General features: G+C 71.8%; 47 protein-coding genes, 1 tRNA gene and 1 pseudogene (1 of these 49 only partly in view). 21 read left to right on the top strand and 28 right to left on the bottom strand.

What is annotated here, in order from left to right; all coding sequences use genetic code 11:
• Positions 1-1,111 carry the 3' portion of a glycoside hydrolase family 36 protein gene (locus ACGFZS_RS27545; RefSeq protein WP_393797358.1) on the top strand. It extends 203 nt beyond the left edge of the window, so 1,111 of the gene's 1,314 nt are visible here — the last part of the coding sequence; its start codon lies off the left edge, out of view; it ends in the stop codon at positions 1,109-1,111.
• Positions 1,108-3,120 (top strand): beta-galactosidase, encoded by a 2,013-nt coding sequence (locus ACGFZS_RS27540; protein ID WP_393797357.1) that lies wholly within the window; start codon positions 1,108-1,110, stop codon positions 3,118-3,120. Before ACGFZS_RS27545 ends, ACGFZS_RS27540 begins: the two co-directional genes overlap by 4 nt.
• 117 nt (positions 3,121-3,237) lie before the next feature.
• Here ACGFZS_RS27540 and ACGFZS_RS27535 read toward each other — a convergent pair whose 3' ends face one another.
• The 3 genes from ACGFZS_RS27535 to ACGFZS_RS27525 all read right to left on the bottom strand — a co-directional run bounded on the left by ACGFZS_RS27535 (position 3,238) and on the right by ACGFZS_RS27525 (position 6,323).
• Entirely contained in the window at positions 3,238-3,903 is a 666-nt protein-coding gene (locus ACGFZS_RS27535; protein WP_393797356.1) for an NUDIX domain-containing protein, read from the bottom strand.
• Between the two features lie 81 nt (positions 3,904-3,984).
• Positions 3,985-5,802 (bottom strand): ABC transporter ATP-binding protein, encoded by a 1,818-nt coding sequence (locus ACGFZS_RS27530; RefSeq protein WP_393797355.1) that lies wholly within the window; start codon positions 5,800-5,802, stop codon positions 3,985-3,987.
• A gap of 194 nt (positions 5,803-5,996) precedes the next feature.
• Positions 5,997-6,323, bottom strand: a complete 327-nt coding sequence (locus ACGFZS_RS27525; protein WP_393797354.1) for a CU044_2847 family protein — start codon at positions 6,321-6,323, stop codon at positions 5,997-5,999.
• A gap of 93 nt (positions 6,324-6,416) precedes the next feature.
• Between ACGFZS_RS27525 and ACGFZS_RS27520 the strand changes: the two genes are divergently transcribed.
• Positions 6,417-7,115, top strand: coding sequence for a hypothetical protein (locus ACGFZS_RS27520; RefSeq protein ID WP_393797353.1), 699 nt, complete (start codon positions 6,417-6,419; stop codon positions 7,113-7,115).
• A 23-nt stretch (positions 7,116-7,138) separates the two neighbouring features.
• Positions 7,139-9,223, top strand: a complete 2,085-nt coding sequence (locus ACGFZS_RS27515) for a CHAT domain-containing protein (protein ID WP_393797352.1) — start codon at positions 7,139-7,141, stop codon at positions 9,221-9,223.
• A 40-nt stretch (positions 9,224-9,263) separates the two neighbouring features.
• Here the strand turns inward: ACGFZS_RS27515 and ACGFZS_RS27510 are convergent, their stop codons facing one another.
• Genes ACGFZS_RS27510 through ACGFZS_RS27460 form a run of 11 tightly spaced genes read right to left on the bottom strand, consistent with a single transcriptional unit; the run spans position 9,264 to position 21,808 of the window.
• Positions 9,264-10,280, bottom strand: a complete 1,017-nt coding sequence (locus tag ACGFZS_RS27510; protein ID WP_393797351.1) for a sugar kinase — start codon at positions 10,278-10,280, stop codon at positions 9,264-9,266.
• Complete coding sequence (locus tag ACGFZS_RS27505) at positions 10,277-10,906, bottom strand: bifunctional 4-hydroxy-2-oxoglutarate aldolase/2-dehydro-3-deoxy-phosphogluconate aldolase (protein ID WP_393797350.1); 630 nt, start codon at positions 10,904-10,906, stop codon at positions 10,277-10,279. The genes ACGFZS_RS27510 and ACGFZS_RS27505 overlap by 4 nt, the downstream gene beginning before the upstream one ends.
• Before the next feature lie 20 nt (positions 10,907-10,926).
• Positions 10,927-11,766 carry a hypothetical protein gene (locus tag ACGFZS_RS27500; RefSeq protein ID WP_393797349.1) on the bottom strand — a complete coding sequence of 280 codons (840 nt, stop codon included), beginning with the start codon at positions 11,764-11,766 and terminating at the stop codon, positions 10,927-10,929.
• Positions 11,766-12,911: a galactonate dehydratase gene (gene dgoD, locus ACGFZS_RS27495; protein ID WP_393797348.1), complete on the bottom strand. Its 1,146-nt coding sequence runs from the start codon at positions 12,909-12,911 to the stop codon at positions 11,766-11,768. Before dgoD ends, ACGFZS_RS27500 begins: the two co-directional genes overlap by 1 nt.
• A complete protein-coding gene (locus ACGFZS_RS27490; protein WP_393797347.1) occupies positions 12,908-13,684 on the bottom strand; it encodes a FadR/GntR family transcriptional regulator in 777 nt (258 codons plus the stop codon). Before ACGFZS_RS27490 ends, dgoD begins: the two co-directional genes overlap by 4 nt.
• Positions 13,685-13,712: 28 nt before the next feature.
• A complete protein-coding gene (locus ACGFZS_RS27485; RefSeq protein WP_393797346.1) occupies positions 13,713-14,486 on the bottom strand; it encodes an SDR family NAD(P)-dependent oxidoreductase in 774 nt (257 codons plus the stop codon).
• Between the two features lie 40 nt (positions 14,487-14,526).
• Positions 14,527-16,593: an alpha-galactosidase gene (locus tag ACGFZS_RS27480; RefSeq protein ID WP_393797376.1), complete on the bottom strand. Its 2,067-nt coding sequence runs from the start codon at positions 16,591-16,593 to the stop codon at positions 14,527-14,529.
• A gap of 8 nt (positions 16,594-16,601) precedes the next feature.
• Positions 16,602-17,450: a carbohydrate ABC transporter permease gene (locus tag ACGFZS_RS27475; RefSeq protein ID WP_393797345.1), complete on the bottom strand. Its 849-nt coding sequence runs from the start codon at positions 17,448-17,450 to the stop codon at positions 16,602-16,604.
• Positions 17,450-18,385 (bottom strand): carbohydrate ABC transporter permease, encoded by a 936-nt coding sequence (locus ACGFZS_RS27470; protein WP_393797344.1) that lies wholly within the window; start codon positions 18,383-18,385, stop codon positions 17,450-17,452. The genes ACGFZS_RS27475 and ACGFZS_RS27470 overlap by 1 nt, the downstream gene beginning before the upstream one ends.
• A 1-nt stretch (position 18,386) precedes the next feature.
• Positions 18,387-19,679, bottom strand: a complete 1,293-nt coding sequence (locus ACGFZS_RS27465; protein WP_393797343.1) for an ABC transporter substrate-binding protein — start codon at positions 19,677-19,679, stop codon at positions 18,387-18,389.
• A 14-nt stretch (positions 19,680-19,693) separates the two neighbouring features.
• Entirely contained in the window at positions 19,694-21,808 is a 2,115-nt protein-coding gene (locus tag ACGFZS_RS27460) for a glycoside hydrolase family 27 protein (protein ID WP_393797375.1), read from the bottom strand.
• A gap of 230 nt (positions 21,809-22,038) precedes the next feature.
• On the opposite strand from ACGFZS_RS27460, the gene ACGFZS_RS27455 reads away from it, so the two are divergent.
• The gene (locus ACGFZS_RS27455) at positions 22,039-25,674 is read left to right on the top strand and encodes a discoidin domain-containing protein (RefSeq protein WP_393797342.1); all 3,636 of its coding nucleotides are present in this window, start codon (positions 22,039-22,041) and stop codon (positions 25,672-25,674) included.
• 9 nt (positions 25,675-25,683) lie between these two features.
• Here ACGFZS_RS27455 and ACGFZS_RS27450 read toward each other — a convergent pair whose 3' ends face one another.
• Positions 25,684-26,412, bottom strand: a complete 729-nt coding sequence (locus tag ACGFZS_RS27450) for a DUF1275 family protein (RefSeq protein ID WP_393797341.1) — start codon at positions 26,410-26,412, stop codon at positions 25,684-25,686.
• Positions 26,413-26,672: 260 nt separating this feature from the next.
• Here ACGFZS_RS27450 and ACGFZS_RS27445 point away from each other — a divergent pair, with 260 nt between their 5' ends.
• Positions 26,673-27,998: a lipase family protein gene (locus ACGFZS_RS27445; protein WP_393797340.1), complete on the top strand. Its 1,326-nt coding sequence runs from the start codon at positions 26,673-26,675 to the stop codon at positions 27,996-27,998.
• 89 nt (positions 27,999-28,087) lie between these two features.
• Here the strand turns inward: ACGFZS_RS27445 and ACGFZS_RS27440 are convergent, their stop codons facing one another.
• The 6 genes from ACGFZS_RS27440 to ACGFZS_RS27415 form a co-directional block, all read right to left on the bottom strand.
• Positions 28,088-29,941, bottom strand: a complete 1,854-nt coding sequence (locus ACGFZS_RS27440; RefSeq protein WP_393797339.1) for an RICIN domain-containing protein — start codon at positions 29,939-29,941, stop codon at positions 28,088-28,090.
• Between the two features lie 67 nt (positions 29,942-30,008).
• Positions 30,009-31,748, bottom strand: coding sequence for an amylo-alpha-1,6-glucosidase (locus ACGFZS_RS27435; protein ID WP_393797338.1), 1,740 nt, complete (start codon positions 31,746-31,748; stop codon positions 30,009-30,011).
• 101 nt (positions 31,749-31,849) lie between these two features.
• Positions 31,850-32,674 carry a carbohydrate ABC transporter permease gene (locus tag ACGFZS_RS27430; RefSeq protein WP_393797337.1) on the bottom strand — a complete coding sequence of 275 codons (825 nt, stop codon included), beginning with the start codon at positions 32,672-32,674 and terminating at the stop codon, positions 31,850-31,852.
• On the bottom strand, positions 32,671-33,633 hold the full coding sequence (locus tag ACGFZS_RS27425; RefSeq protein WP_393797336.1) for a carbohydrate ABC transporter permease: 963 nt from the start codon (positions 33,631-33,633) through the stop codon (positions 32,671-32,673). The genes ACGFZS_RS27430 and ACGFZS_RS27425 overlap by 4 nt, the downstream gene beginning before the upstream one ends.
• Positions 33,634-33,653: 20 nt before the next feature.
• Positions 33,654-34,898: an extracellular solute-binding protein gene (locus tag ACGFZS_RS27420; protein ID WP_393797335.1), complete on the bottom strand. Its 1,245-nt coding sequence runs from the start codon at positions 34,896-34,898 to the stop codon at positions 33,654-33,656.
• Positions 34,899-35,155: 257 nt separating this feature from the next.
• Positions 35,156-36,169 carry a LacI family DNA-binding transcriptional regulator gene (locus ACGFZS_RS27415; RefSeq protein ID WP_359219006.1) on the bottom strand — a complete coding sequence of 338 codons (1,014 nt, stop codon included), beginning with the start codon at positions 36,167-36,169 and terminating at the stop codon, positions 35,156-35,158.
• 408 nt (positions 36,170-36,577) lie between these two features.
• Here ACGFZS_RS27415 and ACGFZS_RS27410 point away from each other — a divergent pair, with 408 nt between their 5' ends.
• From ACGFZS_RS27410 to ACGFZS_RS27400, 3 genes are all read left to right on the top strand, one after another.
• Positions 36,578-39,352: a cellulosome protein gene (locus ACGFZS_RS27410; protein ID WP_393797334.1), complete on the top strand. Its 2,775-nt coding sequence runs from the start codon at positions 36,578-36,580 to the stop codon at positions 39,350-39,352.
• A gap of 392 nt (positions 39,353-39,744) precedes the next feature.
• Positions 39,745-40,056 carry a hypothetical protein gene (locus ACGFZS_RS27405; protein ID WP_393797333.1) on the top strand — a complete coding sequence of 104 codons (312 nt, stop codon included), beginning with the start codon at positions 39,745-39,747 and terminating at the stop codon, positions 40,054-40,056.
• A 251-nt stretch (positions 40,057-40,307) separates the two neighbouring features.
• Positions 40,308-40,994, top strand: a complete 687-nt coding sequence (locus tag ACGFZS_RS27400) for a hypothetical protein (protein ID WP_393797332.1) — start codon at positions 40,308-40,310, stop codon at positions 40,992-40,994.
• Between the two features lie 302 nt (positions 40,995-41,296).
• Here ACGFZS_RS27400 and ACGFZS_RS27395 read toward each other — a convergent pair whose 3' ends face one another.
• A complete protein-coding gene (locus ACGFZS_RS27395) occupies positions 41,297-41,623 on the bottom strand; it encodes a hypothetical protein (RefSeq protein ID WP_393797331.1) in 327 nt (108 codons plus the stop codon).
• Positions 41,624-41,832: 209 nt separating this feature from the next.
• Here ACGFZS_RS27395 and ACGFZS_RS27390 point away from each other — a divergent pair, with 209 nt between their 5' ends.
• From ACGFZS_RS27390 to ACGFZS_RS27365, 6 genes are all read left to right on the top strand, one after another.
• On the top strand, positions 41,833-42,342 hold the full coding sequence (locus ACGFZS_RS27390) for a SigE family RNA polymerase sigma factor (RefSeq protein WP_393797330.1): 510 nt from the start codon (positions 41,833-41,835) through the stop codon (positions 42,340-42,342).
• Entirely contained in the window at positions 42,339-42,764 is a 426-nt protein-coding gene (locus ACGFZS_RS27385; protein ID WP_393797329.1) for a hypothetical protein, read from the top strand. The genes ACGFZS_RS27390 and ACGFZS_RS27385 overlap by 4 nt, the downstream gene beginning before the upstream one ends.
• Before the next feature lie 1,030 nt (positions 42,765-43,794).
• Positions 43,795-44,262 (top strand): type II toxin-antitoxin system CcdA family antitoxin, encoded by a 468-nt coding sequence (locus ACGFZS_RS27380; RefSeq protein WP_393797328.1) that lies wholly within the window; start codon positions 43,795-43,797, stop codon positions 44,260-44,262.
• Positions 44,263-44,615: 353 nt separating this feature from the next.
• On the top strand, positions 44,616-45,173 hold the full coding sequence (locus ACGFZS_RS27375; RefSeq protein WP_393797327.1) for a TetR/AcrR family transcriptional regulator: 558 nt from the start codon (positions 44,616-44,618) through the stop codon (positions 45,171-45,173).
• Between the two features lie 60 nt (positions 45,174-45,233).
• Positions 45,234-45,449 carry a hypothetical protein gene (locus ACGFZS_RS27370; RefSeq protein ID WP_393797326.1) on the top strand — a complete coding sequence of 72 codons (216 nt, stop codon included), beginning with the start codon at positions 45,234-45,236 and terminating at the stop codon, positions 45,447-45,449.
• A gap of 105 nt (positions 45,450-45,554) precedes the next feature.
• Positions 45,555-46,574 (top strand): NADPH:quinone reductase, encoded by a 1,020-nt coding sequence (locus ACGFZS_RS27365; RefSeq protein ID WP_393797325.1) that lies wholly within the window; start codon positions 45,555-45,557, stop codon positions 46,572-46,574.
• Positions 46,575-46,638: 64 nt separating this feature from the next.
• Here ACGFZS_RS27365 and ACGFZS_RS27360 read toward each other — a convergent pair whose 3' ends face one another.
• Both ACGFZS_RS27360 and ACGFZS_RS27355 read right to left on the bottom strand, forming a co-directional pair.
• Positions 46,639-47,187, bottom strand: a complete 549-nt coding sequence (locus ACGFZS_RS27360; RefSeq protein WP_393797324.1) for a TetR/AcrR family transcriptional regulator — start codon at positions 47,185-47,187, stop codon at positions 46,639-46,641.
• A gap of 25 nt (positions 47,188-47,212) precedes the next feature.
• Entirely contained in the window at positions 47,213-47,686 is a 474-nt protein-coding gene (locus tag ACGFZS_RS27355; RefSeq protein WP_393797323.1) for a nuclear transport factor 2 family protein, read from the bottom strand.
• A 250-nt stretch (positions 47,687-47,936) separates the two neighbouring features.
• Between ACGFZS_RS27355 and ACGFZS_RS27350 the strand changes: the two genes are divergently transcribed.
• Positions 47,937-49,031: a peptidoglycan recognition family protein gene (locus tag ACGFZS_RS27350; RefSeq protein ID WP_393797322.1), complete on the top strand. Its 1,095-nt coding sequence runs from the start codon at positions 47,937-47,939 to the stop codon at positions 49,029-49,031.
• A 107-nt stretch (positions 49,032-49,138) separates the two neighbouring features.
• On the opposite strand, the gene ACGFZS_RS27345 is transcribed toward ACGFZS_RS27350, so the two are convergent.
• Positions 49,139-50,104, bottom strand: a complete 966-nt coding sequence (locus tag ACGFZS_RS27345) for an NAD(P)-dependent alcohol dehydrogenase (RefSeq protein ID WP_393797321.1) — start codon at positions 50,102-50,104, stop codon at positions 49,139-49,141.
• 101 nt (positions 50,105-50,205) lie between these two features.
• On the opposite strand from ACGFZS_RS27345, the gene ACGFZS_RS27340 reads away from it, so the two are divergent.
• Positions 50,206-50,886, top strand: a complete 681-nt coding sequence (locus tag ACGFZS_RS27340; protein ID WP_393797320.1) for a TetR/AcrR family transcriptional regulator — start codon at positions 50,206-50,208, stop codon at positions 50,884-50,886.
• A 741-nt stretch (positions 50,887-51,627) separates the two neighbouring features.
• Here ACGFZS_RS27340 and ACGFZS_RS27335 read toward each other — a convergent pair.
• A pseudogene (locus ACGFZS_RS27335) lies at positions 51,628-51,783 on the bottom strand (sigma factor-like helix-turn-helix DNA-binding protein); the annotation flags it as partial.
• On the opposite strand from ACGFZS_RS27335, the gene ACGFZS_RS27330 reads away from it, so the two are divergent.
• Positions 51,750-52,211, top strand: a complete 462-nt coding sequence (locus tag ACGFZS_RS27330) for a tyrosine-type recombinase/integrase (protein WP_393797319.1) — start codon at positions 51,750-51,752, stop codon at positions 52,209-52,211. The pseudogene ACGFZS_RS27335 and the gene ACGFZS_RS27330 overlap by 34 nt on opposite strands.
• Positions 52,212-52,407: 196 nt before the next feature.
• On the opposite strand, the gene ACGFZS_RS27325 is transcribed toward ACGFZS_RS27330, so the two are convergent.
• Positions 52,408-52,481: transfer RNA gene (locus ACGFZS_RS27325), tRNA-Pro, on the bottom strand.
• 103 nt (positions 52,482-52,584) lie between these two features.
• Here ACGFZS_RS27325 and ACGFZS_RS27320 point away from each other — a divergent pair.
• The 3 genes from ACGFZS_RS27320 to ACGFZS_RS27310 all read left to right on the top strand — a co-directional run bounded on the left by ACGFZS_RS27320 (position 52,585) and on the right by ACGFZS_RS27310 (position 56,077).
• Entirely contained in the window at positions 52,585-53,106 is a 522-nt protein-coding gene (locus ACGFZS_RS27320; protein WP_393797318.1) for a DUF309 domain-containing protein, read from the top strand.
• 45 nt (positions 53,107-53,151) lie between these two features.
• Positions 53,152-53,934 (top strand): precorrin-6A synthase (deacetylating), encoded by a 783-nt coding sequence (gene cobF / locus ACGFZS_RS27315; RefSeq protein ID WP_393797317.1) that lies wholly within the window; start codon positions 53,152-53,154, stop codon positions 53,932-53,934.
• Between the two features lie 61 nt (positions 53,935-53,995).
• Positions 53,996-56,077: an MDR family MFS transporter gene (locus ACGFZS_RS27310; RefSeq protein ID WP_393797316.1), complete on the top strand. Its 2,082-nt coding sequence runs from the start codon at positions 53,996-53,998 to the stop codon at positions 56,075-56,077.
• Positions 56,078-56,102: 25 nt separating this feature from the next.
• On the opposite strand, the gene ACGFZS_RS27305 is transcribed toward ACGFZS_RS27310, so the two are convergent.
• Complete coding sequence (locus tag ACGFZS_RS27305) at positions 56,103-56,849, bottom strand: cobalt-precorrin-6A reductase (RefSeq protein ID WP_393797315.1); 747 nt, start codon at positions 56,847-56,849, stop codon at positions 56,103-56,105.
• Positions 56,850-57,112: the final 263 nt, after the last annotated feature.

Below are 57,112 nucleotides of genomic sequence, written 5' to 3'. Positions count from 1 at the left end.
CCTGCTGGCGCTCGACCCGGGGGACGGCTCCCCGGTCCGGCTCTGGGCGGCGACGGACCCCACTCATGAGGTGCCGTCGATCCGGCTGACCGTGGCGGACGGGGTCGCGGAGGTGACGGCCGACGGCGCGGTCAAGGAGTGGAGCGGTACGGGCCTCCAGTCCGTGCTGGCCGGCTGGGCCGACGCCCTGGCCCTGCCGGCGCCGCGCCCGGCGCCCACCGTGTGGTGCTCCTGGTACGAGTACTTCACGGCCGTCACCGAGGACGACATCCACGAGAACCTGCGGGCGATGGACACCCTCGACCTGCCGATCGACGTGGTGCAGATCGACGACGGCTACCAGAGCGCGCTCGGCGACTGGCTGAACCTCTCCGGCCGGTTCCGCTCCCGGCGGGGCATCGCGGACGCGATCCGCGGCCGCGGCCGCCGGGCGGGCATCTGGACGGCGCCCTTCCTGGTCGACCCGGCGAGCGCGCTGGCCGAGACGTACCCGGACTGGCTGGTCCGCGACCCCGACGGCAACCCGCTGCACGCGGGCCGCAACTGGGGCCACGACCTGTACGTCCTGGACACCACCCACCCGGCCGCCGCGGCCTACCTCACCGACGTCTTCGCGACGCTGCGCGCCGAGGGCTACGACTACTTCAAGACCGACTTCCTCTACGCGGGCGCCATGGACGGCGTACGGCACTCCGGCGCGGACGCGCTGACCGCCTACCGGCTCGGCATCGCCCTGATCCGCGAGGCGATCGGCGCGGACGCCTACCTGCTCGGCTGCGGTGCGCCGATCCTCCCCTCGCTCGGCCTGTTCGACGCGATGCGGGTCAGCCCCGACACGGCCCCGCACCGCCGCCCCGAGGCCGACGACTACAGCCAGCCCGGCCAGGACCCGGCCGAGTTCACCGGCGTCGGCCGCCAGTGGCAGCACGGCCGCCTCTGGGTCAACGACCCCGACTGCCTGATGGCCCGGCCCGCCGTGGAGACCCGCGCCCGCTGGGCCGCCCATGTGGAGGCCGTCGGCGGCCTGGTCGCCTCCAGTGACCGCCTGCTCTCCCTCGACCCGTGGGGCGTGGAGACGACCCGCCGCCTGCTGACCGGAGCTGACCGATGAGCGACCGCACCCTTTCCGTTCCCGGTATCGCCTACGGCGGCGACTACAACCCCGAGCAGTGGCCCGAGGAGGTGTGGGAGGAGGACGTCCGCCTGATGCGCGAGGCGGGCGTGAACATGGTGAGCGTCGGCATCTTCTCGTGGGCGCTCATGGAGCCGTCCGAGGGCGTCCACGACTTCTCCCGCATGGACCGGATCCTCGGCCTGCTGCACGAGAACGGCATCGCCGCCGACCTCGCCACCCCCACGGCCGCCCCGCCGGCCTGGTTCTTCCGCGCCCACCCCGAGGCACTCCCGGTGGACCACGACGGCCGCACCCTGTCGTACGGCAGCCGCCAGACGTTCTGCCCGAGCAGCCCCGCCTACCGCGAGGCCGCGCTGCGGATCACGGGCGCGATCGCCGAACGGTACGCGAGCCACCCGGCCGTGCAGATGTGGCACGTCCACAACGAGTACGGCTGCCACAACGCGGCCTGCTACTGCGACACCAGCGCGGAGTCCTTCCGCCGCTGGCTGCGGGCCCGGTACGGCGACGACCTGGCCGCCCTCAACCACGCCTGGGGCACCACCTTCTGGAGCCAGTGGTACTACGACTGGGACGAGATCCTGCCGCCCCGCGCGACCGGTGCCGTGCCCAACCCGACGCACCAGCTGGACTGGCGGCGGTTCTGCTCGGACGAGCTGCTGTCGCTGTACAAGGCGGAGCGGGACGTCCTGCGGGAGGCGGCCCCCGCCATCCCCGCGACCACCAACTTCATGGTGATGTACAACTTCGACGCCCTCGACTACTGGCGCTGGGCACCGGAGTTGGACGTGGTCGCCAACGACCACTACCTGATGTCCGCCGACCCCGAGTCGCAGATCGACATCGCGCTGAGCGGCGATCTGATGCGGTCGCTGGCGGGCGGGCCCTGGCTGCTGATGGAGCACTCGACCGGCGCGGTCAACTGGCAGCCCGTCAACCGGGCCAAGACGGCGGGCGAGTTGCGCCGCAACGCGCTCGCCCATGTGGCGCACGGCGCGGACGGTATCGCCTACTTCCAGTGGCGGGCGGCGAAGGCGGGTGCCGAGCAGTGGCACTCGGCGATGCTGCCGCACGCCGGGACCGACAGCCAGATCTGGCGGGACGTGGTCCGGCTGGGCGCGGACCTGCGGGCGCTGGCCGAGGTCCGCGGCAGCACGGGTACGGCCGACGTCGCCGTCGTCTGGGACTGGGACGCCCGGTGGGCCGTCGAGCTGCCGTCCCAGCCGAGCGGGGAGCTGCGCTACCTGGACGTCGTCCGCGCCTGGTACGAGCCGCTGTGGCGGGCCGGCGTGGCGGTGGACTTCGTACGGCCGGACGCGGACCTGTCGGCGTACAAGGCGGTGCTGGCGCCGAGCCTGTACCTGGTCGACGACACCGGCGCGGCGAACCTCGCGTCGTTCGCGGAGGCCGGGGGCAGCCTCGCCGTCGGCTTCCACAGCGGTGCGGTGGACGAGAACTGCCATGTGCGGCTGGGTGGTTACCCCGGGGCCTTCCGGGAGCTGCTCGGCGTGTTCACCGACGAGCTGTTCCCGCTGCTGCCGGAGGAGCGCGTGGCGCTCGACGGGGGCGGGACGGGGTCGCTGTGGACGGAGCGGGTGCGGCTGGAGGGGGCGGCCGCGGTCGCGTCGTACGCCGACGGTCCGCTGGCCGGGGGGCCGGCGGTGACCCGGCGCACTGTCGGCTCGGGTGCCGCGTGGTACGTGGCGACGCTGCCGGACGCGGACACGCTGGCGGGGCTGCTGGACCGGATCCGTGCGGAGGCGGGGGTGGCGTCGGGGCGGGAAGTTCCGGCCGGTGTGGAGGTGGTTGTGCGGCGGGGTGCGGACGCGGACTTTGTGTTCGTGATCGACCATGCCGGGGAAGGGGCCGAGGTTCCGGTGTCGGACGGGGCGGTGGAGTTGCTGTCCGGAAAGCCTGCGGACGGGACTGTCGTCGTGGCGCCCGGCGAGATCGCCGTCGTGCGGGAGTCTCGGCTGGACGCGTAGCGCCCAGGAGCGGAAGGGCTGTTCGGCGGCTGCGGCGCCGTCGTGGCTGGTCGCGCCCACGCGGCGGAGCCGCACATCGATACAGCCCCGCGCCCCTACGGGGCGCGGGGCTGGGCCTCAGTCTGAAGCGAACGGGCCCTCCAGGGCTGCCCATTGCAGGAGCATGATGGTTTTGGCGTCGGCGATCTCGCCGGTGCGGATCATCTGGAGGGCTTGGCGGAAGGGGAGTTCGAGGGTCTGGATGTCCTCGCCCTCCTCGTCGAGGCCGCCGCCCTCGTGGGTTCGGGTGGAGGGGCCGTAGGCGGCCGCGTAGAAGGAGATCCGCTCGGTGACCGAGCCGGGGCTCATGTAGACGTCGAAGACGTGCTGGACGTCGCCGACCGTGTGGCCGGTCTCCTCGACGACCTCGCGGCGGACCGCGTGCTCCGGGTGCTCGTCCTCCTCGTCGAGGAGGCCTGCCGGGGTCTCGACCAGCATGCCGTCGGGGTGGCCGTTGACGTACGCGGGGAAGCGGAACTGGCGGGTGAGGAGGACGGTTTCGCGGTCGGCGTCGTAGAGGAGGAGCGTGGCGCCGTTGCCGCGGTCGTGGGTCTCGCGCTGCTCGGTGTGCCAGGTGCCGTCGGCGTGCTGGAGGTCGAAGGTGGTGGCCCGTTCAACGTACCAGTGGCTGGAGAGCAGTTGCACCTCCCGGACCTTCACGCGCGGGTTGCCGGTCAGGTCCAGGCCGGTGCGGTCGAGTCCGGTGCGGCCCCGGCGGTCGGGGGTGTCGGCCCCGGCGGTCATCGGGTACCGGCCGGGCGAGCGGAGACGTTCAGGTGGCTCATGATCACCTGTCTACCACCCGGCCGGCCGGGCCGATATGACCTAGTGCACTGCTTCCCGCGCGGGGCCCTCGTCGAGGAAGCCGCCCGACTGGTGCTGCCACAGCTTGGCGTAGGCGCCCTGGGCGTCGAGCAGTTCGTGGTGCGTGCCCTGCTCGACGATCCGGCCGCGGTCCAGGACCACCAGCCGGTCCATCGAGGCGACCGTGCTCAGGCGGTGCGCCACCACCAGTGCCGTGCGGCCCTCCATGAGCCGCCACAGCGCCTCCTGGACGAGCAGCTCGCTCTCGGAGTCGAGGGCGCTGGTCGCCTCGTCCAGGAGCAGGATCGGGGCGTCCCGGAGGATCGCGCGGGCGAGCGCGACCCGCTGCCGCTGGCCGCCGGAGAGCTTCACCCCGCGCTCCCCCACCATCGTCTCGAAGCCGTCCGGCAGGGCGTCGGCGAACTCCGTGACGTGCGCGGCCTCGGCGGCGATCCGGATCTCGGCGTCGGTGGCGCCGGGCCGGGCGAAGGAGATGTTGTCCCGCAGGGTGCGGTGGAACATCGCCGGGTCCTGCGGGACGTAGGCGATCTGGCCGCGCAGGTCGGCCTGGCGCAGCCGGCTGATGTCCTGGCCGCCGATGGTGATCCGGCCGCCGTCGATGTCGGTCATCCGCAGCAGCAGCCGGGTGAGCGTGGTCTTGCCGCCGCCCGACCGGCCGACGAACCCGAACTTCGACCCGCTGGGCACATCCAGCTCCAGCCCCTCGAACAGGGGTTTGGCACCCGCGTGGGTGAAGGAGACCTTCTCGAAGCGGACGCCGGCGGCGCGCGGTGCGAGCGGTTCCGGAACCTCCGGGTCGACCACGGACGGCGGTTGCAGGAGCAGTTCGGTGAACTGGGCCGCCTCCGTCATGGAGCTCTCGATGCGCCGGTAGATCTGGTTGAACTCGAACATGATCCGGGTCGCGTTGGAGTAGTAGGTGAAGGCGACCACGACCGCCTCCACACTGTGCCCGCCGCCCGCCAGTATCACCGCGAGCAGCAGGCCCACCGCGTTGGTCGCCACGGACATCGGGGCGACGAAGGTGTCGATGCGCAGGTTGCCGTAGTCCCAGGAGCGCAGGGTGCGCCGCCGGGACTCGGCGACCCGGGAGCGGTGTTCGGCGGCCTCCCGCTCCTCGGCGGCGAACGCCCGGACGGTGTCCATGTTCATCAGGCTGTCGGCGACATGCCCCGACACCCGGGCGATCGCCTCCTCACGCTGGTCGACCAGCCGCTGGCGGCGGCGGATCAGCGGGAACACGCACACCGCCGTGACCGCGATCATCGTGAGGAGCGCGATGACGAGCAGCGGTTCGTAGCGCCACAGCACCACGGACCCGAAGGCCAGCGGCACGAAGCTGCCCACGATGTTGAAGGTCAGGGTGTCGCCGAACTCCTCGAACCGGGTGGCGAAGCTCAGCACCCGCTTGGTGAGCGACCCCGCGAAGTTGTCGTGGAAGAACGCGGCGTCCTTGGCGAACAGTTCGTCCATGCCGATGACGTACAGCTGCTCGATGCCGAGGGCGTCCAGGCGGTTCAGGCAGTGCAGACCGATCCGCCAGAGCGTCTCCGCCAGCAGCAGGACACCGGCGAAGCCGAGGACGTACGGCAGTGTGGTGCCGAGGCCCAGGCCGTGGCCGTCGGCGATCCGGCCGACCAGCTTGGCCACGACCAGCGGGGCCAGGTAGTTGATTCCGATGTTGCCGAGCGCCGGCAGCAGCATCGCGGGCAGCGTGAGCCACTTGAGCCGGGCCAACTCCCGTCCGTAGTAACGAAGCGCGAGCAGCACCGCGCCCTTGCGCGGTCCCGTCGCCGGTAAATCGACAGAGGATGTCATCTCAACCCTGTGTAGTCGTCGCACGGCATGCCGAGTCGGCCGCCACATGGTCCGCGGCGGCCTGGAATCGGCTGGTCAGGAAAGGAAAGTGTCCCGCGACGGGGGTCCGGCGGTCCACGCATTTTTCCGCCGACGACTACGGAGCGAACACACGGTCGACGGCTGGGTGCGCGGGCACCGCCGTCCGAACGCGGTCATTTCGTCCGGTTCCACGTGAGACTCACGGTCAACTGCGCCGAGGCTCCGGCCGCCGTGATGATCGCCCCCGCCTGGGCGCTCAACTCGACGCCGAACTGTACGACCAGCGCATCCGGACGCTGACCGAAGTCCTCCACCTGCGCCGAGACGCTTCGCGCCACCGCCCGCACGGATTGCATGACGGACTCGAACGTGCCCTCCGCCTTCTTGATGACCGTGGATGTCGCAGCGCCCCGGGTGACCATCCCGGCCGCGCCCTGCTCGTCGCAGACCCTCACGAGCACGCCGCCACCCTCGCCTAGCGAGAATTCCATGATTGCCATAAACTCTTGATTAACACGAAATGACGAGTACCGCCAGATAGTTGACGGCTCTTCCAATTTCTGGACGCGCCCCTCCGTGAAGGGAGGTGAGCGATGTCACTCACCCTTGAGATCGTCCTCATCGTCATCGGCATTCTCCTCCTGGCAGCGGCGCTGATCGGCAGCGGAATTTCCAGGCGCCTCATGACCATTCCGAAGATGCATCGGGCACCGCGTATCATACTCGCCCTTTTGGGCGCGCTGCTGCTGGTCGGAGGGATGTGGGGGGTGACGACCCGGACCGAGAAACACGGACCCACCCTGGCCACCCTCCGAGCCCACATCCCACCCGACGTGCAATCCGGGCTGACGTGCAAGGACGCAAGCGAATCCCCCAAGGGAGCGGTGGAAATGTCCTGCAGCGCGGACAGCGTCCCGTATCAAGCCTGGTACGTCATGTTCCCCGACGTGAACTCCATGCAGGACTACTGGATCAACCAGGCAGGCCCGTCGGACCTCGCCGGATCGGACTGCAGCACCATGCAGGACTACGAGAAGGGGAGCAAGGTGACGTACCACTTCACTGGCGACTCCACCACTGTCGGCGATCAGGCCTGTTACGTGAGCGGCAAGACCACGGTGGCCATGTACACGGACCGGCGATTCAACATCGTGGTCTGGGCCCAGACCGATGACCCGCAGCGTTTTGCCGAATTCCAGAAATGGGTCAACAATACTTCACAGCCCACACCTGTCGGGAATGAGGAAACCACGCCACCGACACCCTCGCACACCGTCACACCCGAGTCCTGATCCGGTCCCGAGGGATGGGCACAATGGCGGCGGAATTTGATTTTGTGCTCAAAATGAGCGAGGCACCCCACGGCTATTCCGTCGAGGTGTCTTCGCCGTGCGGTGAGGACCGCTTCATCGTCGATATCGACGCCCGTGAACTGCTGGACCGGCTACCCTCTCTGGAAGCGGCTGTATTGGGATCCGCCGCGCGTTCCCGCGGCGCCGGGACCGGCCTGGAGGCACCTGCCCGTCAGGTCGGCGGCACGCTGTGCGACGCCGTGTTGCAGAACGCGATCAAAGCGCTGTACCTCTCCAGCAGGCAGAAGGCGCAGGATCACGGGCGACGGCTGCGCATGGTTCTCCGCATGCTTTCTCCGGAACTCGCCGCGCTGCCCTGGGAGCTTCTGTACGACGAGAAGCTCGGCGGCTATCTGTGCCTGCATCACCCGATCATCCGTTACGTGGAGATGCTGGAACCGGTCTCGCCGCTCCACGTGGACCCCCCGTTGCGCATCCTCGGCATGGTGTCGCTCCCCGGCTCCCTCGGCAGGCTGAACGCGGAGGCCGAGAAGGAGAGCCTGAGCACCGCACTCACACCACTCATGGACGAGGGGATGGTTCAACTCGACTGGGTGCGCGGAGAGACCAAGTCGGATCTCCTCCAATCGCTGTTGCGCGGCTGTCACATCTTTCACTTCATCGGCCACGGAAAGTTCGACGACCGCCGGCGCCAGGGGATGATCGTCTTCGCCGACGAGCAGGGTCGGGAGGATCCCCTGCACGCCGACGCGCTCGGCGCGCTCCTCAGCATCGCCGACCCCGCCCCGCGTCTCGTCGTACTCAACAGCTGTGAGACGGGGACCTCCCACGCGCAGGATCTTTTCTCCAGTACGGCAGCCAGGCTGGAGTTCACCGTGCCGGCGGCGGTTGCCATGCAGTTTCCAGTCACCGACAAGGCGGCCGTGCTCTTCTCCCAAGCCTTCTACCAGGCTCTGGCGGCGAACCGGCCGGTCGACGAGGCGGTGCGCACGGGCCGTGTCGCGCTGCGGGCCGACAAGGACGACAGCCTCGAATGCTTCACCCCAGTCCTCTACCAGCGCAGCGGCGACGCCCGGCTCTTCGACCTCACCACGTCCCTCCCGTCAAACGCCCCGGAGACCGTGGTCGGGCAGATGGATGAGATCGAGGAGGGGGAGGCGAAGCCGGAGCCCGGGCCATCCGCCTCTGCCCCTTCGACGCCACCGCCCGGTGTCACACCACGTCCGGCGATCGCGACCGGGCACTGGGTGGTCAGCATGGCCGTTCATCCGGAGGGGAGGCTGCTCGCCACCGGGTCCCGAAAGCTGGTGCGTGTCTGGGACGTGGTCAACGGGCACTCGACGTGGGAGCGACGGCTCGGCGGGTGGAGCACGATGGTCAATGCCATCGCGTTCAGCCCCGACGGCAGCCGGCTGGCGACCGGCAGCACCGACAACATCGCTCGCGTCTGGGAGATGGCGAGCCGGTCCGTGGTCCTGGAGCTGACCCACCGCCATTTCGTCAACACGGTGGACTTCGACGCCACCGGCAGGTACCTGGCCACCGGCAGCGCGGACGCGACGGCCTGTGTGTGGGACCTCAGCACCGGGACCCGTCTGCTGTCCCTGCGTCATGCCCGCGCGGTCAAGGCCGTCCGGTTCAGCCCGAACGGCCGCTGGCTGCTCACGGCGTCCGAGGACAAGAACGCATACGTCTGGGACGCGGACACCGGTCAGCAGCGGGCCCGGTTCCCGCACCACGACTTCGTACTCGATGTCGCCGTCTCACCCGACGGGCAGAAGATCGCCACGTGCAGCCAGGACCGCACCGCTCAAGTCAGGGAGGCGGGGACCTGGACCGAACTGTTCCAGGTGCAGCACAACGGCGGGCTGCGGGCGGTCGTGTTCAGCCCCGACAGCTCCGTGCTCGCCACAGGCAGCGAAGACGGTGCCGTATGCCTGTGGCAGGCCGACACAGGCCAGTCGCTGCTCGCCGACAAGCACCACCGTTCGGTGAACGCCCTGGCGTTCTACCCGGACGGCCGCTTCCTCGCGAGCGCGGGTGAGGACAAGGTCATCCGCAGCGTGCGGCTGCCCAAGCCCTCGTGAGTCGCCGCGCCCTGAGGTGTACTCCCTGTCCGTGGCACGGTCATCGCCGCTCCGCCCGCGTCGATCCGTCCGCCGGTCGATCGTCGTACCGCTCGTAGTCCGGGACAGTAAGGTCGAGCAGCCGGTCGATGTCCGCCGCCGCGGGCAGCGGGCCGTGGTCGCCCGTGACGCGGAGGGCGGAGACGGCCGTGATGTGGCCGAGCCGGAGGGCGCGGGTCGTCGTGCCGCCGCGCAGCAGACCGGCGAGGAAGCCCGCCGCGAACGCGTCGCCCGCGCCGACGGGTTCGACCACCGCGGTGCGCAGCGCGGGCACCGTGCACACGCCGTCCGCGGTGACGGCCGACGCGGCGCGGGCGCCGTCCTTGACGACGAGGATCCGGGGGCCGGGCAGCAGGCCCCGCAGCCCGGTGACGGTCAGGTCCGCGCCCCACAGCTCCTGTGCCTCGTCGAGGCCCGTGAAAACGATGTCGGCCCGGTCGGCGAGCGCGCGCAGCACGCCCGGCGCGGTGCCGTCCGGCCAGAGGGCGGCCCGGTGGTTGACGTCGAAGCTGATGGCGTACGGCCGTTGCGCGGCCGGGACGTCGAGGGCGCGGGACACCAGGGCGCGGCAGGACGGGGACAGGGCGGGGGTGATGCCGGTGAGGTGCAGGAGGGCGGCCGAGCGCAGCGGTTCGCCGTCGAGCAGGCCGGGGTCCAGGGCCGAGGCCGCCGAGCCGGTGCGGTAGTAGTGGACGGTCGTTCCGGTGGGGCCGGGGTTCTTGACGAGGAGGCCGGTGGGCCGGCCCGGGTCGGTGCGCACATGGGTGACGTCGACCCCGGCGGCGGCGACCGCGGCGCGGACGCGGCGGCCCAGCGGATCGTCGCCGAGGGCCGAGAGCCAGACGGCGGGCACGCCGTGGTCCGCGAGGTACATCGCCACGTTCGACTCCGCTCCCGCGAGGGACAGCCGCAGCTGCTCGGCGTCCGCCAGCGGCCGGGGCGGGTCGGGGGCCAGGGCCGCCATGGTCTCGCCGACGCAGACGACCGGGCCCGGCAGCGGAGGCCAGGGCGCCGTCACGGCCGTTCCTCCACGGCGGCCCGGAAGGCGCGGGCCCGGTCGCGCAGGGCACCGAGGTCGCCGCCGTCCGCCGCGTCGCCGACGAGGGGTGAGCCGACGCCGACGGCGGTCGCCCCGGCGGCCAGATGGGCCCGGGCGGCGGCCACGTCGACACCGCCCACGGGGACGAAGGCCGCGTCGGGGAACGGGCCCCGCAACGCCTTCAGATAGGCCGCTCCCCCGGCTTCCGCGGCCGGGAAGAGCTTCAGGGCGCTCGCGCCCCGGGCCTGTGCGGCGATGACGTCGGTGGGGGTGAGCACACCCGCCAGGACCGGCATGCCGAGGTGCTGCGCGGTGTCCACGCCGGCGCCGAGGCCGGGGGTGACGGCGAAGGTGGCGCCCGCGCGGTGGGCGGCGTGCGCGTCGGCGGCGGTCAGCACCGTGCCGACGCCCAGGGGACGGCCGGGGCCCAGTTCCTCGCGGGCCCGGGCGAGGACGGTGAGCGCGTCGGCGCCGCTCAGTGACACCTCGATCAGTTCGATGCCCTCCTCGGCCAGGGTCAGCACGGTGCGCAGGGCGGCGTCCGGGTCGCCGCCGCGCACGATGGCGATCAGACGACGGGCGGTGAGGGCGGCTCGCAGATCCACGAGCACATCTCCTTCCTCGGTCAGTGGGGGCAGTGGCAGGCGGCGCTCAGGGCGAGCCGCCAGCGGACCTCGCCCGAGGCGGGGACGCGGGCCGCGTCGTCCGGGCCCGCGTCGGCGAGGTCGAAGACGCGGCCGAGCATGGGCTCGACGCCCGTACTGCGATAGGGCCGGCCGGCCGGGAAGCCGCCCAGGTTGCGCCAGAGGGCGACGGACAGCGGCTGTCCCTCGGCCTCGACGGCCAGGGCGAGCCGGTCCGCGCCGTCGTGGACACAGCAGCGGCCGCCGGCCACCACGGCCCCGACCGCCGTGCCGTCGTCCGGTCCGAAGCGGTCGAGCCGCAGCCCGAGCGGTGCGGGCCAACCGCCCTCCAGCCAGGGTGTGCCGGCCGGCCAGGGGCGGTCCAGCAGGGGCGCCGCCTCCGGGAACAGCCGGGTGGGCGCTCCGTACCGGGTCCGTACGACGGCGTCCTCGGCGAGGTCCAGCAGGGCGTGCGCGGCCCACAGGAACAGGAAGCCGGGCTCGGCGGTCAGGGCGTAGGCGGCTTCGACGCCGTCGGCGGTGGCGCTCAACTCGCGGGTGAGGGTGAAGCGTTCGCAGCGGACGCGGTCGGTCCGCCCGTCCCGGGTCCAGGCGCGGGACCAGGCGTCGCCGTGGTCCGGGGCGCCGCGCACGGTGGGGACGCACTCCTCCAGTCCGCCCGCGTCGACGAACGCGTCGCCCGGCGCCACGCCGTCGCGTGCCACGCCGTCGGGCGCCACCCCGTCGCGTGCCGGGTCCTCGCGATGCCACAGCCATTCGCGGCCGCCGTGCCGCAAGGAGGTCCAACGGCCGCCGTGCGCGAGGTCGGTGACCGCCTCCATCACCACTCCGCGAAGGAGCCGTCGGGGTGCCGCCACACCGGGTTGCGCCAGCTGTGCCCGGTCCGGTCGGCCGCGCGGACGGCGCCCTCGTCGAGGGTGATGCCGAGTCCGGGGGTGTCGCCGCGCCGCGCGTGCCCGTCCACGAAGCGGAAGGGCTCGGGGTCGACGAGGTAGGAGAGCAGGTCGGCGTCCTTGTTGTAGTGGATGCCCCGGCTCTGCTCCTGGATGAGGAAGTTCGGGGTGGCGAAGGCGACTTGGAGGGCGGCGGCGAGCGAGATGGGGCCGAGCGGGCAGTGCGGGGCGAGCTGGGCGCCGTAGGTCTCGGCGAGCGAGGCGATGCGGTGCACCTCGGAGATGCCGCCCGCGTGGGACAGGTCCGGCTGGGCGACCGCGATGCCGGCGGCGAGGGCGGGCAGGAACTCGGCGCGTGAGTAGAGGCGTTCGCCCGTGGCCAGCGGCACCGGGCTCGCGGTGACCAGGCCGGGCAGCAGGTGGCCCTGTTCGGGGAGGACGGGTTCCTCCACGAACAGCGGGTGCAGCGGGGCGAGTTCGGCCAGCACGCGGCGGGCGCTCGCGGCGGTGAACCGGCCGTGGAAGTCGACGGCGACATCGCGGTCCGGGCCGAGGGCGTCCCGGGCGGCGCCCACCCGGGCGACGACGGCCGCGGTCTCGGCCGGTGTGGTGATCGGCGAGGTGGCGCCGGCGGCGTTCATCTTCACGGCGGTGAAGCCCGCCGCCACCTGGGCCGCGATCTGCTCGGCGAGCTCGGCGGGTTCGTCGCCGCCGACCCAGGCGTAGACCCGCACCCGGTCCCGCACCGGTCCGCCCAGCAGGGCGTGCACGGGCGCGCCGTAGGTCTTGCCGGCGATGTCCCACAGGGCCTGGTCGAGTCCCGCGACGGCGCTCGACAGCACCGGGCCGCCCCGGTAGAAGCCGCCCTTGGTGAGCACCTGCCAGTGGTCCTGGATGCGCAGCGGGTCCTGACCCATCAGGTACTCGGCGAGGACGTCGACGGCCGCCCGGACGACCTCGGCCCGCCCCTCGACGACGGGTTCGCCCCAGCCGACCACCCCGTCGTCGGTCTCGACGCGGCAGAACAGCCAGCGCGGCGGGACGAGGAAGGTCTCTATTCGGTCGATCTTCACTGACCGCCGCCGCCTTTCGTGTCGTCGTCGGAACCGGCCGCCGCGTCCGATCCGGCCGTCGCGTCGGGTCCGTGCAGCCGGGCCAGGTCGCGGCCGGCCTGGTCGAGCAGGGCGCGCATGGCGGTCTCGGCCGCCGCCGGGTCGCCGTCGCGCACGGCGTCCAGGACGGCGCGGTGGGCGGGGACGGGGTCCTCGCTGTGCGGGGCGCTGTGCACGATGCGGTCGCGGTGGGCCAGGCCCGACTCCAGCACCATCTCCATGCGTTCGAGCAGTTCGTTGTGGGTGGCGGCGAGCAGGGCGCGGTGGAAGGCGAGGTCCGCGTCGACGGCGTCGCCCGGGTCGGCCTCCTTCCGTCCCATCGCCGCCAGGGCGACCTCCAGGGCCACCAGGTCGGCCTCGGTGCGGCGCTCGGCGGCCAGCCGGACGGCGGCCGGTTCGATGATCGCCCGGACCTCGGCGAGGTTGTGCAGCAGCGACCGGTCGGCGTCGGTGGTGCGGCCGCCCTCGAACTGCCAGCGCAGTACGTCGGCGTCGAGCAGGTTCCAGTCGGCGCGGGCCCGCACGAAGGTGCCGCGTTTCTGGCGGGCGTCGACCATGCCCTTGGCGGCGAGCACCTTCAGGGACTCGCGCAGGGCGGTGAGGCTGACGTCGAGTTCGCTCTGCAGCGCCACCAGGTCGAGCGTGGCCCCTTCCGGGATCTCGCCGCCCAGGATGCGGCGCGCCAGGGCCTCCACGGTCTGTCCGTGCACACCGCGGCGGGCGTAGGGCGTCATGTCGTACAGCCTTTCTGTTCACAGGGCGTCATGCGGAGGCCTTCACGACACTCCAGCCACCGTCCACGACGAGACTGGCCCCGGTGACGTAGGAGGCCTCGTCGGCGCAGAGGAAGGCGATCGCGGCGGCCGCCTCCTCGGGGGTGCCGAACCGGCGGGCGGCCGTCTGGGCGATGCTGCGGTCCCGTTCCTCGGGCGGGACCCGGTTCCAGGCGCCGGTGAGGATCGGCCCGGGCAGCACCGCGTTGACGCGTACCTCGGGTCCGTACTCGACGGCGAGCTGTCCGCACAGGGACAGCAGGCCGCCCTTGGCGGCGGCGTAGGCCGGGTGACCGGGGATGCCCGCGTGCGCGTGCACGGAGGAGGTGAGGACCACGGCGCCGCGCCGGGCGCGCAGGTCGGCCAGGACCGCCTTGACGCCGAGGAAGCCGGCGGTGAGGTTGACGGCGAGCTGCCGCTGCCAGGATTCCAGGGACAGCTCGTGGGCGGGCCGGACGTCGACGGTGTAGGCGTTGCCGACGAGCACGTCGACCGGGCCGAAGTCATGGGCGGCGGTGGCGATCCGCGTCCAGTCGGTCTCGTCGGCGACGTCCGCGTGCACGTACCGGGCCCGGCCGCCGTCCCGCTCGATCCCGTCCACGACGGCCTGGCCGCGCTCGTCCGCGAGGTCGGCGAGCACGACGGCGGCCCCCTCCCGGGCGAGCCGTTCGGCGGTGGCGGCTCCGATGCCGGAGGCGGCTCCGGTCACCACGGCGGTCCGGCCGGTGAAACGGGCACCGTACCGTCGTACGGACTGGTCCATCGGGCTCCTTAGAGGGTGAGCTGCTGGAAACATATGCGTCCTACAGGCGGGTCAGTACCACCAGGTCGGCGTCGTACCCGGCATTCCAGGCGAACGGCAGGCCGTAGTGGAGCAGATGGGCTCCGCTGTACGAGGTTCCGCTCGCCGTCTCCCGGTAGCGTGCCGTCGGCTCCAGGCCGCGCAGCCGGAGCCGGTCGGGGCGGCCGGGGAGCAGCGGGGCACCGTCGAGGCGGCCGGTGGAGAGCGCGGCGACGACGGTCCGGTCACCGGCGTCGTACTGCACACCGCAGGTGGGGTCGTCCGGTGTGCCGAGCAGCCGGACCTCGCCGTGGTGGACGACGTCCCGTACCTCCTTGTACCGGGCGATCCACCGGGCGGCCTCCGCCCGCTGTTCCGGGGTCCAGGCACGGAGGTCGGCGCCGATGCCCAGGACTCCGCACAGGGCGTTGACGAAGCGGAAGGCGAGGCTGCGCGGGCGCGGGTCGAGGATGCCGGGGGCGTCGGTGACCCAGGAGCTCATGACGTGCGGGGCGTGGGCGTGCAGGAAGCCGTGCTGGACGCGCAGCCGGTCCAGGGGCGCGGTGTTGTCGCTGGGCCAGACGACGTCGGTGCGGGCGAGGGTGGCGAGGTCGACGCGTCCGCCGCCGCCGGCGCAGCCCTCGACGGTGACGTCGGGGTGGGCGGTGCGCAGGTGGTCGAGGACGCGCAGGTAGCCGGCGACGTGCTCGGCGTCCAGGTCGGCCGGGCCGGTGCCGGGGCGCCCGCGTTCGGTGGGCGGCCGGTTCATGTCCCACTTCAGGTAGCCGATCGGGTGCGCGGTGAGCAGCCGGTCGAGGGTGCCGACGACGAAGTCCTGGACGTCGGTCCGGCCGAGGTCGAGGAGCAGCTGGTTGCGGACGAGCCGGGCCGGGCGGCCGTCGACGCGGTAGACCCATTCGGGGTGGTCGGTTTGCAGCCGGCTGCCGGGGCTGACCGCCTCCGGCTCGACCCAGAGTCCGAAGTCGAGTCCGAGGGCCCGGACGTCCTCGACGAAGCGGCCGAAGCCGTCCGGGAAGGCCTCCGGGTCCGGGTGCCAGTCGCCCAGTCCTCCGGTGTCGTCGGCGCGGCCCGTGAACCAGCCGTCGTCGACGACGAAGAGTTCGGCCCCGAGGTCCGCGGCGGCCTTCGCCAGCTCCAGCTGGCCGGCCGCGTCGACGTCGAATCCGGTGGCCTCCCAGGAGTTGTAGAGCACCTTGCGGGGGCGGTGCAGCCGCTCCCCGGCGAGGTGCCGCTCGTAGCGGTGCCAGACCCGGGACAGGCCGTCGAGGCCGTCCGGGCTGAACGCGCAGGCGAGGCGGGGGGTCACCAGCGTCTCGCCGGGGCCGAGGCGGACGGCGCCCTCGTGCGGGACGCGTCCGGCGCGGACCCGTACGGCGCCGCCGGGCTCGGCCTCCGCCGTGATGTGCCAGTTGCCCGGCCAGGCGAGGGCGACGCCGTAGGCGGCCGGGGCGTCCCCGTCCTGCACGGCGAGCCAGGGCGCGTACGCGTGACCGGGCACGCCCTGGAGGCTGCCGATGGTGAACGTGCCTCTGGTGAGGTCGAGTCGGGTGTGCTGGAACTCCTGGGACCACTGTCCGCAGAGATACGTCAGCCGGGCCGCGCCGGTGACCGGGACGGTCACGGCGGCCGAGTCGAGCCGCTCCAGGCGGAGTTCGTCGTCGCGGGCCGTGAACTCGGCCCAGCGGAGGATCACATCGGTGCCCGGCACGGTCTCGTAACCGAGGACCGTCCGCAGTCCGATCACGTCGTCCGTGAAGGCCAGACGCAGGGATCCGTCGGCAGCCTCCGCGCCCTCGAACTCCCACCACATGCCCCGCTCTTCGCCGTCCGGGCGCGAGGCCACCACCTCGGACCCGGTGAACGGCCGCAGCCCGTACGGCAGATACTCGGCCGGGGCCACGTCGGCGGGCGTGATGAAGTGCGTGCGGTGGGACCGGTCCAGGGCGGAGGGGCCGTCCTCGACGCCGGGCGGGCCCCAGGCGGCGAGCTCGGCCCACGGCCCGTCCGGGGAGAGCCGGACGGTGTAGCAGGTGTTCGCCGTCCGCAGGGTCCAGCGCTGGTCCGTCACTTGACCGCTCACTTGACCGCTCCCAGGTTGAGGCCGGCCACGAAGTGCCGCTGGAATCTGAGGAAGACGGCGACCGTGGGCGCGGCGGCGATGACCGACCCGGCCGCGATCACGTTCCACATCGACACGTACTGGCCCTGGAGTCCGATGAGGGCGGCCGTGACCGGCATCCTGGAGTCGCTGCGCAGGACGGTGATCGCCCAGAGCAGGTCGTTGAAGATCCAGGTGAAGGAGAGCGCGCTGAGCGCGGCCAGGGCGGGACGCGTCAGCGGGAGGATGATCCGCCGGAAGATCTGCCAGGGTCCGGCGCCGTCCACGACGGCCGCCTGCTGGATCTCCACCGGGATCGACCGCATGAACCCGTGCAGGACGAAGACGTAGAAGCCCACGCCGAAGCCGATCTGCACCCCGATGAGGGCGGGCAGGGTGTCGTAGACGCCCATCAGCTCGCTGAGCTTGGAGACCGGGATGAGCAGGATCTGGGGAGGGAGCAGGTTGCCGCCGAGCATGAGGAGCAACAGGGCGCGCCGGAAGGGGAGTTCGTAGCGGCTGAGGGCGAACGCGGCCATCGCGGCGAGGGCGAGGGTGACCAGGACGCAGGGCACGGTGACCAGCAGGCTGTTGATCATGGCCTGCTGCTGGCCGCCGTCGCTCCAGGCCTGGCCGAAGTTGGACAGCGTGAAGGAGTGCGGCCGGCTGCCCAGGCCGTGGGCGGCGATGTCGTCGAAGGTGCGCAGGCTGGTCACCAGGACCAGGGCGATGGGCAGCAGCCACAGGACGGCCAGGGCACCGGCGCCGAGGTGGAATCCGGCGGTCGCGGCCCGCTTGCGGCGCACCGCCGTGGACGGGGCGGACATCAGTCGGCCTCCCGGAACGCGCGGACGAGATAGGAGGCGATGACCCCGAAGGCCAGCACGAAGATGACGACGGCGAGGGCGGAGCCGTAGCCGAGGCGCAGGGACTGGAAGGCGGTCGAGTACATGTACGTGCTCAGCAGTTCGGAGGAGTGGTAGGGGCCGCCGCGGGTCAGGGACCAGACGACGTCGAAGGAGCGCAGCGAGTCGATGACGATGACCGACAGGACGACCGCGTTGACGCTGCGCAGCTGGGGCAGGGTGACATGGCGGAAGCGCTGCCAGGCGCTCGCGCCGTCGACCTTGGCGGCTTCGTACAGCGCGGGGTCGATGCCCTTGAGGCCGGCCAGGTAGAGCACCATGACGTAGCCGATCTGGCGCCACAGCGCGGGCACGATCACCGCGTACAGGGCGGTGTCCTGGTCGGCGAGCCAGGCGTGCTGGAGGCTGCCGAGGCCCACGCTCTGCAGCAGCCGGTTCAGGACGCCGTCGGGCTGGTAGATCGCCTGCCAGACGAGGGCGGTGGCGACCAGCGAGAAGACGACCGGCAGGAAGAGCGCGGCCCGGTAGAAGCCGACCCCGCGCCGCTCCTGCTGGAGCAGCAGCGCGGTGGCCAGGCCCAGTACGGCGGAGAGTCCGCCGAAGAGGACCAGCCAGAGCACGGTGTGGCCGGCCGCGCCGCGGAAGACGTCGTCGTGGGCCATCTCCCGGAAGTTGCCGAGCCCGATGAACCGCGGCGGGGAGACGCCGTCCCACCTGGTCAGGGCGAGGTAGAAGCCCTGCAGCGCGGGCCAGAACACCCACAACGCCTCGACGAGCAGCGGAACCAGGACGAAGGCGAGGACCAGCGGCGGGGTGCGCCGGGAGCCCCGGGCCCGTCCGCGGCTCGCGGGCGGGCGGGCCGGGGACTTCCGTTCGGGGGCGGTCAGCACGGCCACGTCAGGCGTTCCAGATCTTCTGGGCGTCGCGCTGCCAGTCGGTGAGGATGCCGCCGATCTCCTTGGGCCTGGCCAGGAACTTGGTGAGCGCGGTGTCCGCGGTGGGCTGGAGGGCGTCGCTGGAGTCGCGGTTGAAGAACTGGGTGATCTCGGCCGCCGCGGCGATGTGTGCGCGGCCCTTCTTCACCAGCGGGGTCCCGGCGTCCTGGGCGTCCGGGTTGCAGGGCAGGACGGTGCCCGAGGAGCCCTTGATGTAGATCTCCTGGGCCTCGGCGGTGGCGAGGTAGCTCAGCAGGTCGTGGACCTGGTCGGTGCGGCCGGTGCGGGCGCTGGCGAAGTAGCCGTCCACGGGGGCCTCTTCGGCGAGCGGGACCTTGGCGTCGACGACCGGGAAGCGGAAGAAGTCGATGTCGTCCAGGGCGCTCCTGGGGGCCGCGTCGGCGAAGAAGGTGCCGATGAGCATCATGCCGGTCTTGCCGCTGAGAAGGGCCGTGGTGGCGTCCTGGAAGGGGAGGGCGACGCCGTTCGGGTCGAAGTACGGCAGCGCCTCCTGCCAGCGGTCGAAGACCTTGCGCACCTCGGGGTCGTCGAACCGGTGCTTCCCGGCGAGGAGTTCACGGTGGTACCGGGCGCCGTTGATCCGGATGTCGAGGTAGTCGAACCAGGCGGAGGCCACCCACGGGGTGTTGCCGCCGGCGCCGAGCCCGATCGGGGCGACGCCCTTGCTCTTCAGCTTCTCGCACAGGCCGAGGAAGTCGTCCCAGCTCTTGGGGAGTTCGGTCACGCCCCACTTGGCGAAGTTCGACTTCCGGTAGAACATGCCCCACCAGTAGTAGGTGGCGGGCACGAAGACCTTCTTGCCGGCGCTGGAGGTGCAGAGCGAGTTCAGCGCCTTGCTGTACTTCTGGAGGTCGGGTGAGGAGCTCCACACCTCGTCGAGGTCGAGCAGCAGGTTCTTCCTGGCGTAGGCGTCCGCCACCGAGCCGGGGTACCAGGTGAGCACGTCCGGCGGGTTGGCCGAGGTGAGGTAGGTCGGCAGCTGGGTGCGGAAGGTCTCGGCGGCGACCGTGTTGAGGCTCGCCCTGCCGGACCCCTTCTTGGCGTACGCCGCGACGAGGTCCTCCATCGCGGTCTTGGCCTGCGGGGCGGAGAGGTTGGACTGGAGGGTCACCGCGCCCTTCGAGGAGCTCTTCGCGGAGGAGGTCGAGGTGACACAGCCGCTGAGCAGTGCCGCGGTCCCGGCTCCGCCGAGTCCGGCGAGGAACCGGCGGCGGCTGGGCTGATGGTTGGCCATGATGGATCCCTCGGTTACTTGAATGTGGTCCGGTACACGTGGCCGTCGACCCCGCGGAAGACCGCGTCCACGGCTCCGTCCGGGCCGGCGACCGCGCCGAGCGAGCCGTCGAACGCGGCGCTCGGGAACTCCTGCCGCTTGCTCCAGCCCTGCCAGGCGCCGTCCGCGTACCGCTGCTGCCAGAGCGTGTAGTCGGCGGCGCGCGCGTAGAGCAGCACCGCGTCCCCGGCGGCGACCAGCGTCGGGCTGCCGCTGACGGTCCCGCCGAGCGGGGTCCACGCGGACCACTCCCCCGACGTGTCGCGCGACCGCGTCCACACGTCGTCGGCGGCGGTGCGGACGGCGACCTGGACGCGCCCCTGCGCGTCGACAACGGCGGACGGGCGGCCGTAGGTCGTCCGGTCGCCGGGCGCGCCGAGCGAGGACCAGGCGGTGGCCGGACCGCGCTGCACGACCGTGCCGTCGGCCCCGCGGGCGAACAGCGTCCAGTGGACGGGGTCGGTGAAGGCCACGGACGGCGCGTCGGTCAACTCGCCGCCCAGGGACTGCCATCGGCCCCAGCGGCCGTCGGCGTGGACCCGCCGGTAGGCCCGGGAGTCGGCGCCGCGCACGAAGACGTCGATCCGGCCGCCGGCCGAGGCGTGGGCGGCGGGCTGGCCGAGGATCCGGCCCCGCGCGGGGCCGCCGAGGTCCCTCGTCCTGCCGCCGGCCTGCTCGACGAGCGAGCCGTGCGGTCCCCGGAGGAAGACGGTGCCGTCGCCCGTCACGGCCGGGCTCGCGGTGGCCGTCACGCCCAGGTCCGTCCCGGGCAGGGCGTCGGCGCCGGTCAGCTTCAGGAACGCGGTGCCGTGCGCGGGAACCGCCACGGTGTACGACCCGGTGTGCGTGCCCCGGTCGGCGCGGGCCCGCAGGTCACGGACGCGTACCGGGCCGCCGAGGCCGGTGTCGGCGAACCGCACGGTGCGCTCGGCCGGCCGGTCGGAGCGGTTGAGCAGGACGACCGCCCGCTGCCCGCTGCCCCGCAGCACCTTGCTGTAGACGTCGCCGACCTGGTCGGTCGCCACCCGTACCCCCTGGATCGCGAGGGGGTCCTGGTCGACGGCGATGATCTCCGGGTTGCGGAGGGTGCTGAGCATCGAGTCGGACAGCGTGCGGGGGTCGGAACCGAGCACCAGCGGGGAGCCCATCTCGGCCCACATCACGAACTGGGTGGTGGACTCCTCCTGGGTCAGCTCGTACGACCCGTCGGTCATCCTCCGCATGGGGATGAGGTAGTCGGGGTCGTTGTAGTGGCCGGGGCCCTGCGCCTCGGGGTGCCAGGCGTTGGCGTCCATGGTACGGAGCACGTTGAGCCACTGGCCGGGGCTCGGGGTGCCCCAGGCGATGTCGGTGCCGGTGCGCCAGGAGTCGGCGATCGCCGGGGCGTAGACGTAGGTGTTGTGGGCGTCCTGCTCGGGGGTGTGCGGCAGGCCCCAGTCGTCGGTGAGCGGGTTGCAGAGGTTGAGCAGCATCCGGCGGCCGGACTTGGCGACCGCGTCGCTGAACTCCTTGAACGCGGGCCCCGGGTCGAGCCCGGCGCCGATCCCGCACAGGAAGTCGACCTTGATGGCGTCGATCTTCCAGCTCGCGAACTGCCGTGCGTCCTGGTCGTAGTACCCACGGCTGCCGAGACCGCAGCTCCTGCCGCCGTCGTAGGCGCCGGCGTCGGTGTAGATGCCGGCCCGCAGGCCGCGCCGGTGCAGGTAGGACACGAGCGCCGGGATGCCGGACGGGAAGCGTTCCGGGTTGGCCGTCAACCGCCCTTGTGCGTCACGGGGGTTGTCGGCCTGCCAGCCGCCGTCCAGCCACACGATGTCGTAGCCGCTGTCGCGCAGACCGCTGCCGACCAGCTTGTCAGCGACGGAGCGCACCTCCTTCTCGGTGGGCGCGCCGAGTCCGTAGTAGGTGTTCCAGCCCATGTAGGGCGTCGGCGCGAGGCCGCTGTCGTAGGCGGCGGGTGCGCCCTGGTCGACGGCCGTCCCGGCGAGGGCGTCGGGGGTCACGGTGGCGGCCAGGACCACCGCGGTCGCCGCCGCGAGGACGGGCCGGGTGAACCGGTGGTGCCGGGGTCTGGGTGCGGGCGGGTGCAGGGTCACGTGCGTCTCCCGGGGGATGGGAACGTCTCGGCGAAGACTGTGACCCGAGGCCGAAACCACGTCAAGATTAATTACTAATTTAATAGAAGCAGCGCGGAGGCATGCACAGACTCTTGACAGCTCCACCTTCGGGCAGTCATGTTCGGCAACGTTGTCAGTCGTCATGGCAACGTTGTCAACATCCTGGTGCCCGGCTCGAACTCCCCTGATCGGAGCCCCCGTTCATGTCGGATCAGTCAACTCCGCCGTCCCGCCGTGCCGTTCTCTCCGCCGGAACCACCCTGCTGGCCGGATTCGGGCTCGGCGCGGGCCCGTTCGCCGGTGCCGCCGCGGCGGATTCCGGACAGCCGGGGCCGCGCGGTTCCCGGGGCGAACTCGCCGCCCACCGGCCGGTGTCGGTGTCCTCCACCGACTACGCGCCCACGCCCGCGGAGTTCGCCGTGGACGGTCTCGGCCAGGTCGGCGTCCGGGGCACCGGATGGCGGGCCGCGGCCGGTGATCCGCAGTGGATCTCCGTGGACCTCCAGGCGCCGTGCCGGGTGGAGTCGCTGTGCCTGGTCTTCGAGGCGACCGCGGCCGACCCGCCGTTCACCGACTCGCCGAACGGCAGCCCGCGCAACGACACGACGGGCCAGGAGATCCTGTCGAGCTGCGCGGTCGACTTCGTCGTCGAGACCTCGCGCGACCACACGTCCTGGACCACGGTGTACCGCACCGACTCCGGCACGGGCGGCGCCCTGGAGATCGCCCTCCCCGAACCGGTCACCGCACGCTGGGTGCGGCTGACCGTGCACAAGCGCTCCAACGCCAACCCGCTCGGCCTCAACGGCTTCCAGGTGTACGGCACCTGCCACGCCCCGCGCCCCGAGGCCACCGGCTGGACGAACTGGGGCACCCAGCACCGCACCCCCGAGCCGCTGCGCCTCGCGGCGGACGGCACGGTCCCGCTGGAGTCCGGCTGGGACCTCACCCTGGACGACCGGGCGGACGGCGACGGGCCCGCGCTGTCCAAACCCGGCGTGGACACCGGCCGTTGGCTGCCGGCCACCGTGCCCGGGACCGTCCTGACCTCGCTGGTGGACCAGGGGAAGCTGCCCGACCCGGTGTCCGGCCTGCACAACCTGCGGATCCCGGAGGCGCTGTCCCGGCACTCCTGGTGGTACCGGCGCGAGTTCCGCCTCCCCGAGGGCCTGCGCACCGGCGCCGGACGCCATGTCTGGCTGGAGTTCGACGGGATCAACCACAGGGCCGAGGTCTGGCTCAACGGCAACCGGGCGGGCGAGCTGACCTTCCCCTTCGCCCGCGCCGCCCTCGACGTGACCCGCCTGCTCGCGGACGGTTCGGCGCAGGCCCTCGCCGTCCGGATCACCCCCGTCCCCTTCCCCGGCAGCCCCGGGGACAAGGGCCCGGCCGGGCTGGCCTTCGTGGACGCGGGCGCCAACATGATGAACCGCAACTCCCCCACGTACCTGGCCGCTTCTGGCTGGGACTGGATGCCGGCGGTACGGGACCGGGCGGCGGGCATCTGGAACCACGTCCGGCTCCGCTCGACCGGCGCGGCGGTGCTCGGCGACCCCCGGGTGGACACCCTGCTGCCGGACCTGCCCGACACCGGCACGGCCGAGCTGACCCTGGTGATCCCGGTGCGCAACGCCGACACCGGACCCCGACGCGTCACCGTCACCGCCGCCTTCGGGCCGGTACGGGTGTCCGAGACGGTCACCGTGCCCGGGGGCGGTGCCACCGACGTCGTCCTCACCCCCGCCGACCACCCCGAACTCCGCCTCCACGAACCTCGGTTGTGGTGGCCCAACGGCTACGGCGACCCGGCCCTGCACGACCTGACGCTCACCGCCACCGTGTCCGGCGTGGAGAGCGACCGGCGCACGTCCCGCTTCGGGATACGCCAGTTCGGCTACGAGTACGAGGTCCCGCTGACCTTCCCGCCGGGCGGCAACGCGGTCGCGCAGACCGTGGACTTCGCATCGCGGCGGGCGCGGTACCTGCGCGTCCTGTGCCGCACCCGCGCCACCGGCTGGGGCGCGTCGATGTGGAGCCTGGCGGTGCTGGACAGCGCGGCGCCGGACACCGATCTGGCCCTGCGCCAGGCGGCCACCGCGTCCTCGGTCGACGACACCGCGCACCAGCCGGGCAACGCCGTCGACGGCGACCCGGGCACCCGGTGGTCGTCCGCCTTCGAGGACGACCAGTGGATCCGGGTCGACCTGGGGAGCACGGTGTCGTTCGACCGGGTCGTCATCACCTGGGAGACCGCGTACGCGCGGACGTTCACCGTCCAGGTCTCCGACGACGGCACCGACTGGACCGACGTGCAGTCCGTCGACAACTCCACCGTGCCGCTGAAGATCAGCGTCAACGGCGTCCGGGTGTTCTGCCGCGGCGGCAACTGGGGCTGGGACGAACTGCTGCGGCGGATGCCCGCCACGCGCATGGACACGGCCGTGCGGATGCACCGCGACATGAACTTCACCATGATCCGCAACTGGGTGGGCAGCAGCAACCGCGAGGAGTTCTACGCCAGTTGCGACGAGCACGGCCTGCTCGTGTGGAACGACTTCCCAGGCGCCTGGGCCATGGACCCGCCGGACCACCAGGCCTTCCTCGACCTGGCCCGCGACACCGTACGGCGCTACCGGATCCACCCGAGCGTGGTCGTGTGGTGCGGCGCCAACGAGGGCGATCCGCCCGGCCCGGTGGACGACGGCATGCGCTCCGCGGTCCGGGCCGAGGCGCCCGGAATCCTCTACCAGAACAACTCGGCCGGCGGGATCGTCTCCGGCGGCGGCCCCTACGGCTGGGTGGAGCCCGAGCGCTACTCCTCGCCGTCGACCTACGGCGGCGGGACCTTCGGCTTCCACACGGAGATCGGCATGCCGGTGGTGCCGACCGCCGAGACGATGCGCCGGCTCGTCGCCGACGAACCCGAGTGGCCCGTCGGCACCGCCTGGTACCACCACGACTGGAGCACCAGGGGCAACCAGGCACCGCAGAACTACCGGGCGGCGATCGAGGCACGGCTGGGCCCGGCGACCGGCCTGGACGACTTCTGCCGCAAGGCGCAGTTCGTCAACTACGAGAACGTCCGCGCCATGTTCGAGGCCTGGAACGCCCGGCTCTGGGACGACGCGAGCGGCCTGATGCTGTGGATGTCGCACCCCGCCTGGTACAGCACGGTCTGGCAGACCTACGACTACGACTTCGACGTCAACGGCGCCTACTACGGCGCCCGCAAGGCCGCCGAGCCCGTCCATGTACAGGCCGGTCCCGTCGACGGCCGGGTGATCGCCGTCAACCACACCCCGCGGGCGATCGACGGCGCGGTCGTGGTGGCCCGGTGGTACGACCTGACCGGCCGCCAGGTGGCCCCCGAGCGGCGCGCGACCGTCGACGTGGCGCCGTCCGCGACCACGACGGCGTTCACCGCCCCGGTCCAGGACGACCTGCCGGACCTCCATCTGCTGCGCCTGCGCCTCACGGACGCGCGGGGCACGCTGCTCTCGGAGAACACGTACTGGCGGTATCGCACCCCCGAGGCCATGAACGCCCTCAACCAGCTGGGGCGGACCCGGGTCTTGGCCGACCTCGTCCGCACCGACCGCCACACGGTGACCACGAGGGTGACCAACCGGGGCTCCGCCGTCGCGGCCATGCTCCGGGTCTCCCTCCTCGACGACCGCTCGGGAGACCGCGTGCTGCCGACGCTCTACAGCGACAACTACCTGTGGCTGCTCCCGGGCGAGTCACGGACCGTCACCGCGACCTGGCCGGCCGACGTGGCGGTCACCCGGCCGAGCGTGCGGGTCGAGGGCTACAACGTCCCCCGGTCCACCGCCCGGTGACGCCGTACCTCACTGGGCGGCCCGGGCGGTCCGGGCGGCCCCGGCCCGGCACGAGCCCGCCGCAAGGAGGGCGCACACCACGAGCACGGGCGGGAGCACCCCGGCCCAGGGCGGTGCCGTCCGCAGCACCGCCATGGAGACCGCCGCGCCCACCATCAGGGCGGCCAGCCGGGCGGACACCCAGCGGTTCAGGCGGCCCGCCCGCACGCCCTTGACGATGAATGTGGCCAGGGTGCCGGTCAGATAGGTGGTCGGCGCCGCCGCGCTCCCGGCCGCGACCATGGCGCCCGACTGGATGCCCATGGTGAGCGCGGCACCGCACTGCAGCACGTCCCGGGCGACCGGCCCCGGCGCTCCGTCCAGGGCGGCCCAGGCCACCGCGCCCGCGGCCAGCAGCAGCGCCTCTGCGGCGAGGGACCACAGCACCGGCGGCGACCAGCGGGTGGCCTCGCCCCGGGGCCGGCGGGTGAACCACGCGATGGCGGCCGCGCCCGCGCCGAAACCCGCCAGTGCCAGCACCGCCGCGGTCACCCCCGTCGCCTCGGCCCGGCCGACCGCCATCCCGAGCAGGGCCAGGTTGCTCGTCATGACCCCGGCGAAGACATGGTCCAGGGCGGTGAAGGAGATGGTCTCCACCGCCCCGGAGGCCGCCACCAGCAGCACGACGGCGACGCGCAGCGCGGTCCCCGGTTCCGTCGGCGGTGGCCCGGGAGGCTCTGCCGCTCGCTTCGGCCGCACGTCACTCACAGTCCCCGAGCGTAACGCGCGGCGAGGGCCGTTCCCGGCTTCGGGGGTCCGACCAGGCAGCCCTTGACGTAGTTAGACACCGCGTCAAATTACCGAACCGTAACCTACGCGGTAGTACCACGAGTAACTTACTCGCGCGTAATGTCCTGGCGAACCACTTCACCGCGGTGTGAGCCGGCCCGGGACGGCCTGCTCTCCCCGCCGCATTCACCTGTGTTCCTCACTGCCGGCCGCATCACAGGAGGTTCGCCATGCCCGCACGCAGGAAGCTTTTGGCAGCAGCGGTGACCGCTGCCGCCTGCCTCGGCGCCCAGGCCCTCGCCAGCACCGCCGCCACGGCGGCGGACGAGGTGGTCTCCCGGGGTGTCACCATCCCCGCGTTCTACAACCCGCCCGCCGAACTCCCCTCGGCGAACGGCACCCTGATCCGCAGCGAGCCCCTCCCGCTCGCCCTCAGCCTGCCCGGCCTCGACGGTCCGCTCCCCGGCACCGCGACCCGGCTGATGTACAAGTCCACGGACTCCAACGGCGATCCGGTCGCCGTGACCGGCGCCTACATCGAACCGAGCGCCGCCTGGCAGGGAGACGGACCACGCCCGCTGGTGGCCCTCGCCCCCGGCACCATGGGCCAGGGCGACCAGTGCGCCGCCTCCCTCGGCCTCGAACACCCGCTGACCGTCAACAGCCAGACGCTGTCCGTCGGTTACGAGGACCTCGCCATCTACCGCCTCCTGGCGAAGGGCGTCGCCGTGGTCGTCACGGACTACGTCGGCCTCGGCGCCACCGACCGGCTGCACACCTACGTCAACCGCGTCGACGAGGGACACGCGGTCCTGGACGCGGTCCGCGCCGCCCGCGCGGTCGACGGCGCCTCCGTCACCGACGCCTCCCCCGTCGGGCTCTACGGCTACAGCCAGGGCGGCGGAGCGACCGCCGCCGCGGCCGAACTCCAGGCCTCCTACGCCCCCGACGTCACCCTCTCCGGCACCTACGCGGGCGCACCGCCCGCCGACCTGACCGCCGTCACCAAGGCCATCGACGGCAGCGAACTGGCCGGTGCGCTCGGCTGGTCCCTCAACGGCTTCCTCCAGTCCGACCCCTCGCTCAAGCCCATCGCCGAGGCACACCTCAACGACGCCGGAAAGGCCGCCCTCAGCGACCTGTCGACCATGTGCGTCGGCGACGCGCTCCTCGGCTACGCCTACGCGAAAAGCACCAAGTGGACCACCGACGGCCGGTCCATCAGCGACATCATCGCCACCACCCCCGCGCTCCAGGCCTTCCTCGACAGCCAGCGCATCGGCACCCTCAAGCCGTCCGGCCCCATCCGCCTGACCACAGGCGTCAGCGACAACCTCGTCCCCCACGCCCAGGCCCGCCAGCTCGCCGTCGACTGGTGCCGCAAGGGAGGCGACGTCACCTACACACCCGTCGTACTCCCCAGCGTCGGCAGCGCCCTCCTCAACCACTTCGCCCCGCTGCTCACCGACCAGGGCTCCGCCATCGACTGGCTCACCGACCGCTTCGCCGGCAAGGCGGCCTCCTCCAACTGCTGGAGCATGCCCGTACAGCCCTGACGCCCCGGCGGGCCGCGGACCGGGCAGCAGCCCCGTCCGCGGCCCCTCCCACGCCCTTCGCCTCCCCCTTTGCCAGGGGGTGCTCCGTGTCAGGCCTTTCCGAGCAGGCGCCAGATCTGGTTCTTCTTCGTGGTCAGGGCGCTCGCGGCGTCGCAGGTCCACTGGTGGACCAGGGCGCGGGGCGCGGTGGACACGCCGGAGACGTCCACGCACTTGCCGCTGTGCACGGCGACCAGCTGGTAGTCGTGGCCGTTGCCGAGCGCGGTGACGGGGTTCAGGGTGAACTGCTGGTTGGTGGCGCCGTTGCAGGTGTACTGGATGACGGCGGCGCCGTCGGCGGTGGACGCCCCGGAGACGTCGAGGCACTTCCCGCTGAGCTCGTCGACCACGGTGTAGGTGTTGGTGGTGCCGCTCACCGGCTTCAGGTCGAGCATCTGCTGGTAGCCGCCCTCGCAGGAGTACTGCTGGTACTGGGTGCCGTCGGCGGTGCTGAGACCGGTGTCGTCCAGGCACTGGCCGCTGTTCTGGCTCACCGCCACGGTGGAGACGGTGGTGTTCGACGGCGGGAGCAGGGTGACGGTGTAGCCGTCCTGCGCCGTCGTCCAGGGGATGGCGAGGGACGCCGCGTTGCCGCTGACGGTCAGGGTGGTGTCGGCGACGGTCTCCGGACCGGTCACGGCGGCGCCGCTGTTGTACGGGACGCGCTGGACGACCGCGCGGACCTTGCCGCTCTCCACCACCGACGTCGTGTTCAGGCCGGTGAGGTTGACGGTGACGGTCCCGGTGTTGCCGTTGCTGCCGAGCAGGATCTTCGCGTTCTTCGCGGTGTTGTCCTTGGTGGCCAGGCCGTCGGTGTTGGTGCCGGGGACGAGGTTGACGATGTTGCCGCTCTGCGAGCCGTAGTAGCGGTACATGAACCACTCCCCCAGCGGCAGGTACTGTCCCGCGCTGTTCTTGGTGAGCAGGTTGGCCTCGTAGTCGTGCAGGTTCGTGCCCGAGGCCCAGTTGCCGCGCAGGCCGTCCGCGCCGGCCCGCTCCAGGCGGCCGATGAACCAGGCGCCGCCGCCCGGGGACTGCATGGACAAGGTGGCGTACTCGTTGATCTGGTAGGCACGGGTGTTGGTCAGACCGGCCGCGGCGAGCGTCGAGTTGGCGCGGCCGACGTCGGTGACCGGGTCGCCGGGCTCGTCGTGCCAGCTGTAGACGTCGGGCGCGACGTTGTTGGCCTTGACGTACGACAGGTACGTGGTCCACCAGGTGTTGGAGGCGTTGGGCTGGCCCGCGATGCTGGGGCCGACGATGAGCTGGCTCGGGAACGCGGCCCGGACCTTGGCGTAGAAGCGCGACCACATCTGCAGGTACTGCGTCTGCGAGGCGCCCCAGAACCCGCTGCCGTCCGGTTCGTTCCACAGGTCCCATTGGACGGTCATGCCGTTGGCCTTGACGTCGCTGATCAGCTGGGTGACGAAGGCGTCGAACTGCGTCCAGTCGCCGTTGTCGCCGGGCCAGCCCTGGCTCGTGGTGCCGTCGGCGCCCCACAGGTCGTGCGGCAGCAGGACGAAGGTGCCGCCCAGGGCGGCGGTCCGCTGGTACTGGGCGAGGGTGGAGGCCCAGCGGGTCTGGTAGTCGGCGAGGCTGGTGGCGTAGCCGCCGCTGTTGAGCTGGGCTCCGCCGGCCCGCATGAAGTGCCACTTGATGTCGGTGAAGAAGTGGTCCTGCGGAAGTGAGCCGTCCGGCGTCATGCCGTAGATCGTTCCGGAGGCGTGGTAGGTGGGGGCGCCTCCGGCGGTGGCGAAGTCGACGGTGACGCTGGTGTCCGCGGCCCGCGAGGGGCCGGCGGGCAGCAGGGTGGCGGCGAGGGCGGTCAGGAGGACGGCGACGGAGGCGGTTGCCCGGCGCCGCAGGCGGGTGGTGGGTCTGGGGAGAAAAGCAGGCGAGGTCATCGTGCGGCTCCTCGGGGGGGATGAACCGGGGCCCGGTCGGCCCCGGAGCGGGGCGGGAGACGGCCGCTCAGCGGCGGCCCTCTCGGTGTGCGTGGGCCTCGGCCAGCAGCAGGTAGCCGGCGGCGGTCCAGGTGTAGGCGCGGTCGCGCAGACCCGTTCCGGTGACGGCGTCGAAGTTCTCGGCGAAGCCGTGGGTCTCGCACAGGGCGCGGAAGCAGGCGCTGATCTCGTCCGCCAGCCGGTGATGGCCGGCCCGGCGCAGGCCGTCCTCGACGAGGACGGTCGCGGGCGCCCAGACCGGGCCGCGCCAGTAGCCGTCGGCGAGATAGTGCGGTGAGGCGGTCAGTTCGGTGGCGAGGCCGTACGGGGTCAGGTGGGCCTTGATCCGGTCGGCCAGCGCGCTGCTCACCTCGCCGGGCAGGTGCTCGCCCAGCACGACGGGCATCAGGTCGAGGAGGCTCGCGCTGCTCCAGGTGTCCCCGGTGGCGACCGACCGGGTGACGAATCGGTCTCCGTCCCACAGCTCCGCGAGGAGCGCCGTCCGGATCTCCGTGGCGGTCCGCTGCCAGTGCCTGCTCTCCTCAGGCCGCTGCAACTCCGCTGCCAGATCGGCGAGTTCGTTGAGCTGCAGGACGAGGAAGGCGGCCAGGTCGGCGGTCTCGACGACGCGCTCGGGGTCGAAGGGGGTGGCGTTGTCCCAGCCGCTGTCGTTGCCGTGCTGGTAGTGGGCCAGTTCGGATCCGGGGGCGCGCCGTGCGGTGAGCCAGAAGGTGGTCCAGCGCGCCAGCCGCCCGTAGGTCCTGGCGAGTTCGGCCTCGTCCGGCGGTGTGGGCAGTCGGCGACGCAGCAGGCCGAAGACCCAGCCGTGGACGGGCGGTTTGACGAAGTTGTGGAGCACCTCGGAGTGGGTGACCGAGTCGGGCAGGGCGCCGCTCGCGTCCTGGTGGTCGAAGGGCAGGGCGAACTGGTCCATGGCCAGCTCGGGGCAACCAGGGGCCAGAGCAAGGGCGTTGAAGCAGTGGTCCCAGCTCCAGACCTTGTCCATCCAGTGCTTGGACATCAGTACGGCGGGCCGGGTGACCAATCCCGTGGGGCGCACGGTCGCCGACCACAGGACGTAGGCGGCGAGTTCGGCGGCCGGGGTCGCGGACGAACGCCATGGGGCGACCCGGTCGACGAAGTCCGCGAAGGAGATCCGCGCGGCCTCGACCACCTCGTCGAAGCCCGCCGAGGCCGCGAACGGCGGGCGGGCGGTGTCGAGTTCCTCGATCGCGATCTCCCAGACACCGCCCGGCCCCGCGGTCAGCGCGAGACCCCGGTCGGCGCTGCCGAGGGCCTCGGCACCCGTCGTCCCGGCGAGGGTGCCGGACACCACGGTGACACGGTGGCGGCGGCCGGTCTCGTACGACGTGAACACGTGCGCGTCCGCCGCCGGATCGCGGAAGAAGTACGTGCCGCTGAACGGCGTCAGGGCGGGGGCGGCCGCGGCGACCCTGACGCCCAGGCCGCTCCCCCGCAGGCGCACGGTGTCCGGTGTCGCGTAGGCCAGGTCGATACGGCCGCCCGTGCCGACCCAGCTGAGCAGCGCCGGGGTCGCCTCGACACGGGTCTCCGCCCGGTCGCTGGTGGCGGGGTCCAGGGGAGTCAGGCGCAGAACGGCGTGCATGCCGTTCTGGTGCGAGACGAGGTGGAGATCGTCGGCGTACGTCTTCTCGGCCACCACGGGGGAGATGCCGAACCATGATCCGTACGTGCTGAACGGGATGTCGTGGACGGAGAAGGCCGGGCCGGGTCGGACGGCGGTCATGAAGGGCGACTCGATTCTGCGGCAGGGGGCAGCGGCCGGCCGGCCGGTGGACAGCGGTGACGGACGGGCCGGCGGTGCTGGGGCGTCGAGGGGGAAGCGGTTCAGTCCTTGACCGCACCGGCGGTCACGCCGGCCGCGACGTAGCGCTGGGCGAGGACGAGGATGACCGCGGCGGGCAGCGAGGCCACGACGGCGGTCGCCATGATGGCGTTCCACTCCTGGTTGTTGTTGCCGATGTAGTGGTAGATGCCGAGCGTGATCGGCTCGTGGGCGCCGCCGTTGACCAGGGTGGAGGCGAAGACGAAGTCGGACCACGACCACAGGAACGCGAACAGGGACACGGTGACGACGGCATTGCGGCTGATCGGCAGCACGATCGACCAGAAGGTGCGCAGCGGCCCGGCCCCGTCCGTCCGTGCCGCCTGGAGCAGTTCGCCGGGGATGCCGGACATGAACGCGGTGAGGACGAGGACGGCGAACGGCACGGCCAAGGTGGAGTCGGCGACGATCAGGCCGGGCACGGACTGGAGCAGGCCCAGCTGGAGGTAGACGGCGTAGAAGCCCATCGCCATGATGATGCCGGGGATCATCTGGGCGGCCAGCAGGAGGAAGCTCAGGACCCCGCCGCCGTGCGGGCGCAGCTTGGCGAGGGCGTATCCGGCGGGAGCGGACAGCGCGACGGTCAGGACCACGGTGCCCAGGCCGATGACGAGACTGGTGCCGAGGTAGGGCAACTGCTCGGCGAGGACGGCGCGGTAGCCGGCCAGGGTGCCATGCAGCGGCAGGAGGTCGGGCGGGCTCTTGCGCATGTCCTGGTCGCGGGTGAAGGAGACGTTCAGCATCCAGTAGACGGGGAAGAGCATGATCCCGGTCAGCAGGAGGCCGACGGCGGTCTTCCCCCAAGTCCGTGGGCCGTGCCGGTTCATGACGCCTCCTGCCTGCGCTGGACCCGGAGGTGGACCAGGCCGAAGACCAGGGCGGCGGCCACGAGCAGGTTGCCGACGGCCGCGCCCGGGCCGAAGGCGGGCAGCAGGTTGCCGAAGCCGAGCTGGTAGGACCAGGTGGCGAAGGTGGTGGACGACTCCGCCGGGCCGCCCTTGGTCATGATCCAGATGATGTCGAAGACCTTGAGCGTGTAGACCAGCCCCAGGAGCAGGGTGATCGCGGACACCGGACGCAGCAGCGGCAGGGTGATGCTCCAGAAGCGCCGCCAGGCGCCCGCGCCGTCGAGGGCGGCGGCCTCGTACAGGCCGGCCGGGATGGACTGCAGGCCGCTGTGGAGCACGACCAGGTTGAACGGGACGCCGATCCAGATGTTCGCGATGATCACCGAGGCCAGCGACCAGGACGGCGAGGTCAGCCAGTTCACCGGGCCGACGCCCACGGTGTGCAGGGCTGCGTTGACGACACCGGAGTCGCTGTTGAGCATCCACGACCAGGTGGAGGCGGACACGATCAGGGGCAGCAGCCAGGGCACCAGGAACAGGGCGCGCAGGGTGGCCGAGAGCCGGAAGTGCTGGTGGAAGAAGACCGCGAGGGCCAGGCCGATGGCGTACTGGAAGGCGAGGCACACGACGGTGAACACCACGGTGTGCAGCAGGGCCGGGGCGAAGGCCGGGTCGTCGAGGACGGTCCGGTAGTTGCGCAGTCCGGTGAAGGGCGCGTTGCCCTGGACGAAGGAGCGGACGGTGTAGTCGCGCAGGCTGAGGTCGAGATTGCGGTAGAGCGGATAGGCGTAGAAGAGGGCGAGGTAGAGGGTCACCGGGGTGAGGAAGGCCCAGGCGGCCCACTGCGGGGAGGCGGGGCGGCGCCGGGCCGGGGGCGGGGCCGCACCACTGGGGGCGGACACCGGTCGGCGGCGCGCCACTTGCGTCGTCTGGCTCATCAACGGGCTCCGGAGTGCGGCTACTTGACTGCGGACTGGGCGGCGTCGAGCGCGTCCTTCGGAGACTTCGAGCCGCTGAGGGCGGACTGGACGGCCTTCCACAACTGCTCGGAGATCTTGGGGTACTTGGTGCCCAGGTCGTCGCTGGTTCGCCCCTTGGCTGCCTTGACCGCGTCGACCCAGGGCTTGAGGCCCGGATCGGCCGCCACCTGCTTCTGCCGCACCTCGGCGGTGGGGGCCACGTAGGAGAGGGTGGTGTCGGTGTCGTACAGGTTCTGGGTGCTGGTCAGGCAGGTGGCGAGCTTGCGCGCGGTGGCGTAGCGGCCGGTGTCGCCCTGGACCGGGATGGTGACGAACTCGCCGCCGGTCGGGGCGGGGGCGGTGCCCGAGGCGGCGCCGGGGATCGGCAGGACGCCGTAGTCGAGTCCGGCCTTCTTCGCGTTGGCGAGCTGCCAGGTGCCGTTCTCGCTGAACGCGTAGTCGCCGGTCGCGAACTCCTGCCAGCTGGTGGTCTGGGTGTTGTTGAGCACGGAGTTGGGGGCGTAGCCCTGGTCCAGCCAGCCCTTCCACAGCGAGAGCGCGGAGACGGCCTGGGTGGAGTCGAGGGCGGTGAGGTGCGCGCCCGCGCCCCAGAACCACGGCAGGAACTGGAAGCTGCCCTCCTCGGTGCCGATCGCGGAGAACGTGATGCCCTTCTTGCCGGCCTTCTTCACCTTCTCCAGGGCCGCCGTCAGCGACGGCCAGTCCCTGACCGAGGCGATGTCCACCCCGGCGGCCTTCAGGACCTTCTTGTTGTAGTACAGGGCAAGGGTGTTGGCGCCGATCGGGGTGCCGTAGGTCTTGCCGCCCGACTGGCCGGCCGCGAGCAGGTTGGGGTCCACGGCGGAGGTGTCGAGCTTGGTGTCGGCGGTGGTGGTGAGCACGCCCGCCTCGGCCAGGGTCGACACCACGGGGTTGTCGACGACGAGGACGTCCGGCGAGTTGTCCTGCTGCGCGGCGAGCAGCGCCTTGTTCGGCAGGTCGCTGGTGTCGAAGCCGGTCCGCTTGATCTTCACCCCGGCCGCGGTGCCGCAGGCGTCGAGCAGCTTCACCCAGGCGGAGCCCCGGGCGAACTGCGGATACGGGTCCCAGACGGTGTACGTGCCGCTGTCCGCCGCCTTCGTCCCGCCGCTGCCCGAGCCGGAGCCGCAGGCGGTGGCGGTGCCGACGACGGCCAGGGCGGTCAGGGCCGCGACGGTCAGGCGTCTGGTGGAGGTGCTGTTCATCGGAGGTCCTCTGTTCTCGACGCGGGTGCCCGGCGTCGCGGGCATGCGGGTGCTGCCGACGATCCGGGCATGCGGATGCCGTCGGCCGTGACGGTGAGATCGGGTGAGGTCAGGTGAGGTGAGCGCGGGCACGCCGAACGGCCTTGGCGGGCGGAGCGTCCCGTGAGGTGAAGTCAGGTGAAGTGAAGTGAAGTGAGGCGAGGTGAGCCGAGGTGACGTGAAGTGGCCGGAAGTGGCGGGCGGCGCGTGGGCGGCGGTCAGCCGGCCGTGCCGGGCCCGGTGCTGGCCCGCAGTGAGACGGGCGGTACGAGGAGATGGTGCCGGGGCGGCGCGGCGGGGTTGTCGAGCCGCTCCACCAGCAGTTCGACGGCGCGCCGGCCCATCTCCTCGGCCGGTACGTCCGCCGCGGTGAGCGGCGGGGTCACCGTCTCCGCCCAGCGGCCGGCCACGACCCCGGTGACGGAGAAGTCGCGCGGCACATGGCGGCCGGCCTGGGCCAGGCCCCGGTAGAGGCCGCCCAGCGCGGCCTCGTTCATGGTGACGAGGGCCGTGGTGCCGGGGTCGTCGTGCAGGATCTGTTCCAGACAGGTCTGGCCGGCGGCCGGGTCGTCCCCGCAGCAGTACGCGCGGACCGTCAGCCCGCGCTCGGCCGCGGCCTTGGTGAAGCCGTCCAGACCCCGGTGCGCCGACTCGTAGCCGCTGCGCAGCAGCTGCTCGGGACGGTTGACGAAGGCGACCCGGCGGTGGCCGAGGTCCGCCAGATGGTGGACGCACGCCTCCACCAGCGCGGTGTGGTCGAGCCCCACCCACCAGCCGCTGTCGGGCCGGGCGGTCCGGCCGATGGCGACGAAGGGGAAGTCCAGGGCGGTCAGATGGTCCACCCGGTCGTCCTCCAGCCGGATCTCCATCAGGATCGCCCCGTCGACCCGCCGCTCCCCCAGCAGCCGCTGGAAGGACCGGTCACTGTCCACGCCGCTGGGCGACAGCAGCACGTCGTGGTCGTGGGCCGCGGCGGCCTCCACCACGCTGCCGATGAAGTCCAGCTGCATCCCCGTGTAGTGGTTCCCGGCCGGCGGAAAGACCAGACCGATGGTGCTGGTCCGTCCGTTGGCCAGGGCGCGGGCGCTGGCGCTGGGCCGGTAGCCCAGTTCGTCGACGACCTGCTGGATCCTGCGGCGGGTGTCGTCCGACACCGGGCGCTTGCCGCTCAGCGCGTAGGACACGGTGCTGCGCGAGACACCGGCCCGCCGGGCGATCTCACCGATGTTCACGGCGACTCCTGGTTCGAGGTTCGAACCGGTTCGACACCTCACGGGAGGGTCCGGGCCGGTTGGGAGAGCGGGAGGGGAATGCGAGGAGCGGCGCCCCGGCGTTCGAACCGGTTCGCGTGAAGTGAAGGTAGGAAGAGCCCGCACCGCTGTCAACACCTCGGGCCGCACTTCCCACGACACCGTGACGACCACCGGTTCCTCTTGCCGGAGGGATTGCTGACCGGATGGGCCGGTGCTAGCTTCGGCGAACCGGTTCGACGAAGCCGCCTTCACGGAGAACCAGAACCGGCCCCGCAGAATCCCGCAGATTCCAGCCCCCTCCACACCCCGCACCGGACCGCGGCAGCGCCCCGGATCGAACCGGTTCGACACCGAAGAGCCCCTACTCACGGATTGAGGACGCGATCCATGCCCTCCGCTGCCCAGGCACCCCCCACCGCGGTCCACGAGGGACACCTCACCGTCGGTCTCCGCTCGGACACCGGCGCCTTCCACGGCGGGGCCTCCGGCACCCTCTACGGCCTGTACGGGCCGGGCGTCCCCACCGGCAACCTCATCGAGGGCATGGGCCTGCGCACCGTCTCCACCAAGGCCCAGGACGGCCCGCAGCACCCCGGCGCCGACGCGCTGGAGGTGGTCGGGCCGCTGGCCGACTCGACCGGCGGTGACGTGTACGTCTACCTGACCGACATCCACCGCGGCTTCCCGTACCGGTGGCCCGGCAGCACCCCCGAGGAGAAGCTCGGGCTCTACAAGAAGCGGATCGCCGCGCAGGTGGACCAGATCCTGCGGCTGCCCGAGCGGTACCGGCACCACATCGTCCTCGTCCCGTTCAACGAGCCCGAGGGCAACATGTTCGGCACCGGCGAGTGGAGTTACGACGGGGTCGGCTGGCTCGACGATCCGGCCGGCTACTTCGCCGCCTGGGACGACGTCCACCGGTTCGTCAGGGGCAGGATGCCCGGCGCCCGCATCGCCGGACCCAACACCAGTGTCCTGTACGACCAGGTGAAGGGCTTCCTCACGCACACGCTGGCCGCCGGAACCCTCCCCGACGTCGTCACCTGGCACGAGCTGAGCCACCCGGAGTCGGTGCGCGAGAGCGTCGCCAGGTACCGGGCGTGGGAGCGGGAGCTGTTCCGGGGCACCGACCGCGAGGGCACGCGGCTCCCCGTCAACATCAACGAGTACGCCTTCAACTACCACACCTCGGTCCCCGGCCAGATGATCCAGTGGGTGTCCGCCATAGAGGAGTCCAAGGTGGACGCCGACATCGCGTACTGGAACATCGCCGGCAACCTCTCCGACTCCGCGGTGCAGGCGAACCGCGGCAACGGCCAGTGGTGGCTGCTGCACTGCTACGCCTCGATGAGCGGGCACACGGTACGGGTGAGCCCGCCGTTCCCCGGCGAGAACTACACCCTGCGGGGCGTGGCCACGCTGGACGAGCGGAAGCGACAGGCCCGGCTGCTCTTCGGCGGTTCCGCCGGAGCGGCCCGCATCGCCTTCACGGACGTACCGAAGGAGGTCTTCGGGGACCGTGTGCACGCCTGGGTGCGCGAGATCGAGTGGAGCGGGCAGCTGGGCGACTCCGCGGGCCCCGGGCTGCTCACGGAGACGGACCTGGAGGTCGGTGACGACGGCACGGTGGCCTTCGGCTTCGGCGACGGCGGAGCGCTGCCCGAACTGAGGGAGTCCTCCGCGTACGAGATCGTCCTCAGCCCGGCGGGCGGGGCGCGGGGCACCCAGTCGCCGCCGGTGCGCTGGCAGGCGTCGTACGAGGCGGAGGACGCCGCGCACACCGGGGCGGGGTACTCCAGGAACGGTCCGGAGGGCTCGCCGCAGGACGTGTCGAGGTTCTACACCTCCGGCGGCCACCACGTCGGCGGCCTGCGCACCGGCTCGGACGTCGTCCTCGACTTCACCGTGGACGTACCGGAGGACGGCACCTACGGCCTGAGCGTCTTCGCCAACTCCCTCAACACCTGCGACCGGGTGGCGGAACAGGGCCCGACCAATGTCTTCCTGCGGGTGGACGGCGCCGCGGACGGCGAACAGGAGCTGTATCTGCCGCTCGGCCACAAGTGGGCGGTCTGGGACCACACCGACACCGAGGTCCGTCTCACCGAGGGCCGCCACACCCTGACGCTCGCCGCACGGAGCCTGGACGGCACGCGCGCCACCAGGGGCGACGCCGTCGTCGACCGCCTCACCCTCTCCCTGCCGGAGGCCTCGGCGGCCACCCGGGTGTACGAGGGGGAGCTGGCCTGGCTGGGCGGCGGCGCCCGGCCCGTCTACGACCTGCCGAGGCAGGCCGCCGCGTCCCCCGCCACCGGCTCGGGCGCGGCGCGGCTCGCGAAGGACCAGACGGCCACCTTCTGGGTCCATGCGCCGGCCGACCGCGAGGCCACCGTGCGGGTCGACACCCTCGGCGGCTCGGGGGCCCGGCTCTCCGTCAACGGGCACGACGTCCTGCGGCTGGGCGAGGGCACCGGCGCGGTCGCGGTCTCCCTCTCCGGCGGCATCAACAAGGTGACACTGACCGGAGGTTCGTCCACCACCCTCGTCGACCGCGTCACGGTCACGCCCTCACGGGGCACGCTCCCGGCCCGTACCTACGAGGCGCGGACCGCCGAACTCGCCGGCTCGGCCGCCCTCACCCCCCTCTCCCTGGCCACCGGCGGCACCGCGATCACCGGCATCGGCGGCGCCCCCGGGAACGACAACACCGCGGCCTTCACCGTCGCCGCGGACCGGACCGGCCTGCACGCGCTGCGCGTCCGCTACGCCAACCCCGAACAGGCCGAGGCCACCCACTACAACCCGGACCCGCTCGCCCGCCACGCCGACATCACCGTCAACGGCGGCGGGACACGACGCGTCGCCTTCCCGCACACCTTCCACCGCAACAACTTCTGGGAACTGACCGTCGCGGTCCGGCTGGAGAAGGGACCCAACACGATCACCTTCCGCGCCGAGGAGCCGCCGAACTTCGACGGCGCCGGCTACGCGTCGGACACCTTCCCCGACGTACCGCTCCGCTCCCGCCACGCACCGCTGATCGACAGCATCACCGTCGCCCCGTACGCGTGCCCCGCAAACACACCAGCGGGCCTGCCGTCGCCGACAGACCCGCTGATGAACACCTCGGTCGCCCCGAAGGGCGACCGAGAATCACCATAGAGGCGGTCGTACTCACTTCGCGCACCCTGTTGCGCCCCTCGGCCGTCACGGAGGTCGGCCTCCACAAGATGATCGGCGGGCCGCCCACCTGAAAGACGATGCCGCAAACGCCGGTCGCCCCACCAGCTGAACGGCCGCGATCCCGCCGCCTATCCATTATCCATTTGTTGCGATTCTCGGCCGCCCCGGTGGGCGAGCGCCGCGCAAATAGCCGTTGATCATGCTCCACCAACCCTTTCGTTGCGACCTCTGCCGTCCCGGAAGACGACTACCACCACTACCACCACCTTGCGCGGGTCAGTAGCGGTGGGACCGAGGCGTTGTCGCAATCCTCGATGGGTGTAGATCTTCCGGGGGTGCCTCGTTGGGGGTGATTCGTAGAGGTTCGGGGTGTGGCCGGAGGCGTGCGGGTGCTGAGCGAGGGTGGGTGGGGTGTGCCGTCGTTGACGGAGGCGTTGGAGGCGTTGGAGGCCACGCGAGCTGAGGTGCTGGGCCAGGTCGAACGGCTGCGTGAGCAGATCGCCGGTTTGTCCGAGGAGTTGTCGCGGGCAGAGGAGTGGCTGTCGCGGTCGCAGATTGCGCGGGAGACGGTTGAGGAGGTGCTGTACGCACCGTCTTCTCCGGTGTCGTGCATGAACGCCCCGGGCGGGGCGCCGACGGGCTTGCTGCGGCGCTGCCGCAGGCCGAGGCAGAGCTGGATGTGACGGTGACGTCGCCGGAGTACCGGGAGATCATCGCTCTGTTGGCGACCCCGGGGGCGGCGATGCGCCGCAAAGAGGTCTGCCGGCACCTGGGTCCAGGCGCTGAGCCGCGGCATATCGAGGGGACACACTCGGAGCTGAAGCGGCTCGTGGAGCGCGGGATCCTTGTCTGTTCGCCGCGGCGTGTGCGGAGCTGGCGGCCCCTCGGGCGGCGGTGATGACGCGCGCGGTCGGAGGACCTGCTGGGAGTGCGGATGCGTGAGGTCACCCGGCAGTTGTTCCAGGACCACCTGACCCTGCGGGCCGGCAACGAGGCACGTCGGCAGGAGGTCGTGGACGCCGAAGGCTGCGAACGCACCCGGATCGAGCGGGGCCGGCATCGCACCCTGGCCACGATGGCCCGGATCGCCTACCGCGGCACCAGGGTGGCGCATCCGCACCCGGCCGATGCGGTGCTGAACCTGCCGGAGGGGATGCACTCGCACGGGCCGGCCAGGCTCGCTGCGATCGAGTCCGCCCGCAGCAGCTTCGCAGACGCCTACGAGCGGATCAACGCCGGCACCGGCACCGGCGCCGGGCACCGGCAGGTCCAGAAACTCGCTGCCGGCGCCGCAGCGGACATCGACGTGTTCTACGACGCCCTCGCGCCGGCTCCCCGCACCGACGCCACGCCGCTGATCGTGTCGGTGGACGGCAAGGGCGTGGTGATAAAGCCCGAAACGCTGCGCGAGGACACCGCGAAAGCCGCGGCGGCCAAGGGCGGCAACGCGATGAGGACTACTCGCGCCGCGCGACGCACCTTCTACAGGCCCAGTGCGAAGAGACGCGAGTCGGCAGCACAGCCCAAAGTGGGACATGGAGAAAACTCGCATACTGCAAAAACGCTATGCGCACGCCCACTGGAGCAACTGGCTCCAGTGCGATGCCCCGACCAGCAATGACCGGCTGTTCTGCCACGTCTACGGGCGTGGCGACTGCAGGACGGACCAGTTCGTGCCGGGCTGAACGTACTGCTTCGTTGCCGCACTGGAGTCGGGTCACACCGCCTGGGTCGCGCTGCTGAACACTGTACGTCCGGGGCCCGCCGACAATGCGACGCTCGTCACGCCGCCCAACTGCGCGGCCTCGTCGAGCGGTTGACGCACGCCAGGCCAACCCTCACCGCGCATGAGGGCTGAGCGAGTGCCCCTGTCGGGGCCGGGCACATGCCCGGCCCCGAGAGGAGTGCGCGACCCTCAGCCGATCAGCCCACCGCGTTCGCCCGCTCCTGCGGGGTCAACTCCCAGTAGGGGCGGCTGTCCTTCGCATTGGAGTGCGCCGGCTCCGCCGCACCGCCACCCGAGGGGGCGGCTTCCTGCGCGCCGTTACCGGCTGGGGTGGCGGTGTCGGCGCGGTCCGCGGACGAGGCGGAGTGGGCGGACGAGGCGGAGTGGGAAGCGGGGGTCGCGGCGACAGCGTCGTGGGCCGTTGCCGCCGAGGCGATGCCGGCCGTGCCCGCGGCGGCCAGGACGGTTCCGGCGGCGATGCTGTACAGCCGGCGCTGCTTCTGCGAGATCTTGCGGTGCTTCAACGGTCTTCCTCTGTTCGGGTGTCAGGTCTCTGGATCGCGGACCGCCGCATCACAGCGCGGAAGCCCTCGTGTGACAGAAGTACGGGCCCGGGCGAAAACGGGTTGCACGCGGCGGCAGAAAGAATCACCCTGCCGCGCCATGCAACCCTGCGGGCCCGATCCCCGTATGTAGGACCGGTGGGATGATGCGCAAGCGGAGGTCAGCAAGGGTGAGGGAAGCAGTCCGGGAACGGGAGTTCCGGGAATTCGCCGAGAGCCGGCAGGCGCAGCTCCGACGCAGCGCCTACCTGTTGTGCGGGGACTGGTACCAGGCGCAGGACCTGACCCAGACCGCTTTGATGAAGCTCTACGTGGCCTGGGGACGGGTCAGCCGGGACGGCAACGTGGACGCCTACGCACGCACCATCCTCACCCGGACCTTCATCGACCAGCAGCGCAAGGGAGGCTGGCGCGAGGAGCCGGTGAGCGAGCCGCCCGATCTGCCCGCAGGCGTGCCGGTCGCACCGGAGTTGCAGATGGTGATGCGAGAGGCGCTCATGGAGCTGCCGCCCCGTTACCGGGCCGTGCTGGTTCTGCGATTCTGGGAGGACTGGACCGTCGAGCAGACTGCACACGCGCTACAGGTGACTCCGGGGACGGTGAAGAGCCAGAGCGCCCGGGGGCTCGCCAAACTGCGTGCCATCGTCGAGAAGATGAACAGTGAAGGGACGGCCAGGTGAGGCTGGACATGGACGAGCGCGACGACGACGCCCTGCACGCCGCCTTCCAGGAATTCCTCGGCGCACGGCCGGAACCGCCCCTGCCCAGCGTCGTCGACGCGGCCGTGACCGGTGGCCGCCGCATCCGGCGCCGTCGCCTGGTGCTCGCCGCAGTAAGCACGCTCGCGGTCGTGGCCTGCACGGTCACCGTAGCCACCATCCTGCCGCGGGCAGACACCAGACACGGCCCGCAGCCGCTCATCCCGGCCGTAACTCGCCCTGCGGCGCCCAGCCCGACCACAGCCGCACCGCAGGACGGGAACCCCCCGGGCGGCGCACAGCCCGCGGCGAGCACGGCTACTGGCACAGGGGCGGCACCGCAGGACTCGAACGGCGCGGCCGAACCCGCCCCTACAAAGGCCCAACACCCCGGCAGCCGATAGACAACCGGGACGTGCCCCATCCCCCACAGCCGTCGACAAAACGCGCCCGCCCGCCGAGCCGCCCGCGGAGGTGCAGCCGCGTCCAGGTGTCCAGGCCGTCGGCGTCGATCTGCCAGCCGATCGCACGGGCCCGCTGCAGCAGCGGGTGGTTACTGCGAGGGTGCCGTGCGGGCAGGTCAGGCACGTCGACGGTCATTCGGCACTCGTCCGTACCCACGCCTGGCGCAGATCGTACGGGTCAAAGCGCACTCCACAGGCTGAGAGGTCGTTCTCTTTCCGAACTCCGTGCGCGGATTCCCCTGTTCAGGCACGGGATTGGAGCTGTCACGGAAGTCTCGACTCGTTGCCGGTCGGGATGTTGTGGGGGGTGCGGATGCCGTCGATGCGGGCTGTTCTGGAAGCGCGGCGGAAGGCCGCGGTGGTGCGGGCGGAGGAGCTCGAAGCCGAACTGGCGCGGCTGCGGGCGGACTTGGCAGATGCAGAAGAGGTCCTCCAGACGCCGGGTGATCGGTCTGGAGCAGAATCTGGAGGCACTGGTCGCGGAGGAATCCGGTCGGGCCACTACGTGCGGGTGCCTCACCGGGAGGACGCGGACGGTGTCGGGGACCTCTTGGCGGACTACCAGGTTGATTGCCGCTGCCCCGGACGCGGGATCACGGACCAGGCGCCGACTGCGCAGGAGCCAGTCGAAGGATCTTTCCACGACCCAGAGGCGGGGCCCCAGGGAGCAACCGGCACCTGGTGGTCGCCGCGGAAAGTTCGGATGCACGCTGATGGCGATCTTAGGCCGCCTCGTCACGTCGAGGTGGCGGTGGCTCTGGAGGACGGCCGACGATCGCGACCCAGCAAGGCGGAGACCGGTATTCGGTGCCCGGCTGGAAGCCCGTTCGGATGGATGGAGGGCATGGCGCGCGGCCGGGCGCCCCTGTCGTGTTTACGCCGCCGTGCCTCTCGGCGCCCCGCTACGGGCTTACACAACTCGTGTGTATGGTCGATGTGTTGGCTTTGTATGACGCCGAAGGAGTCTGGTGTGCGCATGAACATCTCGGTTCCCGACGGCCTCGCCGAACAGGTCCGCGCCCGCGGCCTGCCGATTTCGGCGATATGCCAGTCGGCTCTGCTGGAGGCGGTGGAACAGGAGCGAGCGAAGGAAAGCGTGATGAGCAACATCGCCGCCGTGGTCGAACGCCTGCGTGGCACGATCGACTCCAAGGACCACGAGAAGCACAGGAGCGATCGCGAGAGGCGCGCGGAAGGCCACGCCGACGGCATCGCCTGGGCCAGTGACTACGCCACAGCGGCCGAGCTGAGCTACATGGCCTCCTACGAGCCCGGACATGGCGGCAACCCGCTTCGCAGCTTGTTCCCGTTCATGTCCGACAAGAAGAACGAGAAGGTCAACCACATCCCGCCCATCAGGCCGCGAGACCCGTACTGGGAGGGGTTCATCGCCGGCGCCGGGGAGGTCTGGAGCGCCGTGGCCGACCAGCTGCGCTGAGCGCCCACCACTGTCGGGCGCCGGCGGCCACGCCCGACGGACACTCCGTCAGCCGCGGCCGGGGTCACGTTCGGCAGCCGGGCGTGGGCTTGCGGCCGGAGGCCTCGGTCTTCGACCCCCGTCGATCGAGCGCACGCGGCCTCCGCACCAGGTCCGTTCGGCTTCCCGGCCTCCCCCGCCGGATACCGTGCGGACGTCTTGCCGGTCGCCCTACCGAGAGGCGTTCAGCGCGGCGAACAGATCCGCCTCGCTGTGCCGCTGCCGCCGGTCGCTTACGACCGGCCAAGGAGAACGGCCGCTCTGTTAGCCTGAGTTCACAAGCAGAACCGGCATTCCTTTTGTGGGGAGGCGTGATGCCGCGACTCACTGACGCGCGCAAGGAACTCCGGCGCGCCCAGATCGCCGAGGCCGCCGTACGCTGCTTCGGCCGCAACGGGCTGGACCGGACCTCGATCGCCGACATCATCGCCGAGTCGGGCCTTTCGGCGGGCTCGATCTACGCCCACTACCGCAACAAGGCCGACCTGGTCCAGGCCGCCGCCCGTGACGTGCTGGCCGAACGCGCCGAGGTTCTCGGCGCGCTGGCCGCGAGCGACACCCCGCCCGGCCCCGACGAACTGCTCGCCCGTCTGATCGCCGCGATCGACCCGGCCGAGGCGCGGGTCGGCGTGCAGACCTGGGGCGAGGCGACCACCAACCCGGCCGTCCGCGACATCGTCGTCGACATGACCGACCGGATGCGTGCGATGGTCCGCGACTGCGTCTCGGCATGGCTGGTCAAGGTCGAGCACCACGAGCCGGACGAGGCCCGGGAGAACGCGGCACCGATCGCCCACCGGGTGATGGCGCTCTACCAGGCCGAACTCCTCTACCACGCCTTGCGGTCACCGACCGAGGAGACAGCATCATGATCACTCCCACCGCTACGTCCGCCGGCCGCACCGCCTTACGCACCGGTTACCGAGCCTGCGGTGCACGCCGCCGCCGAGTCCCTGGGTGTCACGCCCTTCCAGGTCTGCCTCGCCCGGCCGCTGCACCGGGCCCCGAACGTGCTGCTCATTCCCGGCACCGCCGACGTCTTTCGTCCGGAAGCCGACATGGCTGTCGGTGAGATGGCGCCGGACACCGCGGCCCTCACCGCTCCGGACGCCATCGAGTCGCGCTCCGGCGATGTCTCCCTCGGCTGACCCGGACCCACACGAACGAGGCGCGACCGCACCGCACGCCGGGAGACTCCGACGCGCTGCCGGACCGTGCCTGAAGATCACGCCGCCAGACCCCCAGGACGGATCATGAAGGCCATCATCTACCGTGACAACGGCGCCGCCGACGTTCTCCGGCTCGTCGACCACGACCTGCCCGCGCCCGGACCCGGCGAGGTACGCGTCCGGGTCGCCGTGTCCGGGGTCAACCCCACAGACTGGCAGGCCCGTTCCGGCGCCGGCCACCCCAAGCTCTTCCCCGAGGTCACCCCGCATCTCGACGGCGCGGGCACCGTCGACGCCGTCGGCGAGGGGGTCGACCCGAGCCGGGTCGGCCAGCGGGTCTGGCTGTTCATGGCCGCTGCGGGCCGGCCCACCGGTACCGCGGCCGAGTTCACCCTCGTACCCGCCGAACAGGCCGTGCCGCTGCCGGACGAGGCCGGCTTCGACGTCGGCGCCTCGCTCGGCGTGCCCGCGCTCACCGCGCACCGCGCGCTCACCGTCGCGGAGGACGGGCCGCGCCGCCTCGCACCCGGAGCACTCGACGGCACGGTGGTGCTCGCCGCGGGCGGAGCCGGGGCGGTCGGGCACGCGGTGATCCAGCTCGCCCGGTGGGCCGGCGCCACCGTGATCAGCACGGTCAGCGGCCCGCAGAAGTCCCGGCTGGCCACCGCCGCAGGGGCCCACCACGTGATCAACTACCGCGAGGGCGACCCCGCCGCCGCGATCCGCGAGATCGCCCCGGACGGCGTCGACATCATCGCCGAGGTGGCCCTCGGCGCGAACCTCGCACTCGACCTGGCCGTGCTGCGGACCCGCGGCACGATCGCGACCTACGCCAACGACGGCGGCCGGCCGGTCGAACTGGACGTGCTGCGCACCATGGTCCTCAACACACGCTTCCAGTTCCTGGTGCTCTACACGGCCGGGCCCCAGGCACGTGCCGCCGCCGTCGAGGACGTAGCCGCCGCGGTCCGCGACGGCGCCCTGCCGGTCGGCGAGGAACACGGCCTGCCGCTGATCCGCTTCCCGCTCGACCGCACCACCGACGCACACCTGGCGGTGGAGCGCGGAGCCGTCGGCAAAGTACTGGTGGACATCCCGTCGTGACGTCCGGTCAGCCACAGTGCGAGCAAGCACCGTGGTCACCACCGGCACACCCCTTGCCGTCACCTCATCGAGCGGTCAGGACACGCGCCCACGGCTCGTCGACGCCGGCCAGACCCAGCACCGCGGCCACGTTGTCCAGCATCCCGGCGCCGAACCAGCGCCGCACCGCCTCGTCGTCGCCCAGCAACCGCCCGACGATGTCCACCTGCTTGGCGTAGCAACGGCGTACGGCCTCCGCCACCAGCGGCTCGTCGACGGCACAGTTCGCGTGCATCAGGAAACGCAGGATGGTCCGGTCGGCGACGAGCGCGGCGTAGGCAGCGCGCGCCGCGTCCAACGCCTCCTCGGCCTCCGGCGCGGCTCCACCGGGCGCCGGCGAGTGCGCGACCAGAGTCTCGGCCATGACGACGGACACGCGGTCGACCGCCGCGGCGAACAGTGCTTCCTTGTTCGGGTAGAGACGGTAGAGATACGGCTGGGAGATGCCGACTCGCGCGGCCACCTCGTGCGTGGTCGTACCGTAGAAGCCCTTCCGCGCGAAGCAGTCGATCGCGGCGGCCATGATGGCCCGGCGTCGTTCGTCGCTCTTCGTGCTGGTACCGGCCGTGGGCATACGCGTCAGTTAAACACGGCCGCCCTCAGCCATCAAAAGCACCGCCGTCGTCGGGGTCCGCGGGCGTTTCGTCGGGTGTGAGTGCCTCGACCGCCACCAGCGGGTTCCAGTAGTCCGAGTAGTGGGTGATCAGCCCGTCGGCATCGGTCCGGACCACGGAGACGCATGTCTGCTCGTACGGCTTGCCGGTCGGCCGGGCGGTGCCCGTCGCGCGGAATTCGGCGATCACGAGTCCCGGATCGACGGCCTGGTGGAACACCAGGCCGACGAAGTCCACGTCGAAGGTCTCAGGAAAGGTACGCATGTGCGCGAGCAGGGCGTCTCGCCCGGTCAGCCGTCGCGGCACACCGGCCGGCGCGTACGGGAACTCGAGCACCCCGTCGGGAGCGAACAGCTTCACCCATTCGTCGGTGCGTCCTGCCGCGGTAAGGCGCAGGTGCTCGGTCACGGCGTGCTGAGCAGCGGCCCGGCGGCGCGGGTCGTCTTCCTGGGCTGTCATGGGCGCTCCTAGGTTAGTGGTCGACCGATAACCTAACAGTCGCCGGACAGCGCGTCGGGCCGGACGGGACCGGACTGTGCCGCAGCTCACGCCACCGGATCCCGGTGTGAAACGTATTAAGAAGTGAGAGACGAGTGGCAGATGTTCTCAACTAATCCTGAGATCACGGGAGATGACGAGGAGTCAGCACATTGTCTGCCACGTCGGAACGACCCGAAAGGATCAGTCCTTGCGTCACAAGAAGCGCGCCATGACCCGTCGTACCCTCCTCGGAGCAGCCGGTCTCGCGGCAGGCGCGGCCGCCGCGATCCCGGTGATCGCCTCGGCCGCGCCCTCCGGCACCGCGACGCGGCAGAAGCCGGTTCCCCGCACCCGGGCGAAGACGTTCACGGGCGCGGCAGCCGGGTCCGCGAAGCCGGGCTTCCCCGTCGAATACGTCGGAGTCGCCTGGACCGGCGCCCGGCGCGGTGCCGCGATCAGGCTGCTCGACCAGGCCGGCAAGCCGGGCGCGTGGCAGGCGCTGACGCCGGTCTGCGCCGCCGGGTCCGACGCGGACACCGGTGAACCGGCGAAGAGCGTGAGCGTGCTGGTGCCCGCCGGCGGGGCCGCGGGTTACGAGCTGAAGATGCCGGACGGGGCGACCGGCATACGCTCCACCGCCATCGACACGGTCAACGGCCCCACCGTCAACGTCTCCGTGGCCACCGAGACGGCGTCGTTCAGGGGCGTCGAGTTCATCACCCGGGCCGGCTGGGGCGCCGACGAGTCCCTCCGTTTCAAGGCGGACGGCACCGAGAACTCGCCGCAGACCTACTACCCGACCCAGACGCTGACGGTGCATCACACCGCAGGCGCCAACGGCGACCTGGACCCGGCCGCCACCATCCGCGCGTACTACTACCTGCACGCGATCACCAACGACTGGGGGGACATCGGCTACCACTTCCTCGTCGACGAGGCCGGTCTCGTCTACGAGGGCCGCTACTCGGGCACGGACGGCATCCCGGCCCACAGCGCCGACGGGAAGATGGTGACCGCCTTCCACACCTCCGGCTTCAACTCCGGCAACCTCGGCATCGCCGTACTCGGCAGCTTCGAGAGCCAGGCACCGACCGCCGCGGCCCGTGCGTCGCTGACCAAGCTGCTCGCGGCGCTGGCCGACTACCACGACCTCGACCCCGAGGCCGCCGTCACCTTCGTCAACCCCGTCAACGGCGTCACCCGGGACGTCCAGATGATCAGCGGCCACCGCGACTGGCTGGCCACCGAGTGCCCCGGCACCACGTTCTACGGCGACCTCCCCGCCCTGCGCCAGGACGTCACGGCAGCGCGTTCCGGCAGCTGAAACCAGACTTCCCGGCCGGCCGCAAGCCGTGAGGAGGGCGTCCGCTGGAGCGGACGCCCTTCCGCTGTCGGGACGCGGTGTGCGCATCAGCACCTCTACAGGGGGTGCTACACGACCCTGACCACGTACTTGCCCCGAACACCGCCGGCTTCCAGCGCCCGGTGGGCCTCCGCCGTCTTCTCCAGGGGGAAGACGGTGTCCACCGCAGGGCGCAGCTTGCCCTCGACCACATGGCGGGCGAGGTCGTCGAAGTCGGCCCGCGTGGGGTTGCCGCTGAAGAGGCGTACCCGGCCGTGTCCGTGGACCGCGCTGGCCGCGAGGTAGCCGAGCGACGCCGCCGGGCGTTTCAGGTCGAAGGCGATGGTGACCATGCGCCCGCCTGGATTCAGCAGGCGCCGGAAGGCCTCAAGGCCAGACCCCGCGGTGTCCAGGACCACGTCGAAGCCGCCCAGTTCCGCCGGCCGGACGCTCCGGTGATCGACGGCCTCGTGCGCGCCGAGTCCGCGGACGAAGTCGAGGTTGGCCGCCCGGGCGAGGGCCGTGACCTCGGCGCCGTACGCGTGGCCGAGTTGGACGGCGGCGTTGCCGACGCCGCCTGCCGCGCCCCGGACGACGAGTCGTTCGCCGGGGCGCAGTGCGGCTTTGTCCCGCAGAGTGGTGATGGCCGTGGTGGCTACCGGCAGCGCGGCGGCGTCCACCAGATCCAGTCCGTCGGGAACCCGGCCCGTCCGCTCGGCAGGCACGGTCACGTACTGGGCGGCACTGCCGAAACCGGCGGTGCGGCCCAACACCCCCCACACGCGGTCACCGACCGCGAGCCGGGTGACTCCGGCACCCAGCACGGCGACCTCTCCGGTGAAGTCCAGGCCGACACGCTTGGGGAATCTCCGGCCGGTCACCAGCCGGAGGCGGCCGGCCCGAGCGGCCAGTTCACCCCCGTTGACGCTGAAGGCGTGCACCTTGACCAGCACTTCACCGACGGCCGGAGCCGGGCGTGGCACGCGCCCCAGGTACAGCACATCGGGGCCGCCATAGCGGTCGTAGAGCACCGCCTTCATCATGCCGTCGTCCATCGTTCCGCCTCTCCCGCCGGTGGTCGTACAAGGAACCGACACCGACGGTAGGCTCATAAACGGACGCGATCGTCCGTTTGGACCCGAAGCGAGAGGCAGTGATGGTGGAATCCTCTCGGATCGCAGCCCACGACGGGCTGCGGGCCGACGCCCGGCGCAACCGGGAGCGTGTCCTCACCGCTGCCCGTGAGGTCTTCGCCGAGCAGGGGATCGACGCCCCGATGGCGACCGTGGCCCGCCGAGCCGGGGTTGGCGTGGCGACGCTGTACCGGCACTTCCCGACCCGCGACGACCTGGTGCGGGACGCGTTCGCGCAGCAGATGGACACCTGCGTGCGGGCGCTCAGCGAGGCTCTGGCCGACCCTGACCCGTGGCGGGGATTCCAGCGACTGATCGAGACGGTCTGCGCCCTGCAACGGGAGGAACGCGGGTTCCCGGCCGCGTTCGTCGCGGCCTTCCCGGGAAGCGCGTCGGAACACGCGCACTCCCGGCAACGAGCCGAGCGGGACTTCACCACCCTGGTTCGCAGGGCTCAGGCGGCGGGGGGTCTCCGAGCCGACTTCCACCCTTCCGACCTCGCCGTGGTCCTGTTGGCACACTGCGGTCTGGTGACCGCCCTACCGGGAGACGGCGCGGCCTCCCGGCGCCTGGTGGCCTACCTGCTCCAGTCGTTCCGCGCCGACACGGCCAACGAGCCGTTGCCTCCGCCGACTTCGTTGACACTGCGCAGTCTCCCGATCGGAGCTGACGATCCCCAGCGGAAGCGGGCCCCCAGAGCATGACCGGCCACGGCACCTGCCTCGGGGCGCGTCCGGCCCGACAACACCACCGTCGACTGGCCCCGGCCCCGCTCCCGCGGATGCTCGGGACAGACCCCGAAAGATCATCTCGGTCTTCCGCGACACTCTGGAGACGCGGTCGACATGAGGTTGTGGCCCGGTGCGGCCGTGTCAGGGTGCCGTCATGGCAACTTCGGCCCAGGTCATGACGGGTGGCATGGCTTGCCCGGGCCCTTGATGAACATGTCGTTGAAGAAGGTGGCCCTCGTGCCGGTGCCCTTGGCGAAGGGCACCATCTCCATGACCAGACATGTGTCCTCATGCGTGATGACGTACCTGTGGTCCCAATCACCGTCACCGGCCTTCTGCGGCTTCAGGATTCTTCACTCGGTCCTGCCGGCACGTCTCTTCCGGGGAGCCCTTCTCGATGACCGCTGTGAAGCCAGGTAGATGTTCAGCGTGCCATTCGGTTTCTTCTCCACCGCACAGGCCTGAGGCACCGTTCCCCCTGTTGCCGTTCCGGCTTCGGCTTCGCCTCCGGCACTGCCACGGTCACGCCTGCGGCAATCGCTGCGATCGCGAGCCCGAACGCGATCCGCTTCCCCGTCCGGCGCCCGCGCGTGGTTCCTTCATCGTCCGCCAACCGCGCATCAGGTGTTCCTCCCGCGGGATCCGTCGGCCGTCGGGGAAGTCCCGCTCGGCCGGCACAGCCAGCAGTCGGCGCAGTCCTCACACGTCTCCGTCCCGTTGACGTGCGCGGGACAGCCGCGAGCGCACGGTGCCCACCGGATTGCCCAGCGCCTCGGCGGTCGCGACGTAGTCCAGCCCGGACCACACGCACAGGACCAACACCTCGCGATCCGATCGTGGCAACTGGTCCAGTGCCCTTCGCACCACGGCGGGTCAAGAACACCAAGGGCAAGGTCGCCCGCCGCGTCCCGCTCATCGACGAAGTGCGCCCCATGATCGCCCAGCGTATACTCCCCCTCGGCAACAGGCCCGATGCCCGCCTGTTCACCGGCCCCCGCGGCGGGCGGATCACCACCGCCGTCCTGCGCGACGCCACCCACTGGGACGACGTCGTCCAGTCCCTCGGCTACGAGCACCTGCGCCACACCGGCCTGACCTGGATGGCGGATGCCGGAGTCCCCCTGCACGTCCCGCGATTGATCGCCGGCCACAGCTCCCTGCAGACCACCCAGCGCCACCTCCACCCCGACCTGCAGTCCGCGGTCCGCGCCGGTCGCACCCTCAGCAATCACCTGACCGCCGCTCCCGGCCGCCCGCCGCCCTCCGCCGGTATGTCCGCGACCCTGCGGAGACTGTAGGAACCGGACAACTCCACACGCGGTGGGGACGATCTCGGTCCCTGGCGAAATGACGCCGACCTGCGGGTTTTCCGCGACCGTGGTCCCCAGGTGGCCCCCAGGACTCTGACGCCGCGTCACATGGAAACTGTTGCCGACAAGGCGAAGGGCCCGCCGGCCTGGCCAAATGCCAGACCAGCGGGCCCTTCGTACACCGTCGGGACGACAGGATTTGAACCTGCGACCCCTTGACCCCCAGTCAAGTGCGCTACCAAGCTGCGCCACGTCCCGGTGCGCTCACTCGCGGTGACCCGCGTGATCGCGCGAACAGCACCCTACCGCACGTAGCTGGGCGGGCCGAAAGCGGGCGGGAGGACGGGGGACAATCGGTCGTATGGAAGACGCGGGGACAGACGCGGGGACAGGGGCACGGGACCGGGACGCCGAGGGGCGGGCGCGCAGTGCCCGGCCGCGCGACGGGCTGGGGCGCCCGCTGCCCTACGGTGCGCGCGGCGTCGAGCGGCAGCCCGAGGGGGTGGTGCGGGCTCCGCGGGAGACGGTCGGCGAGGCCCAGGCGCTGCTGGACGCGGGGAAGCCGTTCCACGCGCACGAGGTGTTCGAGGACGCCTGGAAGTCCGGTCCCGAGGAGGAGCGGACGCTGTGGCGGGGGCTGGCCCAGCTGGCGGTGGGGCTCACGCACGCGGCCCGGGGGAACGTGACCGGCGGGGCGCGGCTGCTGCGGCGCGGCGCGGGCGCGGTCGAGGAGTGGGCGGCCGGCAGCGGGGTGCGGCGGCCGCACGGGATGGATGTCGAGGGGCTCGCCCGGTGGGCGCGGGAGCTGGCCGGGCGGGTGGAGAGCGGGGGCGGGAGCGTCGACGCCGGCGCCGAGGCGCCCCGGCTGCGCGGTACCGCGTAGCACCGGGGTGACCCGCTGTCAGTGGCATGCGGCAGACTCGGGGGTGTGCGAAAGATTCATGTCATCGGTATCGGCGCGGGCGACCCCGACCAGCTCACCCTCCAGGCGGTCCGGGCGCTGCGGGACACGGACGTGTTCTTCCTCCTCGACAAGGGCGAGGTCAAGAGCGACCTGACCCAGCTGCGCCGGGACATGCTCGACACGCACATACCGGACGGCGGTTACCGGCTGGTCGAGGCGCGGGACCCGGAGCGGGACCGGGCGGCGAGCGGCGGCGCGTACTCCCCGGCCGTCGGGGACTGGCGCAGCGCCCGCGCCGACATCTACGAACGGCTGATCCGCGAGGAACTCGGCGAGGAGCAGACCGGCGCCTTCCTGGTGTGGGGCGATCCGTCGCTGTACGACAGCACGCTGGCGATCCTGGAGGAGGTGCTGGAGCGGGGCGCGGTGGTCTTCGCGTACGACGTGGTGCCCGGGATCAGCAGTGTGTCCTCACTGGTGGCCCGGCACCGCACGGGGCTGAACCGGGTGGCCCGGCCGGTGCAGATCACCACCGGGCGGCGGCTCGCCGAGGGGCTCCCGGACGGGGTGGACGACGTGGTGGTGATGCTGGACGCGCACCAGACCTTCCGGCGGTACGCGGACCAGGACATCGACATCTACTGGGGCGCCTACCTCGGCACTCCGGACGAGATCCTGGTCGCGGGCCCGATCGCCGAGGCGGCTCCCCGGATCGAGCGGCTGCGGGCCGAGGCACGGGAGCGCAAGGGCTGGATCATGGACACCTATCTGCTGCGCCGCCACCCCGGAGGGCCGAAGGAGAGCTGACCGTCACTCAGACGGTTTCGCAGGGTATGCGGGGGTAGGCCGGCGGTGTGACAGTGACCTCGTGACGTCCACCGAGGAATCCGCACTGCCCGACGCCGCGCAGCCGCCCGTGCTGGACGCCCGTCGGCGCAACGTCGTCTTCGTGACGATCGTGCTGGGCATCCTGCTCGCGGCCCTGGACCAGACGATCGTGGGCACGGCCCTGCCGACGATCGTGTCGGACCTGGGCGGTGCCGCGCACATGTCGTGGGTGGTCACCGCGTACCTCCTCGCGGAGACCGTGTCGACCGTCCTGGTGGGCAAGTTCGGCGACCTGTTCGGCCGCAAGGCGGTCTTCCAGGTCTCGGCGATCGTGTTCATCACCGGCTCGTTCCTGTGCGGTCTGGCCACGAACATGTCGCTGCTGATCGCCTGGCGGGCGATGCAGGGCATCGGCGCGGGCGGGCTGATGGTCACCGCGATGGCGCTGATCGCGGACGTCATCCCGCTGCGGGAGCGCGGCAAGTACCAGGGCGCGATCGGCGCGGTGTTCGGCGTGGCCACGGTCATCGGGCCGCTGCTCGGCGGGCTGTTCACCGACCATCTGTCGTGGCGCTGGGCGTTCTACGTCAACGTGCCCATCGCGATCCTGGTGGTGGTGGCCGCCGCCCGCACCATCCCGGTGGTGAAATCGGCGTCCCGGCCGGTGATCGACTATCTCGGCATCGCGCTGGTCGCGGTCGGCGCGAGCGCCCTGATCCTGGCGACGAGCTGGGGCGGCAACGAGTACGCGTGGGGTTCGGGCACCATCATCGGCCTGTTCGCGGGCGGTGCGGCGGCGCTCGCCGCGTTCTGCCTGGTGGAGACCCGGGCGAAGGAACCGATGCTGCCGATGCGGCTGTTCGGCAACCCGGTCTTCACGGTCTGCTCGATCCTCAGCTTCATCGTCGGCTTCGCGATGCTCGGCGCCATGACGTATCTGCCGAGCTACCTCCAGTACGTCGACGGCAACTCGGCGACGATCTCGGGGGTCCGCACCCTCCCGATGGTGATCGGTCTGCTCATCGCGTCGATCTTCAGCGGCAACGTGGTGAGCAGGACCGGCCGGTACCGGATCTTCCCGATCGTCGGCTCGCTGGTCATGGGCGCCGGCCTGTACCTGATGTCGTTGATGGGGCCGGGCACCGGGGTCTGGCTGGAGTCCCTGTACATGTTCGTGCTGGGCACCGGCATCGGCCTGAGCATGCAGGTGCTGACGATCGCCGTGCAGAACACCGTCGACTACGCCGACCTGGGCACCGCGACCTCCGGCGTCACCTTCTTCCGTACGCTGGGCAGTTCGTTCGGTACGGCCGTCTTCGGCACCATCTACACCAACGCGCTGAAGCCGAACCTCGCGGACGGCATCACCGCTGCCACCGGGGCGAGCGCCCTGGACCCGGCGGTCGTCGCCAAGGCGGCCACCAGCCCGGAGGGCCTGCACCGGCTGCCCGCTGCCGCCGCCGAGCCGATCGTCCAGGCGTACGCCGACACCATCCACACCGTGTTCCTGTGGACGGTGCCGGTCGCGGGCGTCGGGTTCGTGGTCGCCCTGTTCCTCAAGCAGGTCCAGCTCCGGGACAGCGCGCGGCTCGGCTCCACCGACATGGGCGAGGGGTTCGCCTCGCCGCACGGGCCGGACTCGCAGCGGGTGCTGGAGGCGGCCGTGGCGAAGATCATCGGCAGGGCCGACCTGGACACCGCGCGCCGGATCATCCGTGACTCCGGCACCCGGCTGGACATCGCCGAGGCCTGGGCGGTGATGCAGGTCGAACTGCACACCCGGCTGGTCGGGCACGGCCACCTCGGCCTGATCGCCGCCCGCCGCCGGCTGCCGCCGGAGGTGCTGCTGCCCGTCTTCGACCGCACGGTGGACGAGGGCTACCTGACCCGTACCGGCCCCTATCTGTCGCTCACCGAGGCCGGCGACCACGAGGCCCGGGTCCTCGGCCAGGCCTGGGGCAGCTGGCTGAAGGACCGGGTGCAGGAGGACCTCGGCCGTCCGTCGGGCGCCGACCTGCGGGCCGCCGTCGACACCATCGCCAAGCGGCTGCTGGTCGAGGACCTGACCGACGGTCTGCCCGAACGGGCCGGGGAATGGGAGCCGGCCGCCGAGGCGGCCTGAACGCGCGCGCCTCGCCGTCCGGTGATCAGGCGGGGCCGAGCCCCAGCCGCTCCAGTACGCCCGCCACGTCGGGGACCGCGGTGACTCCGCCCGGCAGCGGCGGGCGCCGTACGACGACCACGGGCAGCCCCGACTCGCGGGCGGCCGTGAGCTTGGCGGCCGTCGCCGCTCCCCCGCTGTCCTTGGTGACCAGGACGTCGATCAGGTTCTCGCGGAGCAGCGCGGTCTCGTCGGCGACGGTGAACGGCCCACGGGCCAGCAGCACCTCGGTGTGCGGCGGCAAGGGGGGCTCGGGGGGCTCCACGGACCGTACGACGAAGTGGCGGTCGGTCAGGTGGGCGAAGGCGGACAGGCCGAGGCGGCCGGTCGTCAGCAGGACCCGGGGGCCGAAGCGCGGCAGCAGGTCCGCCGCCGCGGCCAGCGACTCGACCGGGTGCCAGCGGTCCCCGGGGCCGGGCCGCCAGCCGGGGCGGCGCAGCACCACGGCCGGGACGCCGGTCTCCGCCGCGGCCCGGGCCGCGTTCGCGGTGATCGTCTCGGCGAAGGGGTGGGTGGCGTCGACGAGGGCGTCCACCCGCCGCTCACGCAGCCAGCCCGCCAGTCCGGCCGCCCCGCCGAAGCCTCCGACGCGCACCTCGCCCGGCAGCGCGCCGGGCCGGGAGACCCGCCCCGCCAGGGAGGTCGTGACGCGCACACCGGGACGCGGGGCGAGCGCGGCGGCCAGTTCGCGGGCCTCGGCGGTGCCACCGAGGATCAGGACGTGCGGGGACATGGGGCGAGCGTACGGGGTGCCGCCCAGGGGCCAGGAGGCGATGTCCCGCGCTCGCGCGGCCTCGGCGGGCTCGGCGCGTGGGTGGTTGCGGCCGGGAAGCGGTGCGGTCGCCGCGTGGGACGCCGGCACGATGCGGGGGACGTCCCCGGGCCCGGACGCGGGACGGGCGCCCCCCGGGGGGGGGGGGGGGGGGGGCCGGGGGGGGGGGGGGGGGCGGCAGCCCGGGCGGGGGGTGAAGGGGGGGGGGGTGTGTTTGTTGAATT

Origin of the sequence: Streptomyces sp. NPDC048288 (assembly GCF_043201555.1) — a bacterium.
Taxonomy (GTDB): Bacteria; Actinomycetota; Actinomycetes; order Streptomycetales; family Streptomycetaceae; genus Streptomyces.
This window is presented reverse-complemented; position numbering and strand designations above follow the sequence as displayed.

Excerpts from the sequence above, each read along its gene's own strand:
- ACGFZS_RS27540 (WP_393797357.1), top strand. The coding sequence starts at position 1,108 with ATGAGCGACCGCACCCTTTCCGTTCCCGGTATCGCCTACGGCGGCGAC.
- ACGFZS_RS27535 (WP_393797356.1), bottom strand. The coding sequence starts at position 3,903 with ATGACCGCCGGGGCCGACACCCCCGACCGCCGGGGCCGCACCGGACTC.
- ACGFZS_RS27530 (WP_393797355.1), bottom strand. The coding sequence starts at position 5,802 with ATGACATCCTCTGTCGATTTACCGGCGACGGGACCGCGCAAGGGCGCG.
- ACGFZS_RS27525 (WP_393797354.1), bottom strand. The coding sequence starts at position 6,323 with ATGGCAATCATGGAATTCTCGCTAGGCGAGGGTGGCGGCGTGCTCGTG.
- ACGFZS_RS27520 (WP_393797353.1), top strand. The coding sequence starts at position 6,417 with ATGTCACTCACCCTTGAGATCGTCCTCATCGTCATCGGCATTCTCCTC.
- ACGFZS_RS27515 (WP_393797352.1), top strand. The coding sequence starts at position 7,139 with ATGGCGGCGGAATTTGATTTTGTGCTCAAAATGAGCGAGGCACCCCAC.
- ACGFZS_RS27500 (WP_393797349.1), bottom strand. The coding sequence starts at position 11,766 with ATGGAGGCGGTCACCGACCTCGCGCACGGCGGCCGTTGGACCTCCTTG.
- ACGFZS_RS27490 (WP_393797347.1), bottom strand. The coding sequence starts at position 13,684 with ATGACGCCCTACGCCCGCCGCGGTGTGCACGGACAGACCGTGGAGGCC.
- ACGFZS_RS27485 (WP_393797346.1), bottom strand. The coding sequence starts at position 14,486 with ATGGACCAGTCCGTACGACGGTACGGTGCCCGTTTCACCGGCCGGACC.
- ACGFZS_RS27475 (WP_393797345.1), bottom strand. The coding sequence starts at position 17,450 with ATGTCCGCCCCGTCCACGGCGGTGCGCCGCAAGCGGGCCGCGACCGCC.
- ACGFZS_RS27465 (WP_393797343.1), bottom strand. The coding sequence starts at position 19,679 with ATGGCCAACCATCAGCCCAGCCGCCGCCGGTTCCTCGCCGGACTCGGC.
- ACGFZS_RS27455 (WP_393797342.1), top strand. The coding sequence starts at position 22,039 with ATGTCGGATCAGTCAACTCCGCCGTCCCGCCGTGCCGTTCTCTCCGCC.
- ACGFZS_RS27445 (WP_393797340.1), top strand. The coding sequence starts at position 26,673 with ATGCCCGCACGCAGGAAGCTTTTGGCAGCAGCGGTGACCGCTGCCGCC.
- ACGFZS_RS27440 (WP_393797339.1), bottom strand. The coding sequence starts at position 29,941 with ATGACCTCGCCTGCTTTTCTCCCCAGACCCACCACCCGCCTGCGGCGC.
- ACGFZS_RS27435 (WP_393797338.1), bottom strand. The coding sequence starts at position 31,748 with ATGACCGCCGTCCGACCCGGCCCGGCCTTCTCCGTCCACGACATCCCG.
- ACGFZS_RS27430 (WP_393797337.1), bottom strand. The coding sequence starts at position 32,674 with ATGAACCGGCACGGCCCACGGACTTGGGGGAAGACCGCCGTCGGCCTC.
- ACGFZS_RS27425 (WP_393797336.1), bottom strand. The coding sequence starts at position 33,633 with ATGAGCCAGACGACGCAAGTGGCGCGCCGCCGACCGGTGTCCGCCCCC.
- ACGFZS_RS27420 (WP_393797335.1), bottom strand. The coding sequence starts at position 34,898 with ATGAACAGCACCTCCACCAGACGCCTGACCGTCGCGGCCCTGACCGCC.
- ACGFZS_RS27410 (WP_393797334.1), top strand. The coding sequence starts at position 36,578 with ATGCCCTCCGCTGCCCAGGCACCCCCCACCGCGGTCCACGAGGGACAC.
- ACGFZS_RS27400 (WP_393797332.1), top strand. The coding sequence starts at position 40,308 with ATGCGTGAGGTCACCCGGCAGTTGTTCCAGGACCACCTGACCCTGCGG.
- ACGFZS_RS27375 (WP_393797327.1), top strand. The coding sequence starts at position 44,616 with ATGCCGCGACTCACTGACGCGCGCAAGGAACTCCGGCGCGCCCAGATC.
- ACGFZS_RS27365 (WP_393797325.1), top strand. The coding sequence starts at position 45,555 with ATGAAGGCCATCATCTACCGTGACAACGGCGCCGCCGACGTTCTCCGG.
- ACGFZS_RS27360 (WP_393797324.1), bottom strand. The coding sequence starts at position 47,187 with ATGCCCACGGCCGGTACCAGCACGAAGAGCGACGAACGACGCCGGGCC.
- ACGFZS_RS27355 (WP_393797323.1), bottom strand. The coding sequence starts at position 47,686 with ATGACAGCCCAGGAAGACGACCCGCGCCGCCGGGCCGCTGCTCAGCAC.
- ACGFZS_RS27350 (WP_393797322.1), top strand. The coding sequence starts at position 47,937 with ATGACCCGTCGTACCCTCCTCGGAGCAGCCGGTCTCGCGGCAGGCGCG.
- ACGFZS_RS27345 (WP_393797321.1), bottom strand. The coding sequence starts at position 50,104 with ATGGACGACGGCATGATGAAGGCGGTGCTCTACGACCGCTATGGCGGC.
- ACGFZS_RS27340 (WP_393797320.1), top strand. The coding sequence starts at position 50,206 with ATGGTGGAATCCTCTCGGATCGCAGCCCACGACGGGCTGCGGGCCGAC.
- ACGFZS_RS27320 (WP_393797318.1), top strand. The coding sequence starts at position 52,585 with ATGGAAGACGCGGGGACAGACGCGGGGACAGGGGCACGGGACCGGGAC.
- ACGFZS_RS27305 (WP_393797315.1), bottom strand. The coding sequence starts at position 56,849 with ATGTCCCCGCACGTCCTGATCCTCGGTGGCACCGCCGAGGCCCGCGAA.